This is a genomic window from Psychrobacter celer, from assembly GCF_016107555.1.
Taxonomy (GTDB): Bacteria; Pseudomonadota; Gammaproteobacteria; order Pseudomonadales; family Moraxellaceae; genus Psychrobacter; species Psychrobacter celer.
In genome coordinates this window covers 57672-115342 of sequence record NZ_JABASU010000004.1, presented here as the reverse complement: position 1 = coordinate 115342, position 57671 = coordinate 57672, and the positions used below count along the sequence as shown (strand labels likewise).

Below are 57671 nucleotides of genomic sequence, written 5' to 3'. Positions count from 1 at the left end.
TATTTACCATCGGATGAAGAGATTGTTAAACGCCAAAAAGCTGGGGTAGGCCTTACCAATCCTGAGCTGGCAGTCGTCTTAGCGTATGGAAAAATGTGGGTATATGACAACCTGCTATTATCTGATTTGCCAGATGAGCCATATTTTATCAATGAGCTACGCAAATACTTCCCTGATGAGCTGGCGACGCGTTTCTTTGATGAGATGACCCAGCACCGCTTGCACCGTGAGATCATCAGTACCTACCTGACCAACAGTGTGGTCAACCGGTTGGGTATCGAGGCGCTGTTCCGCCTGTATGAAGAGACGGGGCAATCACTGGCAACCATCGTGCGCGGTTACGCCATCAGCCGTGATGTCTTTAATATCTCCAAAGCATGGAAAACGCTTGAAGTGTTAGACAATCAAGTGGACGCCACGTTGCTATTAAATCTAGAGCTGCGTCTGCGTGATGCACTAGAGCATGGCGTGGTCTGGTTTATCAATGCCTTTGGTCAGGACTTACAAGTGGCTGATATGATTGGCCGCTTTAGCGACAGTGTGGAAAAACTGACCAAATCTGGCGGGTTCATCGAGCAGCAATTTGCCGAGTATTTGCAAGAAGATGCCACAAGCTTGATGCAAGAAGATTTGGCCGAAAATGATGCGACGATGTTTGCGATGTTGCCATATCACGTGGATGCGCTAGATGCAGCATTGCTCGCTGAGCAATATGATCGCCCTGTCGATGAAATCGCCACATTGTACTTTGAGGCGTATCATGTCTTGCAGCTCGATTGGATGATGGATAATATCGCCACCTTACCACAGCAAGACTATTGGGATCGCCGCGCGCGTCATGCGTTAGTCAATGAGCTGTCACGCAGCTTGCGTATGCTGATGGACGCGATACTCTCAAAACCAGATGCCAAGCAAGCCTTTAGTGAATGGCGCTCGCGTCATCTAGATCAACTGGCAGCGACTGAGGCTGAAATGGATAAGCTTGACGCCATCGATGGTGAGATTGGTTTATCGACATTGTCCGTGCTGATGAGCGAGTTGAGTAGTTTGGTGACAAAATAGGCAATTTGGTAAAGGATGGACACAGCAGTCGCTGCTATCTTTTAGCATTCTTTTAAAAGCCACCGCTGATTATCAGCGGTGGCTTTTTATTGGTTGAACTTAGTTGAGTTCACTCAAGATCAATGATCAGCGTTATTACTCTCAAACCCAATCTTACCTGCCTGCTTATACATATAGAGTAGCCTATGAGTCTTTTTCGGCGGTTGTTTTTACAACTCGGCGACAGCCTTGTCCGCTGATTTGGCTAAAGCCGCCTGAGAGTTTTTCGACCTTGATTTGCGTCAAGATACGATCTTTTAACGCCTGTACGTGGGAGATAACCCCAATCAGCTTGCCTTCTTGTTGTAAGCTGGTCAAAGTATCGAGTGCGATATCAAGTGAGTCTTCATCAAGCGTACCAAAACCTTCATCCAAAAATAACGAATCGACACGGATATTATGACTGGCCATTTGCGACAGCCCAAGTGCCAGTGCTAGGCTGATGATAAAGCCTTCACCGCCGGAGAGGTTTTTGGTGCTACGAACCTCACCGCCTTGATAGTTGTCAATGACATTCAGCTCAAGCGGGTTGCTGTCGTCGTGAATCAGCAAATAACGGTCACTCATTTTTTGCAATTGCGTATTGGCATGGCCAATCATGACTTCAAACGTTAGGCCTTGGGCAAAGGTACGATACTTTTTGCCATCAGCCGAGCCAATTAACATATGCAGCTGCTGCCATACTTGTAGCTTTTGTCTTTGCTCATCAATGGCGATCAGCTGCGCCGCTTGTGTATTTTTTTGCTGCTCGTTGTCTTTAAGCTTTTGATCAATGGCACCAATTTTTTGGTTTAACTCGTCGATGTCTGTTTGTATCTGCTGATATTGGTCAGCAAGGAGCTCTCGGCTTGCATTCGTCATAGGCGCAGCAAGACTTTGCGTCAGTGCTTGCTGCGTACTGTCCAGCTGCAGCTGAGCTTGATGCAGCGCAGTATCAATCGCTACTTTACGTCTATGTAGGGCGTCACGCTCCTCTTTGGGCAAGCGGGTTTTGACAAAAGCGGCTTCATCGACAAAATCGGACGCTGTGAGTAAGTCTGTAAAGATACTTTGCTGAGTGTTCAGTGTGGTCGTCGCCGACTGTAGCTCTGTTGCTAGCTGCTGCTCTCTACTCTTTAATTGTTCTAATGCCTGTTGTACGGTATCTAGCTGCCTTTGCGCTACTCTTTGCTTATCTTTAGCAGCATCGACAGCATTGCGTAATTTATTTTCTTCATCATCTGTATCTTTATCTGCAAAAATCTCTGTTCTATCTTGTTTTGATTGTTCGATAGTCTTGACCTTATGAGCAATTAAGCGCTCTAGCTCGTTGAGCGTTGTTTCATCACTGTGCAGCTGTGCTTGCTTGGTTTCAATCTGCGCAGTCAGGCTACTTAAGGTGTTGGTCAGCTGCTGTTGGCTGTTTTTTTGCTCATTGAATTTTTGTTTTAACTGACTTAAAGCGCTGCGCTGTTGCCGCAGTTTTTCAATATGATGGTCACATTCTGCGCTGTCTATTACGGTTTGCTTATCAAAACTATGACCCAATTGCGTAAGTGCGTCAGATAAGTCTGCCGTATTGAGCGCTGTGGTTAAGTATGCTTTATGTTGGTCCATGGGATACTTATTTGCCAGGGCTGAAATGGTGCTCAGCAGAGGCGTTAATTCTGAGAAATTAGCAGTGATCTTATCTTTTATCCCAACAATTTTTTGTGAGTTAAGCTTAATGTCAGTTGTCAGGTTGTTAATATCATGACTGACCACTTGTTGCTTTTTTTCATCAGCCTCAATAGTCGTACTGAGCTGTGCAGCAGTTTCAGTTAAATTGTCATATTCGATTACTATGGTTTTAAGAGACTGTTTATGTTCAGTTAGATCGTGTTTGGCGGTATCTAATAAGGATAAGCTAGGCTCTAGGTTCGCAGTAGCCGCATCAATGTTATCGTTTATCTGCGTAAGTGGGTCGATAATTGCTGCGATTGCTTCAGAGTGATTGTTTTTAGCCTCAAATAGCGAGGAAAGGTAAACCTGAACATCACTATGTAAGGTTTCGGCTTGCTGCTGTAGTGGCGCCAGTTGTTGCTGCTGGTTATTCAGCGTCTGTTCTTTGGTGGCATATTCGATATTGTGTTTTGATAAATCTTGTTCAAGGTTATCAATAATGGTTTCTAGTTCCGCTATTTGCTGCTGTGTTTGTTGCGTCTTAGAGGGTTGGTGTTGGCTGGTATCCTGGTGACTGCGGTCTAATAATGGATGATGCTCACCATAAGGATGCTCAGTGGCGCCGCAAAGCGGGCAGGGCGATCCATTTTCAAGCTCTGCTATGTAGTCTTCAAGCTTAGCGACCTTTTGTAGTAGATTCAGATGCTCTTGCTTCTCTTGCCGCTTGAGTTTGGCATCTTGAATGTCTGATCGATGATCAGCAATGAGTCCTTCTAAGGCCGTTAACTCTTCATTGAGCGTCGGTAGTGAACGTTTGGTATTTTCGATTTGGTGAGCAAGATCGGACAGCTGCTGTAACTTATAGCTGGCTTGTGCAATCTGAGTGTTGATTTGGTCGACTTGCTCTTGCTCATGACGCATACTTGCAAGCGATTGTTTTTCGATAAGTGCCGCTTGTTGCTGTTGTACGCTGGCAAGTTGCTCGCGTTGCTTGGTTATTAATAAACGATCTGAATCTTGTTGCTTAGACAGCTTATCGAAATCAGCTTGTAGCTGGCTGGCTCGATGGTCATACGCAAGTTTATCCGTAGTCAAGCCGACATTATCTTTTAGCAGCGTCTTTAATCGGCCACAGCTGCTATCAAAGGTCGCTATGTCTGTATCGAGGTCGTTTAGCTCTTTATAATCATCAAAATACTTTTCTAGACTGCCAAGCTGAGTCTTCGTCTCTTGCTCTGTTTGGCTGTGTCTGGCTATTTCTTGATGTAATCGTTTCGTATTATTGACTAAGTCGTCTTTACGTTGCTTGTCGTTTGCCAAAGAGTGAAGTTGCTGTTTTATCTCAGCATCCAATTCGCGTGTTTTTGAAATAACAGGCAGAGTAGTTTGCAGATTATCTGTTGCTTGTTTTTCAATGGTAGTGATATCGTTTAAATGGGTCGTAACTTGTGCAAGCACTGCTTGCTGAGATGGAATATTACTGAGTAATTGATGTTGTTCACTGCTAAGCCGATTGACCGTCTCTCGGCTATAGCCAAGCTTATGAAACTGGCTGTCAATCTCTAAAGCTTTACTGGCCAGCTCCAAGCGCTTGGCCTCTGGAGTAAATTCTATCTGTGCATGCTGCGCTGCGGAAAAATCTTTTTGATAACTCGCAAGGCTCTGCTGTAGCTGCTCAACCTGCTCCAGCCACTGCAGCTGCTCACTTACGGTTTTAAAGCGTTGGCGCTGCTTATTTTGTTGCTGGTTAAGCGTCTCAAGCTCTGCTGCCAGTCGTTTTTCATCCTCAGGACTCAGTAAAGATAGACTGTTCACGCCTGCCTGTAGTTTGCCAAGCGCTTCTTTTTCAGTACGGTGTCTTTCATGGACATTGAGCGATATTTTGGCATAGATGGCAGTGCCGGTGATTTTTTCCAGTATAGCTGCTCTATCACCAATATCCGACTTCAAAAATGCGGCAAAACTGCCTTGAGCCAGCATGATGGAGCGAGTGAACTGATTAAAATCCATACCGATAAGGTCTTGGATATAGGCGGATGTCTTGGACTTTTTTTCTTCTAGAATCTTGCCAGTTTTAACCTCACTGATCTCATGTCTAATCGGTAATAAGTTACCCTTGGCTTTTTTATGCGCGCGGTGCTGGTACCAGTAGCATTGATAACGTGTAGAGTCGATCTCGATGATGACTTCTGCTGAGCATTCACCCGTACCTTGGGTCATGATCTCGTTAGTTGAGCCGGTAATATCGCCCAATCGTGGTGTTTGGCTATAGAGTGCTAAACAAATCGCATCTAAGATGGTGGTCTTGCCAGCGCCTGTTTGCCCAGTAATAGCAAAGATACCTTCATTCAAAAAAGCAGGATCACTAAAGTCAATGTGCCATTCGCCTTTTAGGGAGTTGAGGTTTTTTAGTCGCAGTTCAATCAGTCGCATGAGCAGGTCTTATTTTTAGATAGGTCTATAGAGTGATTATCAAAGTAGTTGACATGAGCGGCTGTTATTCCGCCTGAGTGTCTTCATGACGCAAGTTATATATGATTTGCTGATAGGCTTCTCGCAGGGCCTTTTTTTGTTCATCTGCGACCTTGTTCAGAAGCAGACAGCGCTCAAACACCTCTTCCTCATCCAAGTCTTGTAGTGTCTCAGAGGTTTGCTGCTGGTTTAGCACTTTATTATAAGTGCGGGTATTTTTTATTTTTAGTACCTCACACCGCAAGCCATCTACCATCGCCTGGATATGCTCACGTAACTCGCTGACCAGCTCGTCACCTGTGTAAATCACTTCGAGCCAAACAGACTCCGTGTCATCTAAAGACTGAGCAGTGCTATCAATTGTCTGTTGGATAGACTGTAGATCACCTGAGACTTGTGCCAGTTTTTGAAACGTGGGAATAGGCAAGGAGGCGATCTGCATCTGAGATGATTTGTCAAAATGTAGTCGCTGCGGTGGAGAGGTCATTTTTGAGTCAACATCATTTGAATTGAGGTCATCAACCTTGCTTTCTTGCTTTACATGGTGTTCGTCTAGATTGCTTTTGTCGCGGCCCTCATTGTCTACTGAATCATCAAAGCCAAACAAATCATCCATAAAACCACTCGTCTGATTGGCTACTTTTTTAGCCGCTTTTTCTACCGATGTTTCAATTGTGGCAACTGTACGGGTGATCTGAGGCACATTGCTTGCAATGGTACGAGCAGCGGTATTGTTTGACATTGGTTTTTTATCACTAAACTCGTTTTTTACTGCGCCAAACTGTATGAGCAACACTTGTTTTTGCTGGCGCGCCTCACCAAAACCCATGGCAATCGGCGAGCCTGAATAGCGAATGGTCTCACGACCGCCGACCCGCTGCGGCACATGCAAATGCCCAAGGGCGACATAATCAAAACCATCGTCAAACATGTCAGCAGACACCTTACCAAGCGAACCGACATAAAGCTCACGTACGCCGTCATCTTCGGTCGTCGTACCGCCAGCTGCAAACAGATGACCTGTGGCGATTATCGGAATGTGACGCTGATGGGATTTTATTAATTGGGCTTGCTTGGCTTTGGCGATACTGGCGACGTTATCATAATGGGCGCGAATGCCTTTGATGACATTGGCGTCTTTTCTGTCCATCGATTCGCCAGCGCTACTGCTACGGACATCACGATCACGCAGATAGGGCACAGCGGCGATGATGCAATGCGGCGCGCCGTCTGTGTCATCTAATACCAAGACCTCATCGTTTAAGTCCTCGCAAGCGGTGCCAATGACATGGACGTTTAGAAACTTAAGCACATGACTTGGTGCGTCCAGAAACGTCGGAGAGTCATGATTGCCTGCGACGATGACGATATGCTGGCAACAGGAGCGTGAGACTCGCCCCAAAAACTCATAATACAGAGCCTGCGCTCGGTTGCTTGGTGTCATGGTGTCAAAGATGTCACCAGCAACGATAAGTACATCGACATTTTGCGCGCTGATGGTCGTCTCAAGCCAAGCTAGAAAAGCTTCAAACTCTTCATAACGCATACGGCCATAGAGCCTGCGCCCTAAGTGCCAATCGGAGGTATGTAAGACAGTTAAAGGTTTTAAATTTTTCATAGGCGCGGCGCAAACGTGGTATCGGCAAGTGGGGGTGTCATTGAGCGGAAGGGTGTTTATAAGCAAGCTGTCATTCTAGCAAGAATTGCTAGGCTTTGCTGTGTTGCAAGCGCATAAAAAGCCCTGCCAATAACATATTGACAGGGCTATATTATAGTCCTTTCGAAATCAAGCAAACATTATCCAATCACCAATTGCTCCAAACCTTCTTCTTGCTGCGCTGCCAAATTAGCGATCATAGAGAGCGCATGGGCTTGCTGGTCTATCGGCTTTTTTGCATCTTGGTCCGTGATAGCTGTTCCTGCACGTAACCAGTTAGTCTCTGTATCGCCGGTATCTTTATTGTGTTTGTTGTACCACGCCAAATCATCATGCAGCGCCACCACATCTCCCATGATAAGTAAGGCGGGCGTGGGCAGCTGGTTTTGTTCTTGCAGCGCCACGATACTCTCAAGTGTGCCAGTTAATACTTGCTGATTGGGCATGCTAGCATTGGAGACGATGGCAATCGGCGTCTCAGGCGAGCGGCCAGCGTTTATCAAACCTGTCGTCAAACGTGCCAGCGAATGCAGACCCATATAAAACACCACGGTTTCATTGGTATCAAGTAAGTTTTCAAACTTCTCATTGGGCGCACCCGCCTTTAAAAACCCAGTGACAAAACGCACCGACTGCGAATGATCACGGTGGGTAAGGGGGATACCAGCATAGCTGGCAGCGGCATTGGCAGCGGTGATACCTGGTACCACTTGATAAGGAACCTCATGCGCCCGCAAGCTTTCAATCTCTTCGCCGCCACGTCCAAAGATAAAGGGATCGCCACCTTTTAGACGTACCACACGGCGGCCTTGTTTGGCGCTATTGATGAGCAGCTCGTTGATGCCTAATTGCGCGACCGCATGGTTACTGCGTTTTTTACCGACAAACACTTTATCGGCATCACGGCGGCATAAGTCTAATACTTGCGGAGAAACTAGGGCATCATAGTAGACGATGTCTGCTTGCTGCATCAGACGTAGCGCCTTAAATGTCAAAAGCTCTGGATCACCAGGTCCTGCACCGACGATATAGACTTCACCGACAGCTGCTTGAGCCTGATTAATATTGTTATGTTGAGTAGTTGTTAACTTATCTGTTGCTACAGGCGCATTGGCCGATAGTGATTCTGTACTGTGGCTCTGTGAATGCTGGCTAGTCGTCGTAGCAGGGCTATTAGTAGGGTTATGAGCATCAGGGTCAGCACTATGATTAGCGCTATCTTCAAGAGCAGCTACTGTGCTGTCTAGATCTGCTTTTAGCTGGGCACTGGCCTCACGCTCATTACCGGCAAACATTAGCTGACTGACTTGACCTTCAAAGGCACGCTCCCAAAACTGCCGACGGCCTGCCAGGGTTGGGATTTTACGTTTTACCTCGCTACGAAACTCGCCTGCCAGTTTTGCCAATTTACCATAACCTTGCGGGATCAGCGTCTCAAGTCGTGCCCGAAGCAAACGCGCCAGCACGGGCGCTTTACCATTCGATGAGATGCCGATGACGATGGGATTACGATCGACGATAGCGGGGAAGATAAAGTCACATAAATGCGGGGTATCAACCACATTGACGGGGATGTTGAGCGCGGTGGCATCAGCGTGAATTTGATGATTAAGCGTCTCATCATCAGTCGCCGCAATGATGACTCGTGCACCTGTCATATAGGATTTATTATAATTTTTATAAATCAGCTCGTGCTTATCGTCTGAGAGCAAGGCTTGTATCTCAGTGCTGATATCTGGCGCTAGAATGGTAATGGCAGCCCCAGCACGGCTAAGCAAATCTGCCTTTCGCAGTGCCACATCGCCGCCACCCACGATCAATACTTTGCGGTTATCGAGTTTAAAGAATAAGGGAAAGGTATTCATAGGAGCACCAATTATGTATTCAATGTCGTAAAATATGCTTCCATTATGAGGTATCAGGCGCTACGTCTCATGCAGTGAATTGGCATTAGCATAGTCGTTTTCGTCATATTTATTATAGTTTTTGATGGAATGTAGAATAGAGAAGGGAATAGTGATAAGAGCGCTTGCGACAAAAAGGCTCTCTTATAAGAGTAAAAGAGCCTTTTAAACAGAGCTTTTTAAACGATGAATGACGGTAACGCTTGATTACAACTGCGTATGCAGACCACACTCACGGCTTTCTTCAACTTTGGTTGGATCAAAGTAATCAAACTCGTTAGGCAAATCATGCTCTTCAAGATAGACGTCTAAATCCGCGTCTGTTTTTTCAAATAATGGTGCAACTTTTAACACGCCGTCTTTTGATAAGCTAAGCACATCAAGACCTTGGCGAAATTCCGTTTGATCTTTACGAATCGCGTTGAACCATACGTCAGGCTTTAGCTCGTCTAGCGCACGGCGGAATGGCTCAAGTTTCACTTGTTCAGTGAACTCGCCATGTTGCGGGTTGTCAATGCCTGGGATGCCATTCATGGTTGAATCACGGTGTGCAGCGGTTTGTTTTGGGATATAAGTCACAACGTTGAGATCAAGATCACGAATCAATTTGTTGGCAAACTGATAGGTCGCATCGGTGTTATAGCCTGAATCTACCCACAATACCGTGATGTCAGGGCGCTGCTTGGCAACCAAATGCAAGATCGCTGACTCATAAGGACGGAAGTTGGTGGTGATGATTGGGTTTTTGGCTTGCGTCAATGCCCACTCAACGATTTGCTCAGGTGATTTACCTTTTAAGTCTTGATTGGCTTGGTCTATATCTAGGTTTGGGTGTAATTGGCTCATAATACATTCCTTAATAATTGTTACTATAAAAATGGTTCTTTAATATCGAGTTTAGGTTTTTGAGAACATCGGTAATGCTGAAGCATCTCGACCGTCATAACTACTGGCAAGCGCATTAAATGCTTGGCTGATATCAGAAATAGAGTGCAAATCATGCGCACTTATCACAAAACTGTCGGCGCCTGCGCGTAGCAGATAGGCGATTTGATCGCGGCCAAACTTGCCAGCCATACGAATCTCGCCTTGATAGCCCATTTGGCGTAAGGTTTGGGCGTAACTAAAACCACGTCCGTCCGTGAAAGCGGGAACGTGAATCACAATCAAATCTTGCTGTAATAAAAACTCTGGAATACGCGTCAGCACTTCGGTGTCGCTATCGGATGTCACCCAGACACCGGTACGGCTGATATGCTTGGCTAACAATTCACGTACTTGTAATAGTAGTCCGCCTGCAATATTGCCTTTAGCATCTAATAAATCAGCAAGCGGTAAAACGACTTCGAGTTTTTCTTGTTTTTGCAGCAGCTCTAGCAGTGATATATCGGTCAGGGTAATACCATCAGGCAGCTCATTGGTGCTAAGCGCAAGCCAAGTGTCAGTCTCACTGATATCGGTGCCATCGCTATTGAACACATGATGATTAGCCATAGACCTTCTCCTTAAAAGGGGCAATACCAATACGGTCAACTAAGTCACCAAAGCCTTCGACATCATTGTCATTACTGACGCGCTGCTCAAGGTAGACGTCGATTATCTTTTGTATCGTCGTTGCTACGGCATCGGTTGGTACAGCCTTGCCCAATATCTTACCGAGTTTGGCGTCGTTGCTAGAGTTACCGCCAAGGCTGATTTGATACCAGTATTCACCTTTTTTATCGACCCCAAGGATACCGATATCGCCGGTATGGTGATGGGCGCAGGCATTCATGCAGCCTGACATGTTCAGGCGAATATCACCAAGATCATACAAGTAATCCAAATCATCAAACTGCTTTTCGATTTGCTCAGCAATATTATGCGTAGTCGCATTGGCCAGCGAGCAATAATCCCAACCTGGGCAGACGATCATATCGGTTAGGGTGTTGATATTTGGACGGGCCAAATGTAGCGCCGCCAGCTGCTGCCATAGCTCGTACAAGCGATTGGTTTGTACATCGGCAAAGACCAGATTTTGCTGATAAGTACCGCGCAGCTCGCCAAAGCTATGTTCGTCAGCGAGGTCGGCGAGGGCGTCCATTTGCGACTCAGTAATATCACCTGACGGTACGTAGCGTCCGTCGACCAAGCCCGCTTTTAACGAAATGACCACTGCGCGGTAGCCTGCGATTTTATGCGCCACGGTATTTTGCTGATACCAATTGGCAAAGTCTTTATCAGCCTCTAGTTGCTGCTGCAAGTCCGACTGTACCTGTAGCGCATCAAAGCTGAGATAATCAGGCTCAGTGAAATAGCTGCTGGCCTTGTCAAAGTTGGCATCGGTCAAGGTCAACGGCCCATCTTTGATATTGGCTTCCCATTCGGCATCGACCAATTTGGCAAACGCCGGGCCGCCCATGCTATCGACCAATATCTTGATACGCGCTTTGAATTTATTGTCGCGGCGACCATGCAGATTATAGACACGCAAAATCGCATCTAAATAGCTAAGCAGATGCTGGCGCGGTAAAAATGTATTGATGGTTTTGCCAATCACGGGCGTACGCCCAAGACCGCCACCAACTATCACTTCAAAGCCAAGCTCGCCTGCTTCATTTTTCTTTAAATGCAGTCCGATATCATGCACCTGCGTTGCCGCGCGGTCTTTTGCCGTACCAATGACGGCAATTTTAAATTTACGCGGTAAAAAGGCAAACTCAGGATGAAAGGTTGACCACTGACGGATAATCTCACAATAAGGGCGTGGGTCAGCGATTTCTTCCTTATGGATACCAGCGTAAGGATCGGTTGTGGTATTACGGATACAGTTGCCTGAGGTTTGAATGGCATGCATCTGTACCGTTGCCAATTCTGCCAAAATGTCTGGCACTTCTTCTAGTTTTGGCCAGTTCAGCTGAATATTGGTACGGGTGGTCATGTGCCCATAACCTTTATCATACTTACGGGTAATCTCAGCCAATTTGCGTAGCTGATAGCTGGCAAGCAAGCCGTAAGGAATGGCAATACGGAGCATCGGTGCATAACGCTGGATATACAAGCCGTTTTGCAACCGCAGTGGCAAATACTGCTCTTCTGGCAGCTCACCTGCCAAAAATCGCTCAGTTTGGTCGCGAAACTGGGCGACTCGTTCTTCTACCAAGGTTTGGTCAGCGTAATTATATTGATACATGACGTAATCTCAATTTTGTTTTAAACATAAATGCGGCGACGAAAATGATTTGCGTGTGTACTGTTTTTTTGTTTACTAAACTAAAAAGTGTCTCAAGGTCAATCATTGAATCATTGAGTGTCACATCATATAAGCTTGCCTCTATAAACATAAATTCCTTTAAGACATATCCATATCCAAAGTCAGCATAAATTTTCATAATCAAAGTTCGGTAGCCTATGCCTATTCGATTTATTCGCGGCTATAAGGTTAAAAACATGACATCTACTACTACGCCTAACCAGACATCAAAACTTGTACCGCCACATGGTAGCAAGGAGCTTAAGCCGCTATTGCTAAAAGGTGAGGCGCGCCATCAAGCACTAAAACTTGCCAGCACTTTGCCGACGATTACCCTCAGCTCACGTGAGCGTGGCGATTTAATCATGCTCGGTATTGGCGGTTTTACGCCGCTAAATGGTTTTATGAATCAGGCCGACTGGCAAGGGGTGGTCGATGACATGCGTCTGCAAAGCGGTGACAACGTTGGCTTGTTTTGGCCGATTCCGATCACCTTGTCTGCGCCAAAAGCGACGGCGGATAGTTTGAGTCAAGGCGACAAAGTCGCATTGGTCGCACAAGATGGCGAAGTTATGGGCATCTTAACAGTAGAAGAGACCTATACCATTGATAAAGAACACGAGTGTCAGCAAGTATTTACCACTACAGATCCAGAGCATCCAGGCGTCCAGCAAGTATTGGATCAAGATGATGTCAATATTGCAGGTAGCGTAGAAGTACTGAGCGAGGGCGAGTTCCCAACGCGTTATCCTGGTATCTATAAAACGCCCGCGCAAACACGTCAAATCTTTGAAGAGAAAAACTGGAAGACTGTGGCGGCTTTCCAAACGCGTAACCCGATGCACCGCTCACATGAATATCTGGCCAAAATCGCAATTGAGATCTGCGATGGCGTTATGATTCATTCATTGCTCGGCGCACTAAAACCAGGTGACATTCCAGCAGAAGTGCGTCAAGAAGCCATCAAAACCTTGATTGATAATTACTTTAAGAAAGATACCGTCATTCAGGCAGGCTATCCGCTCGATATGCGCTATGCTGGGCCACGTGAAGCCTTATTACATGCGTTATTCCGCCAAAACTATGGCTGTAGTCATCTGATCGTTGGTCGCGACCATGCTGGTGTGGGCGATTACTATGGCGCGTTTGATGCTCAAACCATTTTTGAACAGGTTGGCAAAGACGATCTCATCACCCAGCCGCTAAAAATTGGCTGGACGTTTTGGTGTAATGCTTGTAGCGCCATGGCGTCTGATAAGACCTGCCCGCATGATGCCTCTGAGCACGTCAAAGTCTCAGGCACTAAACTGCGTAAGGCGCTATCAGAAGATCTGGAGGTACCCGACAACTTTAGCCGTCCAGAAGTGCTAGAGATTTTGCGCAACTACTACGCCGGTATCGCAAAAGACCAACGTGCTGAGGTCAAGTTAACTGGTGCATCTGCGGTATAGAGAAAAATTGATTTTTTGATAAACATCACTCATAAAAAAAGGTGGCAGAATATAAATCTGGCACCTTTTTTATTTGTTGTTAAAGATTGGCAGTTCAAAAGTAATACGTTTAGGTTAGTTCCAAATCGCTTGAAAGCTTCTGATAGTCGCCAACGAGTGAAGCTCCACCCGAACAAAAATAATTCAGCGCGTACTTATCTTGGCTATCAATGGTCAGGATATCATCTTTAAACTGAAAAAACGCCGTGCTGTCATTGACCTTGGTTTGAAAAATCACACCGTGTGCTTTGTCTTGCCCCATTAAGCTGGCGGTGCCGTCAAACTGACACGTTGGTTTTTTGATGTCGCTACGTGCACGTACCTTGATATTGATCTGCTCATTGCCCGCCGATCGTACCATCACGCCCACCCAGTCATAGCCTTGGCTGCGGTTTTCATAACCTGCATCGGCATAATCGCCAACTACTGCTTGCACCATAGGCGCAGCGGCTTGCTCAGGCTGAGTGATGGGCATGTTTGGCATGACGGGTGTCACGTTGTTGCAAGCGCTTAAGCTCAACATGGTGATGGCGGCTGTCGTCCCTGCTGCCAATACACGAGAAAAACGAGTCAAAGATGCGATCATTTAAGTACCTTTTAAGTGAGTAATAAGAGTGGGTAAAGATTTATCAAAGATAGTAGCCCTTAGCGACCAGCTCGTCTATAGCTCAAGCAATACCATAACTTGCTTAACAGTATCTGTTAATGCTTTTATTGTTTCTGTGCTCAGCTGTATTTTATAAACGCTTGATAAGGCTGGCTTTATCCTTTGGTTATTCCCTTTTGGTAATAACATACGCATATTCATCATTAAACATAATAAGATGGCGCTGTTAGCATACTTGCATTACCTAACAGCATCTTTGAGGAAAGTATGACATACGCCGCCCCATATCAACAAAAAAGTAAAACTCGCAGCGCTCTCAGCATTGCAGGCATAGCCTTGAGCTTAGGTCTGGCTGGCTGCAGCAATAATGATGCAGTCGACACCACAAACGCTGATGATACGGCGGCTGCAGAAGGTCAAAACATCGAGCTGCTCAACGTCTCTTATGACGTTGCCCGTAATTTCTATAAAGATTACAACCCGCTATTTGTAGAGCACTACCAAAGCGAGCACCCAAATAGCACCATCACCGTCAAACAGTCGCATGGCGGCTCAAGTAAGCAAGCCTTGTCAGTGGCCAATGGTCTACAAGCCGACGTCGCCACTATGAACCAAGGCTCTGATATCGAGCTACTAGAAAAAGAGGGTTTGGTTGAGTCAGACTGGGAGAGCAAATTCCCTGATAATGCCGTGCCTTTTACCAGCACCATCGTGTTTTTGGTACGTAAAGACAATCCAAAAGGCATCAATGACTGGGAAGATTTGACTCAAGACGGTCTTGAGATCGTTATGGCCAATCCAAAAGTCACGGGCAATGGTCGTTATGCCTTCTTAGGCGCTTATGGTTATGGTCTGCATGCGTTTAATAACGAAGAGGCACCAGCCAAAAACTACGTAAAAGAGATGCTCAAAAACGTCAAAGTCTACGAAAACGGTGGCCGTGCAGCAACCACAACCTTTGTACAGCGCGGTATTGGCGATGTATTAGTGACCTTTGAAAACGAAGCCAACTTGGCGGCGACTGATTTTGGTGCTGGTCAAGTGGACATCGTCTATCCAAAATACTCGATCAAGTCAGAAAGCCCTGTGGCCATTGTAAAAGCCGTCACGGACAAAAAAGGCACCACTGATGCAGCAAAAGCCTACTTGGACTATTTGTGGAGCGAGCCGGCCCAGCAATTGGCTGCTGATCTATACTTGCGTCCGAGCGTACAAAGCGTACTCGATAAAAACAGTGACAAACTGCCACCGGTTGAGACTTTCCGTCCAAATGATGTTTTTGGTTCATGGGATGAGATCATGGGCACTTACTTTAGTGACAATGGCGTCTTTGATCAATTAGCGATCAATGCACCGCAGTAAACAGTAAGCACTGCAGTAAACAATAGGCAGCGCAGCACCTAGAGCGATACTCTAGTGCAAGAGAAGCCGTGGTAAACAAAAAAAAGGACATGGTCATCTACACCATGTCCTTTATACCGTAAGCTCAGCTGACCCAGCATAATTATTATTAAGTAGATTGCTCAATATTTTGTTACGTACCATTCGTTAGGCAATAGGACATCACTATGAGTGCAACCGCTTCATCCGCCCACAAAGCCCCTGCCAAAAAAGGCTGGCTGACCCGTATGCGTCAGCGCAACGTGCTGCCAGGGTTTGGGCTGAGCATGGGTATCACGGTTTTTAGCTTATCGCTACTGGTGGTACTGCCGTTTGCCATGATGGCCTATACCACGACGCAAATGGGCTGGACGGGATTTTGGCAGGCCATCAGCCAACCACAGGTGACGGCTGCGATCAAGCTGAGCTTGTGGATGGCGTTTGCAGCGATGCTGACCAATATGGTGTTTGGTACCTTGGTCGCTTGGGTGCTAGTGCGTTATGAGTTTTGGGGCAAATCCTTAATCAATGCCTTGGTGGATCTGCCGTTTGCGCTGCCGACGGCGGTGACGGGTATCTCGCTTGCTACCCTGTACGCGCCCAACGGCCTAATAGGTCAATGGTTTGCCAAGTTTGATATTCAAGTGGCCTTTACACCTTTAGGTATTTGGCTGGCTTTGGTGGTGGTCAGCTTTCCATTTATCGTGCGGGCGGTGCAGCCGGTACTCGCTGAGCTGTCGGTTGAGTTTGAAGAGGCAGCGGCGGTACTGGGTGCCAATCGCTTGACCACGTTTTGCAAAGTGATCTTGCCTGAGATGATGCCAGCCTTACTGATGGGCGCTGGGATGATGTTTGCCCGTGCGACAGGTGAGTATGGCTCGGTGATCTTTATCGCCGGCAACATCCCAATGGAAACTGAGATTTTGCCGCTGATTATCATCAGTAAGCTGGAGCAGTTCGATGTTGGGGGCGCATCAGCCGTGGCACTATTTATGTTGCTGATTTCATTTACCATCTTATTGACCATCAATATCGCACAGTGGAAACTGTCTCGCCGCGTAGGAGCTCGCTGATATGCAGATATCCAATAGCTATGATTACCAAAGCAACCCTGCGACCAAAGACACACCGTGGATACGTCGCACTTTTATTACCATTGCTGTGCTGTTTATGGTGGTGATGCTGGTCGTGCCGCTACTTGCGGTGTTTTATGAAGCCTTTAAAAACGGCTGGCAGCTGTATATTGCTTCCTTGGTCGATCCTGAGGCCTTGCAAGCGATTAAGCTGACCTTGATCACTGCCGGCATCGTGTTACCGATCAATATGGTGCTGGGTATTGCGATTGCTTGGCTGGTGACACGTTATCAGTTTAAAGGTAAGCAGCTGGTCACCACCTTGCTTGATTTGCCATTTTCGGTATCACCTGTGGTCGCAGGCCTCATGTTTGTGTTGTTATTTGGTCTCAACTCTACTGTGGGCGGCTGGCTTGAGAGTATGGGTTTTCAGGTGATATATGCGGTACCAGGCATTGTATTGGCGACATTGTTTGTCACCTTCCCATTTGTGGCACGTGAGCTGATACCGCTGATGCAGACGCAAGGCGATAGTGAGGAGCAAGCGGCGCTGACATTGGGTGCGAGTGGTTGGCAGACTTTTTGGCATGTCACCTTGCCCAATATCAAATGGGCGCTGCTTTATGGTTTGATTTTGACCAATGCCCGAGCGATGGGCGAGTTTGGTGCAGTCAGCGTAGTGTCCGGTCATATTCGCGGTGAGACCAATACCATGCCACTACTGGTCGAGATTGCTTATAACGATTATAACTTTACCGCCGCTTTTGCCTTATCAAGCCTGCTTGCGGCACTGGCGCTGGTGACACTACTGATTCAGCAGGTCATGACCAAGATGCAAGCGCGCAAATTTGCCAAATCGGCACGTCTCGCGGCTGCGCCTGAGCTACCAGTGAGCGCCAATGCTACCAATGCGGCCGATACCTATAAGACGGCGGCGCAGGCAGCTAAGAGCTCGAGAAATGTGTAAACAACTGACGGCCTATACGAAAGATTGATTACCACAACGCTGTCGCCAGCATAGACGCTGCCACGATAAGCAAAAGTGAATAAGAGACACGATTATGAGTATTGAGATTCGCAACGTTAATAAAAAATTTGGCAGTTTTACCGCCTTAGACAATATCAATATCACCGTACCAACTGGCAAACTAACCACTTTGCTTGGGCCCTCAGGCTGCGGTAAGACCACCTTGCTGCGTATCATCGCAGGTCTTGAATACGCAGATTCTGGGCAGATATTATTTGATGACTTGGATGTGACCAACACCCCGGTACAAAAGCGCCATATCGGCTTTATGTTTCAGCACTATGCATTGTTTCGCCATAAAAACATCGCCGAAAACGTTGCTTTTGGCTTGACATTATTACCAAAAAACAAGCGTCCTAGCAAAGCCGATATCAATAAGCGTGTAAATGAGCTATTAGAGTTGGTGCAGTTGCCCCAAGTCGCCAACGCCTATCCGCATCAGCTCTCTGGTGGACAACGTCAGCGGATTGCGTTGGCACGAGCTTTGGCAGTCAAACCCAAGTTATTATTGCTTGATGAACCATTTGGCGCACTCGATGCCAAGGTACGTAAAGAGCTGCGCACGTGGCTAAAAAACATCCACCATGAGCTGGGTATCACCAGCATCATGGTCACTCACGATCAAGAAGAGGCAAGGGCGGTGTCAGATGAGATCGTGGTGATGAACCAAGGACGAGTAGAGCAGGTAGGCACCTCAGAGGCACTGATACACCAGCCGGCCAATGCTTTTGTCAGTGACTTTTTAGATTTGGCTTAATCGGATACGGCAAACACGCCAGTATCTGCACACCAGTTGGTACATAAGCTATAAAACGCCATAAAAAAAGACCTATACAATTATAGGTCTTTTTTTATGGCGTCCTGCCCATCTTATCTACTAGGCAAGCTTCATATCTGCATCCAACGATGTCTGCTCATGCGTGATCTCTAAGATCTCTTGACACCACTCTGGCAAGTCATCGGCGACCTCGTACCACATCCAAGTCCCGTCACGCACACAGCTTAGAATGCCCAGTTTTTTCAGGTGATTTAGATGGCGTGAAATGGTTGGCTGCGGCTGATCCAATATCTCAACCAACTCGCCCACACAGCGTGCTTCTTTTTTAAAAAGAATTTGAAATATTTTTAGACGAGTCGGATCAGATAAGACTTTAAACAAATCAATAGGTCGTATCATAAAGTTATTATCAGACATAGCATAATTCCAATAGGGCGTTGTTAATAGGGGGTCAATATAACAGCAGTCGTCAATAAAATCGATTAAAAATTGAGCTAAATTACAGTTCGTCGTTAATTTACTACCTTTGATACCATTCGGTTACATCGATACTTATATTCCGTTACATGAATTTATTTTTCAAAATATCTGTCTGCATTTATTTACTGTGTAGTCAAAGATAGGGTGATAAATACAGCAAACACTATTGAAAATGATAATAGTTATCGTTATGATATACCCATCACGTAAAGGAGCCAATCTATGTACGTATGTATCTGTAATGACGTAAAAGACAAGCAAATCAAAGCAGCGATCGCTTCGGGTATTGATACGCTCGAAGGCCTAAAAGACACGCTGGATGTGGCGACTTGTTGCGGCTGCTGTGAGCCTATGGTCAATGACTTTCTAGACGAGCATCATGCCAAGCTTGATGCGCTGGCTTATGCAGTGTAGGGTAGCACCAGAAACTACCCCGTTTTTTGTCCTGCGTATACCTCTTGCACCACCATCCTTTCACACAATTTCTATCTCACGTACTGCCTCTATCTCACATACTGGTTGATGACGCGCTCATCAGCCATGCTAGTTAATTATGATTCTCAATTAGCATCTTATTCTTAGTTCATAACATTACAAGCGCTAGCACCTCTATATGCTACTATATCTGTCTGATATTGTAAGAAGTCTGACGGACTTTAATCTTTACTAAGCAGTTTACCAATAACGCTTTTATTATATGCGATATTGTGAATTTAACCTGCGAGACAACAATAGGAGTATGGGTGATGATAGGTAGCCAGAAAGTCATTGATTATTTAAATTTTTTATTGGGCGGCGAGCTTGCTGCGCGTGATCAGTATTTTATTCATTCAGAAATGTATGCTGAATGGCACTACGGCAAGCTATATGACCGCATCCATCATGAAATGGAAGATGAGACCTTGCACGCGCAGGCCATTATCCGCCGTGTTTTGATGCTTGGCGGCACGCCAAAGATGAGCGTTGATGGGATCAACATCGGTAGCACCGTCCCTGAGATGCTACAGTTTGACCTTGATTTAGAGTATCAAGTACAGCAGCACCTAAAAGACGGTATTGCGCTGTGTGAAGAAGAGCACGACTATGTCACCCGCGAGATGTTGGTCGAGCAGCTCAAAGATACTGAAGAAGATCATGCACATTGGTTAGAGCAGCAGCTGCGCCTTATCGATATGATCGGTCTGCCAAACTATCTACAAAGCCAAATGGCAGAAGTGTCTCCTGATATTGTCTAGTATCGTCACAGCTATATTAAGCTGCAATATTTAGAGCACGTATCATAGATTAAATAGAGTAGGGAGAGAAAATATGAAAGGGGATAAAGAGGTCATTCGCGCCTTAAATAAAGTACTCGGACAGTCATTGATTGCCATCAATCAGTATTTTTTGCATGCGCGTATCGCTCGTCATTGGGGGCTTGAAGCATTAAACGAGCATCTTTATAAACAGTCTATCGCTGAGATGAAGTGGTCGGATGATTTGATTGCGCGTATCTTATTATTAGGCGGTCTGCCAAACTTACAAGATTATGGCAAGATGTTCCTTGCAGAGGACGTGCCTGAGATGATTGAGTGCAACCTGCGTTTAGAAAAGCAAAAATTTGCTATTATCACTGAGGCAATTACCCTATGTGAAGAAAAGCGCGATTATGTATCACGCCAGCTATTGGTCACGCTAAAAGATGGTAATGAGGAATATGACGACTGGCTGGAGACTCAAGAAGACTTGATACAAAGTATCGGGGTTGAGCGTTATATTCAGTCACAAATGCATGACGACGACGCACCGTAATTAGCCACTCTTGACTGACACTTGCCAGCTTGTTTTTTGAGGATCTTTTAAGATATATCAAAGGACATGCTGGTATTTTTATGTCTATAAGACAGGTGTTTATAATGATAAAGCGCTAAGACAACTATCGATTGCTTGTTGCCTGTGAGACGTACCTAAGATAATCTCTAATATAAACCGCGACCATCTTCAGGCTTGAGTCGTAAAAAATACAGCCCTGATAAAATGGTCAAAATCCCCAGTATCCAATAAGTCGTTTGAAACGCCGCCAGCGTGTCTAGTCCAAAGCGCTCACGTAATAGGTTGAGCACCGCCGCGCCAAAGGCAATACCAAAGCCAATTGCTAGCTGCTGATTGACTGCCATAAGGCTATTACCGCTACTGGTCTGCACGCCTTCCAAATCACCAATGGTAATGGTGTTCATCGCGCTAAACTGCATAGAGTTACACGCGCCCATCAAGATAAGCAGCGGGATAAACCATAACCAATTATCAGGGTCGTTGAACTGCGCCAATAAGATGATGAGTATACCGATGAGCAGGGTATTTAACACCAAAACTTTGCGATAGCTAAAGCGCTGGATGATTTTGCTGACCCAAGGCTTGATACCGATGGCACCAATGGCGATAGGCGCAAGCAGCCAGCCTGCCTGCGAGGGCGAATACTCAAACACCACTTGTAATAATAATGGCAGTAAGAATGGCACAGCGCTGATACCCAAACGGGTAAATAAATTGCCCGTGATACCGATGCGAAAGGTACGAATATCAAATAGACTCAGTGGAAATAAAGGCGCGGGGCGGCGTTTGGCATGTGCCACATAAGCGCCTAGCAATACGCTGGCGGCCACCGCTAGCAGCAGACCATACATGCCGCGGCCTACCTGCGAGCCAAACTCTACGGCGAGAGTAAACCCACATGCCGCAGCGGCAAACAGCCCAAAGCCTAGCCAATCAAGGCGCTGGGTGTCTTCAAACAACGCAGGCACCAGTTTTTTGCCCATAACAAACCCTAAAACACCCATCGGAATATTGATCAAAAATATCCAATGCCAACTGGCATACTGGACGATATAACCGCCCAGCACCGGCCCCACGAGCGGCGCGACCAAGGCCGGTATCACGGCAAAGTTCATGACAGTTAGTAGCTTGTTGCGCGGATAAGACTTGACCAAGATTAGGCGCGCAACAGGCGTCATCATCGCCCCGCCAATCCCTTGTATCACCCGTGAGCCTATCAAAAAATCCAACGTGGGCGAGGCTGCGCACAGTAGCGAGCCAATAGAAAAAATAACAATGGCAGTCAAAAATATACGCCGCGTACCGTATTTGTCCGCCAAAAAGCCACTGATAGGAATAAAAATCGCCAACGTCAGCGCATAACTGATCACCGCCCATTGCATTTTTAGCGGCGACTCGCCGAGAGCTTGTGCCATCTGTGGCAGCGAGGTATTTAAAATAGTCGCGTCTAATATCTGCATAAACAGCGCCACCGCTAACACGTAGGGTAGGTATTTATCTTGCATTGGGGTTAGCGTTACCATGTGACTCTCATTAGATATTGGGTGTTAATCAGCAAATGATCTGTTTATTCGCGAGCGAAGCAGCCACAGCCGATAAGTGGCACAAGCTGGGTAGTATAAGAAACAGCGGCATATAATAACAGTGAATCAAAGTAACGATAAATAGCAACGATAAACAGTAGCAATAAAAGAAGGCGATAAAAACAAACATCACCGCAGAAAAAACCACCATCAAAAACTGCATCAACTGCATCCAGATCTGACCACAAACTTAGAACCTAGGCGCTGGCATGGTCACCTGGTATGGTCAAAAAGCGCTTATTTACAAGAGAGGGCTTTAATATCAAGGCAGAGTGTCGTTATAGTAATGACTGATACATCTTAAATAAAAACAGCCGACATCCAACGGATAGATAATAGGCACTGAACAAACCATTAACCACCTAGGGACTAATACCTCAGTACAAATTACCTCAGTACCAATAAATAATAGGCATCAATAATGATCGATAGTAAGGAGATATGATGAAACAAAACAATCACCATAGCACGCATGCTGATAACAACAGCACAAGTACAGCAAACGCCGCCTACGTCCCGCCCAAAGTATGGGTGCAAGACAAAGACAATGGCGGAAAGTTTGCCAGTATCAATCGGCCGACCGCTGGCGCGCGCCACGAGCAAGTGCTGCCGGTGGGCGCCGCGCCGTTGCAGCTGTATTCGCTCAACACCCCTAACGGCGTCAAGGTCAACATCCTCTTAGAAGAGCTGGCTGAGCTGGGCGTCAAAGGTGCTGAGTATGATGCGTATAAAATTGATATCTCTGAGGGCGATCAGTTTGGCTCAGGGTTTGTAGACATAAACCCAAACTCAAAGATTCCCGCCTTGGTCGATCGCTCGCATGATGAGACGGATGAGCCTATCGCTATCTTTGAGTCGGGCGCTATCATGATGTATCTGGCCGAAAAGTTTGGCAAGTTTATTCCGCTACCTTTAGGCAAGGCGCGCGCCGATTGTCTGTCTTGGGTCATGTGGCAGATGGGCAGTGCGCCTTTTTTAGGCGGCGGGTTTGGGCATTTTTACGCATATGCACCTGAGCCTTTAGAGTATCCGATCAACCGATATACGATGGAGACCAAACGGCAGCTTGATGTGCTAGATAAGCATTTAAAAGACCACAGCTATATGTGCGGTAATGATGACAGCGATTACAACATCGCTGATATGATTATTTGGGCATGGTATGGACAATTGGTGCTTGGCAAGCTCTATGATGCGGCTGAATTCTTACAAGTCGATGAGTATCAGCATGTCAAACGCTGGGCTCAAAATATCGCTGAGCGTCCAGCGGTCAAGCGCGCTGTAGACTTGAGCTTAAAACCTATCAATCAATAACCGTATTTATACCAGTCAAACAGGGTATGTCGGCATATCGATTTTATGCCAAATTGATTATAGTTAGAACAATAGGGCTGATAAGTGATGACTTATCGGCCCTATTTTCGATTTTTTGATACTTAATATGCTGTTTTAGATATCGCTTGTCATTCTACATTCATATATGTTTATATTGTAATAGTAGTATATTTATCTAATTACACAATGGTACATCTGTACAACAGATAGAAACATTAATACGTTAAGATAGCATGTCGCCACATTTATAACAGATGCGTAGACATCGTCTATTAATTAATGGATAGTGACTATGAAGGATGATACCAAGCTAGGAGGCTTTAGCAACTCCTGCCAATCTCAGCAGCGGCGTATATTACATATGTGTATGTTACATAGCAGCGAGCAAGACAGCAGACCAAACCCTGTGGCTGGCGTGACTGGTCTTATGATAGGTAGTGAGTTGCCTATATCCAAACATTATCTCATTCCTAAAACAATAAAATCTTTAAAAAAAATAACAAAGATACTTTTATTTATGATAAAAAATACCCTCTCATTTTCTCAGTTTATTCATATTCCTATACCCTTGGTCGCTGCTATCGGTGCTGCTGCCGTTAGTACAGCCAGCATGGCGGCAGGCGGCGGTATCGAGTTTACCAGTCAAGACTGGCAGGTGGCTTGTGATAACACCCGCACTTGCCGGCTGGCAGGCTATCAAGCAGAAAACAACAGTGAGTTTCCAGTCTCGGTGCTACTAGTACGCCGCGCTGGGGCAAATGCAGATGTCGATGGCAAGGTCAAGCTGGGCGGCGCTAAAGAAAGCTCCTCAAAGGCATTGATGCAGCTTGGCAGCCGTCACCGTATATCACTGCTGATCAATGGCAGAGACTATGGCGAGACTCGGCCTTTTTCTGCTGCCGCTGGCAACGCTGAGCTGACTGCCACGCAAGTCAATGCGCTATTAGAGGCATTGACCAAAACGAGTAAGATTGAGCTGGTTTTGCGCAACTCCCGCTGGCAGTTGTCGGATAAAGGGGCCAGCGCTGTCATGCTCAAGGCCGATGAGTTTCAGGGGCGAGTAGGGACACCGAGCGCTTTTATTAAGGCTGAAGGCGCCGCCAAACCCAATAGCAGTGTCTTGGCGCCCAAGCCTGCGCCAAAGCTAAGGTTTGTCGCTCCCAACCCGAAAGCTGTGCCCAGCGATCGACGAAAATTCGTCATGAGGTCGTCCCAGCTTGCCGCGCTGATGAAAGAGACCTTAAGAGATGCTGATCGTGACTGCCCAAACTTAGATGATAAGTCGCCATGGCGGGTCAGCCGCTTAAACAACTCTCAATTACTCGCGCAGCATGATTGCTGGGTGAGTGCCTATAATGCAGGCAGTGGCGTTTGGGTCATTAATGACAAAAAACCTTATAAGCCGACCTTGGTGACCACCAGTGCCACCAGCTATGACAAAGGCAAGCTAAGCTCGGTACAAAAAGGCCGTGGCATCGGCGACTGTATCAGTCAGGTTGATTGGCTATGGACGGGCAGGGCATTTGAAAAAAGCCATGAAAGCACTACAGGACTGTGCCGTATGATCGAGGCGGGCGGCGCGTGGCAGCTGCCAACCTATGTCACGGAGGTAAAAATAGGCAAATAATAGGATATTGCAAAAATAGCTACAGTTAGTTTTTTATTGTGCTATACTACGTCGCCACGAAAGCTTAGGCTTTTGTGAATTATGAGATTGATAACATCGCCTGCGATTTTGGGTCTAGGATTGACCATGAGTAATTGTTGCCGATGATTTTGTGTACTTAAATAACGTTTTTATCGTTGTTTTTGACTCATATCTTATCTACTGAATCATCACTATGGTTTGGATTGGTTGTTGTTTTCGATTATCTGCTTTGGACAAAGCATTGATAATACGCTGATAGCAAGCAAGGATAAGACACTCGGCACTACCACCAAAATACGTCAGACAGCACACATGCATTTATGATAGAAGCTTGGCTTGAATCGCTTAGCTTCTAACTATCGATATCGTTATATGATTCGATGGTAGCTCATAAAGGCAGTGTGGTGAACGGTTATCAGTGGTATGCATCAAGCTTGCTGAATGTACAGCATCTTATACTTACCCAAGGATTCTCATGACTGATATCTTATCTGCCATCGCCGCTGAAAACGGCATCATCGAAAGCACCGATACGCCAAACACTGACACCTCTAACACAGACGCTACTGCTCAAGCAGCAACAGACGCGGCCTCAGAAGACAAAACAACCTTTAGCGATCTTAATATTGCCAAGCCGATTTTGACCGCGCTTGATCGCATCGGTTATACCAATCCAACACCTATCCAAGAACAAGCCATTCCTTTTGCCTTACAAGGCCGCGACCTATTATTGTCTGCGCAAACCGGTAGTGGTAAGACCGCCGCTTTTGTTATCCCTGTACTCGATCGTCTAAGCCGTGCCACTAGCTTTGATAAGCTCACCAAAGCCCTTATCCTAACGCCAACGCGCGAGCTTGCTCAGCAGGTGCATGACAGCGTGCGCACGTACTCAAAAGACATGCGCGGTTTGTTCTGCGTGCCATTGGTCGGCGGCGCGCCTTACAACGGTCAAATCACCGCCCTACGTAAAGGTGTACAGGTCATCGTCGCCACGCCTGGTCGTTTGCTTGACCATATAAAAGCAGGCCGTGTGGATTTATCAAACCTTGAAGTGTTGGTACTAGATGAAGCGGACCGTATGCTTGACATGGGTTTTGCTGATGACATCAGTGATATCTTAAGCGCCGCGCCAACCGATCGTCAGACGATCATGTGTTCAGCCACTTGGGATGGCCCTGTCGGCAAAATCGCTGCCAGCTTTACCAAAAACCCTGAGCGCGTGTCTATCAAGGTAGAGTCAGCACACATCGAAGAAAAAGTGTACTACTGTGATGATTTTGATCACAAAAACAGATTGCTTGATAAAGTGGTTTGCCAACCAGAGATGGATCAAATCATCATCTTTGCGGCGACCAAACGCAGTACAGAAAAACTGGCCAAATCGCTACAAGAGCAAGGCCACAAAGCCAGCTTTTTACATGGAGACTTGCCGCAAAGCAAGCGTAACCGTATCGTTCAAGACTTACGTAATGGCAAATGCAAAATCCTAGTAGCGACTGACGTTGCTGCCCGTGGTCTTGACGTGCCAGCCATCTCACACGTCATCAACTACGACTTACCACGTCAAACAGAAGACTACGTGCACCGTATCGGCCGCTGTGGCCGTGCAGGTCGTACCGGTGTCGCCATCAGCCTATGCAGTATGGATGATCGCCCACAGTTAAACGCCATCAACCGCTACTTAGATCGTCAGATGGAAGTGTGCGTCATCGAGGGCATGGAGCCTAAGAAAACCTACGTACCAAGCGAAAACAAAGGACGCGGCCGTGGCCGTGGTCGCGGACGCTCTAACGGTGGTGGTCAAGGCCGTAGCCGCTCAAGCGGTGGTTATGCTGGCAAGTCTACTGGCGGTGGACGTGGTCGCTCAAACGATCGCGCAGCAACAGGCCAGCGCGCCAGCAATGATAGTGGGTACCAAGGCCAAGGTGCTGGCAAGTCACGTGATTCATCAGGTAAGCCAAAAGACCGTTTTGGTGGTAAACCATATCAGGGCAAGCGCGGTGACCGTGCAGCTACAGGCCGTGGTCGTCCAAGTGGTAGTCAAGGCCGCCCAGCGGGTCGCTCTGATAGCCGTGGCCAAGGTCGTCCAAATGGCGGCAACCGTGGTAAAAACTCGTAATACAGCGCCATAATATTGCTGGCGTTGATGACACTGTGATATATAGCGGTATAAAACTCGCCCAATAACAAAAAAGCCAGATACGTGTTATCTGGCTTTTTTGTGGCTATAGGTAAGGACTAAATGGTGTTGGCCATTTAATAACCACCCATCGTCAAACAAATAGGATAAACGCAGGATCCTTGCTTGCACCTATTTTTTGCCTTGTCTATACTGACGGGCTTTGATTAATCGTACACTCGGAGGCCTCTGATGCCCGCCACCTCAAGTTTAGCAATCGATAGCCTGCCATTAGCCTTTGGTATTATCATGGCAATCATTGGCCTAGTATTCTATACCCAAGGGCTGCCTGGTAAATTTTGGCGACGTTTTTACGCCATACTGCCCGGTATCGTTCTGTGCTGCTTTATACCCGCAACGCTCAACAGCTTAGGGGTTTTTGCAGACGGTGTTGGCTCGCAGATTTATGGCTTTACTGCTACCTACCTGTTGCCAGCCAGCTTGCTACTGATGACTCTGTCGATGGATGTGCCCAAGATATTGGGTCTAGGCTGGAAAGCCATTGCCATGTTCTTTGCCGCCAGTATCGCCATTATCATCAGTGGTCCGATCAGCTTAGGCATCGCCAAATGGGTGTCGCCTAGTATGTTTAGTGATGGCACCTTGTGGCGCGGGTTTTCGGCGGTCGCAGGAAGCTGGATCGGCGGCGCGGCCAACCAAGCGGCGATGAAGGAGCTATTTGGGGTCAGTGATGACTTGTTTGGCATGATGATTCTGGTCGATACCACCAACGCTTCGCTGTGGTTACTCGCGATACTTATCATGGCCAAACACAGCGATAAAATTGATAAATTGTTAAAAGCTGATAGCAGTAGTATCGACAAAGTCATCACCGCAGTTGAGAGCTATGAGCGCCACCATGCGCGGCCTGCGACTTTAAATGACCTCATGGTGATGTTTGGCCTGTGCTTTGCCATGGTGGGTGTGGCGCATTTTTTGGGCGGGCAAATCGCAGGGTTTTTTGCGCCTTATAGCTGGGCGGTGCAGTACAGCTTTGCCAGTAGCTTCTTTTGGATGGTGGTCATCATTACCATCATAGGGGTGATCTTCTCTTTTACCAGAATTCGCCGGCTTGATCATGTGGGCGCCTCCAAAATCGGTACAGTATTTATCTTTGTACTTATCGCGGCTATCGGCATGCAAATCAATCTAGCTGGTATTGTCTCGCAGTGGCGCCTGCTACTTATCGGTCTGCTATGGATGAGTATTCACGTTGTCATTATCTTTGCTGTCGCAAGGCTCATTCGTGCGCCGTTCTTCTTTCTGGCTGTGGGCTCCAATGCCAATACAGGCGGCGCGTCCTCAGCCCCGATTGTCGCTACCGCCTTTCATCCATCACTCGCACCAGTTGGGGTGTTTTTGGGTATTCTTGGTTATGCGGTCGGTACTTTTGGCGGCTATATCAGCACGCAGATGATGCGGTTGGTGGTGGGCTAAGGTTAAAAATTCCTCTGAGCTGTCAATCTCAATTAAAAAGAGCGTGCTAAGATATTTTCTTAATACGCTCTTTTTATGTCATTTAGGTATAAAGTTATCGTTTTGTCTCTCTATGCTATGAATACGTAAGCTTAGCTCTAGCCTACAGCCAAGGTGTGTTAACCTCTCGGTAATCAAATCTTATAATAATAATGAGTTAAGAGGAAAGACTGCGGTATGGCCAAGTACAATAATACAAACTCCCACGACCCTTATAGCACTCCCAATCACCAGCGAAACAAGCAACCAAACAGCCACGTTCAAGTCCGAGGCGCACGTGTGCATAATCTAAAAAACGTCGATGTTGATTTGCCACGTGATGCGCTGGTGGTGTTTACGGGTATATCAGGCTCAGGGAAGTCATCGCTGGCGTTTGGGACTTTGTTCGCCGAATCACAGCGGCGTTATCTGGATTCGGTGTCGCCGTATGCAAGGCGTCTGATCGATCAAGTGGACGAGCCAGATGTCGATGCCATAGAAGGCCTGCCTCCCGCAGTCGCCTTACAGCAGCAGCGGGGCACGCCTTCTGTACGCTCCTCCGTTGGTAGTGTCACGACCATATCAAACGGCTTGCGAATGTTGTACTCACGAGCTGGCGAGTACCCAGCAGATCAAGACATGCTCTACGCCGATGCATTCTCGCCCAATACGCCAGATGGTGCTTGCCCAAGATGTTCGGGTATTGGCCGAGTGTTTGATGTGACCGAAGAGTTGATGGTGCCTGATGGTAGCAAGTCCATTCGTGAGCGGGCGATTGCATCGTGGCCTGGCGCTTGGCAAGGACAAAACCTAAGCCGAATATTAACCACGCTTGGCTATGATATCGATACGCCGTGGCACAAATTGTCCAAAAAGTCTCGCGACTGGATTTTGTTTACCGATGAGACGCCAACGGTCCCGGTCTATCCTGAATACGATATGGCGCAAACGCGTGCTGCGATTGAAAAAGGTGAAAAGCCCAATTATATGGGCACGTATATCAGCGCCAAAAACTTTATCTTAAATGCCTTTACCACCACGCAAAGCCCACGGGTCAAAAAACGGGTCTCGCAGTTTATGCAAATCTCTGTATGCCCAGAGTGCCACGGTAAAAAACTCAAAAAAGAATCGCTATCGGTGACTTTTGCAGGGCTGGATATCGGCGAGCTGTCACAACTTACATTAACCGATTTGGCGTTAACGCTGGAAAAAACAGCGCATACAAAAATCGAAGATGACACCCCCAACCGTGAAAAAGCCATCGTCGCACAGCGCATTGCTAGCGATATATTAGCGCGTGTTGAAGCACTAACGAGACTGGGCTTGGGTTACTTGTCGCTTGAGCGCACCACGCCGACATTATCGCCAGGTGAGCTACAGCGATTGCGATTAGCGACCCAAATTCGCTCGCAGCTGTTTGGGGTGGTGTATGTGCTTGATGAGCCATCCGCAGGCTTGCATCCTGCCGACACGCAAGCACTGTTGGGGGCATTGGATGAGCTCATCGCCGCTGGCAATTCAGTGTTTGTCGTCGAGCATGATGTGAGCGTTATTCGCCATGCCGATTGGGTGGTCGATGTCGGGCCGCAGGCGGGCACGCATGGCGGCGAGATTGTCTATAGCGGCCCTGTAGAGGGTTTGCGTCAGGTTGCTGCATCAACAACCGCACAATATCTCTTTACCGATAAAGAGACGGCGCACAAAAAACCGCTTAGAAAACCTAACGCTTGGCTAAAGCTTGCTGATATAGAGCGTAACAACATCCAAGGGTTAAGTATTGCGTTTCCGCTAGGGGTGATGACCTGTGTCACTGGCGTATCGGGATCAGGTAAATCAAGCTTGGTCAGTCAGGCGCTAGTTGAGTTAGTCAATGAAGCCTTAGGGAAAGAGGTGGTTACCCAAGCTGCAACTGATGAAGCGGATTTGTTAGATCAGGAAATCGAGACGGTCACTAAAGGCCAAATTATTGCTGGTATGGACAAAGTCAGCCGCCTTATTGATATCAATCAAAAAGCCATTGGTCGTACGCCGCGCTCAAACCTTGCCACCTATACAGGGCTGTTTGACGATGTCCGTAAATTATTTGCGGCAACGGCAGAGGCCAAAGCGCGCGGCTATGATGCGGGCCGTTTTTCCTTTAACACGCCAAAGGGTCGTTGCCCCAACTGTGAAGGCCTAGGGTTTGTCAGTGTTGAGCTGTTATTTTTGCCGAGTGTTTATGCGCCTTGCCAAGTTTGTCACGGTCAGCGCTATGATAATGACACGTTGGCGATTACTTACCGAGATAAAAACATCGCTGAAGTGCTGGATCTCACGGTAGAATCTGCTTATACGTTTTTTGATGGAGAAGCCTCGATATTACGTGCTTTAGATGCTCTCTTGCAAGTTGGTCTTGGCTACTTGCGTCTGGGGCAGCCAGCGACTGAACTGTCGGGCGGCGAGGCGCAGCGTATCAAGCTTGCCACCGAGCTACAACGTACCCAGCGTGGCGATACGCTTTATATCCTTGATGAGCCGACCACTGGCCTACATCCTGCTGATGTGTCGATGCTGATGGCGCAATTAGATGCGCTCGTCGAGGCAGGCAATACCGTCATTATGGTTGAACACGATATGCAAGTGGCCAGCAATAGCGATTGGATTATCGATATTGGCCCAGGAGCAGGGGATGCAGGCGGGCAAGTCGTTGCTCAAGGCATACCTGAGGATGTGGCAACATCAAAGACCAGCCAAACTGCACCGTTTTTATTGATATAGCGTTAATTGGCGCAGTATTATCATTATTGCATATCGTTTAACGTTAAGGAACAACCATGTTTGGCATGATAAAAGACTGGCGTGAGCAGCGCATACTAGACAATAGTAAGTTTACCACGGCTGATTGGCGGCAAGCTGCCAAGCGCATTGTTATACTTGATAGACTAAATGAGGACGAAAGGAGCCGTCTGTTTGAGCTGGCGACGTTATTCTTAGATGAAAAGTCGATTACCGGCGCGCAGGGCTTTGAGATTACCGATAAAGTCAGACTGTCTATTGCCTTGCAAGCTTGCCTACCGATTCTAAATTTAGGGCTGGAATGGTATAAAGACTGGTCGTCTATTATCATCTATCCTGGCTCATACAAAAGCCAGGCGAAAACCGTCGATGAGTTTGGCATTGTCCATGAGGGTACTCAACATCGTAGCGGAGAGGCATGGCTGCGTGGGCCTGTCATTCTGTCATGGAAGGACGCCAAGCACTCAGGTGAGCGTGACGGTCATAATGTCGTCATTCATGAGTTCGTACACAAGCTCGATATGCTTAACGGTCGTGCCAATGGTTTTCCGCCCCTGCAGCCCGATATGAATCCTGAGCATTGGACAATAATTATGAGCCGTGATTTTGAAGATTTTCAAAATCATCGTAAGTCAGGACTGGATCGCTATGGTGCGACCAATCCAGCGGAGTTTTTTGCGGTGCTTAGCGAAGTGTTTTTTGAGACCCCGCAAAAGCTATTCGATGCGTATCCTGATATTTATGACATTATGGTGAAGTTTTTTCAGCAAACACCGCTGTAGTCTTTATAGCAAAACCGTAAGTCATAGATGTACTCATCATATCAATATAAACAGCAAAACACGCATAAATTCGGCAGCCCAATAAGTTTTTGGGATTTTTGCAGCATGCCAAGCTGCTAAATCTGATTGTCTTGACATTGAGTGCACCCAAAGAGGTGATGATGAGTAAGATGTCAGCGATACAGTCTGTGCATCTCAAACGTATCGAGCATTATGTGAATTTAAATTTAGCAAACCCTCATTTGAGCCCAAACACCGTCGCTGCAGCTTGTCATATTTCTGTTAGATACCTGCACAAACTCTTTGCCAGCCTGCCTTATAGCTTTTCGGAATGGGTCAAGATGCTGCGCTTAAAGCAGGCCAATCATATTTTAAAATCAAATAGCTATGTACCATTGAAGAAGTCACTCATAGGGTCGGCTATGGTGACCAAAGTTACTTTTCTCGCATTTATAAACAGTATTTTGGTTATCCACCTCAAGATACGCGCAGCAAGGGATAACAAGGTATTATTAACGCTAAACTGAAATACTTGAAAAATAAGCAATAGCACAGTCTTTTATATTTATAAAAAAGAATATATAGTATAAAGACAGCAAAAAAGGGCAGGGCATCATGGTTGAGCGTCAGCATCCTGCTGTTTTAGCTGCTATTTGCTTATAAATGCACTAAACCGTCCACTGGTCAGTGATAACGGCTACCAGATAACGCTTACCTTGATAGTCATCAAACACCAAGCGCAACACCCGCCAGTCTAAACCGCTGTATTCATCACTACCTTTATAGTAAAACTCAACGACATCAGAGTTTTGATATATTTTATTTAGGTTATTGATGCTATTGCTACTTTTTTGAAACTCATTGATGCTAAGGGTAGCGTCATTAAAGGTTTTGGCCTTTACCCAAGTGTCTAGGTACTCTGGTAGCGGTATGATTAATGGCGCACCAGAGCCGTCACGTTCACCCCAAGTAAAGCGGATTTTGGACTGCTGCAAATACTGAGCATACTGTTCACGGCTAAAGACCTTATCGGACTCAGGGCGCACATAGGCATACATGGAGAAACGCACACCACGGGTAGGATGAATATCCTTGGTGATTCTGGCATAGTCGTTATTGGCAAGTGCACGCTGGATGCGTAACGCTTGCTGTTTGAGCGTTTGTTGGCTCATGTCCGTGGTTACGGGGGTGTTGGTGGATTGCGCCGATGTATTTATAGTGGACTCAGCTGAGGATTGACAGCCTGTTGCTGCCAATACAAAGGCGAACATACCACTTGTCATTATCGAAAAATAAGGGGGTTTTAACGCTGCAAATAGGGTCATATTATGTCCTTATGATGGCCGTTACTGGGATTATGCAAAGCGACAATCGTTAATCATCTCAACCTGAATGATACGATAAGACAGCACAGCCCTCATATGAGTGTGATGTAATGGTTAATAGCTATTTGTGTAAAAAAATAGGGTAAATTGACCCATGCAGATTATTAAACCATTGATACCCATACTGATATCGCTCGCGGCAGGATTTGCGACGTTTGCTCATGCAGCAATTAATGTTACAAAGAGTAATACGACAACAGGCATGCAGACATATAACGCGCAAAAACTACAAACCATTCGCCAGATGTATGAGCAAGACATCCGTAATGAAGGCATGGATAATCCAGTCGTCCTGCAACAATACGCCAATACAGCGCTGCAAAACGCCATGCAGTTAGAACAAACATATTTTGAGACAGCGCAAATGTCTTGTCATGTGGGTTACGATGTATTATGGAACTCACAGGATCCTGATTATCAGCAAGACAAGCAGTTTGCCATCACTGATAAAGGGCTGGTTAAAGTCAGCTTGGCACAAGGCGGCGATGTCTATTATGATTTGATTTGTGATGATAAAAATTGCCAAGTGGCAGACGTGATATTAACTGATCAAGGAAAATCGCTGCGTGAGCATTTGCTAAAAGCTTGCCGTTAGTTTGAGAAAAGTATGGTGATGGATTGGTTTGGTGATGGACTGATGATTTGCTGGGAGCATCAATAGAAAGTAACGTAAGTAAAATCGTCGAATCAGTATGTATAAAAAGCTTATCGGCAACTTATTAAAAGCATTGGTTTGTTTTCGCATAATGTATATTATGTTAAATAAGGTCTATAAAATACTATATCAGTGATTATATTAGCGCTTACTAGACATTGCCTTGCTAAGCACTGTATGGTCAGTCCACCCTACAAGGAACATCATTAATCATTAATCATTAACCATTGGTCTCGCGGTACAAGGTGGTTTGTGATTCATCTTTAAATTCTTCGTAAGTAATCACAGGCTCAGCATCCAACTCAGTATCCAAATCCTCATCCTCGCTGGTTGAGGCAGCATTGTTTTGACTTTCGTCAGCTGGCTGCTCGGTTGTGGCGATTTCGTCTGATTTATCCGAGCTAAGTGCTGCAGCAGAGTCGCTTGACGCTGTATGATCAACAGTTGCACTGGTGTCTGTCATTGCATCTTGCTCTTGCTGAGTCGCTACAGCTACATCAGGGGTTGTGGCTTCTGTACTTTGTATAGGGTTGTCTTTTGTATCGCTAGAGAAATAAGTGATGGCGGCATAACCCAGCACGGCCGCTGCCAAAAGTACTGAGCCGATACCGATAATGAGTGTTGATGGTTTGCGTTTACTTGCCAGCGCTTGCTCGTCTTGAGGATCGATACTTTGACTTTGAGAGTCGGTAATTTGATAGCTGCTAGCCTCAACCTCTGTGCTGGCAGCCGCTTGACGATCCTGTGATTCATGATCGTCGATGTGATGCTTTGGCGCTACGCCGCTATCTATTTCTACAATATCTGCGCTAAATACACTGCCCGTCCCTTTGTCGGTATCTAGCCCACCCTCAGGCGTTGATACACTGTGAGAGGTCGTGCTATCTGGCTCAGAAAAGTCCAGCGTAAAATCAAGTTTGTCGTTGTCGCGCTCAGTATCTGGTGTCGCAGCTGTTGGGTCTTTTGGCGGCTGTTTTGGCTGGCTGTCATGCTTATCTTGACTGGTAAACCATTGTAGCTCTTCGTCGGTCAGCGGCTCATAAGCAGGTAGATGATGTGCGCTTTTTAGAGGCTCTAGTTTTTTATGAGGCTCAGGGTGGTGCACGCGTTTCAAAAAACGCTTGTAGATACCACCATTGCGCTTGTCTCTGCGATTTTTAGCATTGGCAATCTTTTTTGCCAACTTTGTGTCAAGCTTTGCTTCAAGATCAATACTACTGTCATTATTTATATCGTTCATAGAATGATACCGAGCCAGTTATACTATTACCATTAGATAAAGGATGATACAGTTTATTTGCCAAATGTAACAGCACCGTTACGGCCAATATAATTGCCTACTGCTCTATCTTCAAGCACAATTTGTAGGTTTTACCTATTTACCCTTACAGGGCGCGCTTGATTTTTTCAAACGTATGATGGTTCTTTCATCATGTCAGGCGCGTTGCCAACGTTTTAAATCAAACGATTAAAATACAGTATAAAGATAACAATAGATATAACAGGCACTCAGATATGGATTTAAAACAACTGAAGGCGTTCATTGCGATTGCAGATCTACGCAGCTTTAGCGCAGCGGCAACCCAGACAGGTTTGTCGCAGCCAAGTCTGAGTCGCCTGATCAAACAGCTTGAGACAGAGATGGGGGTGGTGCTCATTGATCGTTACCATCGGCCGTTGCATTTGACAGATGCGGGGGCGTTTTTTTATGAAAAAATCAGTGCCGTACTGACAGAGATTGAGGCAGTCACTAGCATGACTCAGCGCTTATCTATGCCCAGTAGTACACTCAATATCGGCTTTGTGCCATCGGTGCTGTATGGGCTACTACCCGACATTATCGCCACCCTAAAGCAGTCAAATCCTGATATCGATGTCAATCTTAAAGACATCAGCTCTTATCAGCAGATCGATGCCCTAAAATCTGGCGAGATTGACATTGGTTTTGGGCGCTTTGCTCACCAAGATCCTTGGATTCAGCAGATACTCCTACGTCATGAGCGCTACGTGGTGGCCTTGCCCAAGGCGCATCCGCTCGCGCAGGTGCGTGCGCAGCGTTTGATCGATTTGGCAAATAACCGCCTGATTTTATACCATCAAACGCATCTACCGATAGCCACCACAGTATCGACAGCTTTTTCGTCATCAAAGCCTAAGTCGCCGGCCTCTTCGCCAATCGATACCGATTCTGCAGCTCAGCAGCATACGTCATTGGACTCTCAAGCGCCGCTAGGACAAAACGAGCCGATCACCGAGCCGCTGCTGCATTTATTTGCCCAATACGGTGTATCACCATTTATGACCACGACAGTGAGTGACTTACAAGTAGCGCTGGGCCTAGTGGCGGCAGGCGAAGGGATCACGCTGGTGCCTGCCAGCCTAAGCACTGTCCGTACCGAGCAGATCAGCTATCAGCGCCTCATTCACGAAAACGCCACCTCTCCTATTTATTTACATACGCTCAAAGACTGCGTTCATCCAAGCATCCCCGACCTACTCACCGCGACGTATCAAGTGTATGAGCAGCGCGGTATCACCTATCGACCACAAAAATTTGCCTCGATGCCTTAAATTATCAGATATCGAACGATTATTATGTTATAAAGAACGGCCAAAAAAATTCGTCCAAACTCTTGATATTTATATGCAATTATGCTAACTATCGAGAATGGGCATGCAAACAATTAGTAATAGTTATTAGAATAATCATTCTCCTGAACAGCTTCGGTGTGCTAAAGTCGATAAAAGATGAATCGTTTTATTAAAGGTAATAGAAAATTCATGACCGTTCATTGGCAGACTGACACAGGTAAGTGATGATTTGCCGTTCAAACATCTCGAGGTATTCATGTCCACACAACCACTCAACAACTCTCGCATTGCAAGCACCGACGCGACCGACAGCGCAACCGATGAGGCGCAGCAGCCCAAGGGCTTTAGCTGGCGTATCTTTGGCCCAGGGATTTTGATGGCGACGGCCGCTATCGGCGGCTCGCATCTGATCTCATCAACGCAGGCTGGCGCGATATATGGCTGGCAGCTTGCGATCATGATTATTTTGGCCAACGTCGTTAAGTATCCGTTTTTTCGCTTTGGTACTGATTATGTCTATGACACAGGTGAGAGTCTGATTGCTGGCTATGCCAAGCGCTCAAAGGTCTATCTTTGGGTTTACTTTATCCTATCTGTCTTGTCTGCCGTCATCAGTACCGGCGCTGTGTCACTGATTGCTGCGGTGATATTAGGCTTTATGCTGCCCGCCTCTCTTGGCCTATCGACGATGACGTTATCGTTCATCATTGTGGCTGTATCATGGTTCTTTTTGATTGCAGGTCACTATAAGGTACTCGATGGCGTGACCAAATGGATCATGATTGCTCTCACGACGGCTACCGTTGCGGCGGTCATCATCGCTGCTGGCAAGCCGACCGTGATGGCGGCTGATTTTGTTGCCGCCTCGCCATGGAATTTGGCGACACTAGGCTTTATTGTGGCGTTGATGGGCTGGATGCCCGCGCCATTAGAGTTTGCTGCCATTACCTCTATGTGGACCTCTGCCAAGGTCAAAACCGATCATACGACCCACCGTCAGGGCTTGCTAGACTTTAATGTTGGTTACTCAGTATCTGCGATTTTGGCGCTGTTTTTCTTATCACTTGGCGTGTTTGTGCAGTACGGCTCAGGACAAGAGATTGAGCTGGTTGGCGGCGCTTATATTAATCAGTTGATCAACATGTACACAGCGACCATCGGTGAGTGGTCGCGGCTGCTAGTCGCCTTCGTCGCCTTTATGTGTATGTTTGGCACCACCATCACCTGTGCCGACGGTTATGGCCGTGCCAATGCAGAGTGCTGGCGTTTGCTCAAAGGTGAAAAGGAAATCAACACAAAACAAGTCGCGTTTTGGACAACTTATGCCATCGGTGGTGGTTTGGTAATCATTACCTTCTTTACAGGTCAGCTTGGCGCGATGCTCAAGTTTGCTATGATTTCCGCCTTTGTCTCAGCGCCCATCTTTGGCTGGCTCAACTACTCATTGGTGAAAAAGCATAAAAAGCTCTCAGCTGGCATGAATGCTTGGTCGATCGCTGGGCTTATTTTCTTAGCCAGCTTTGCGTTATTGTTCTTAGCCAACCTAACCGGTATGTTTGGCTAGAGAGCATAAAAGCACCTCTTTCTTAAACGAATAAGGCTCAAGCGATAAAAGCCCTTTTAGCATTTTTAGTATTGCTATTAGGGCTTTTTTTTGGCGAATAGATAACGCCCCTGCTCCTTTGCTTTGTCAAAGCCTGCCAGCGTAGATGTAATTGTAAATAAATGTAAATAAAACCTCGCCGGTACTTTAATGATTTAAAGGATATAAATAATAAATCAAAGAAATAATGACTTTTTGGATAATGCTATTTGAAATACGAATAGATTTACTTTTATTTCACTGATAAATTAGCAATTGTTTATAAACCTAGCTTGGCAGGGTCTTTGCATCGGTAGATATTTGGGTATAATCAAAAACTAATACGATCAACCTCACTTTTTACTTTTTATACTCAGTGTTTTGCATAAAACGATAACAAGGACAAGGACCACCACATGACTTCTTTATCCGCTGGCGCACGTTTTCGCCAAGCTTTGGCTCAAAAAAACGACCAAAACCAACCCTTACAGATCGTCGGTACTATCAACGCCTATACCGCGATGATGGCGACCCAAGTCGGTCATCAGGCCATCTATCTATCAGGCGGCGGCGTGGCCAATGCGTCTTTTGGCTTACCTGATCTGGGCATGACCAGCCTTGATAATGTGCTAGAGGATGCGCGCCGTATCACCGACGCGGTAGATACGCCGTTATTGGTCGATATCGATACTGGTTTTGGTGGCGCTTTTAATATCGCCCAAACCATCAAAAAAATGGAAAAAGCGGGCGTGGCTGCTGTACATATCGAAGACCAAGTGGCACAAAAACGCTGCGGCCATCGCCCAAACAAAGAAATCGTCAGTATCTCAGAGATGGTCGATCGCCTAAAAGCGGCCTTAGATGCCAAAACCGACCCTGATTTTGTGGTCATGGCGCGCACCGATGCGTTATCGGTCGAAGGGTTAGACGCGGCGGTTGAGCGTGCCGTTGCTTTTGCTGAGGCCGGCGCTGATATGATTTTTGCAGAAGCGTTAACCGACATCGAGATGTATCGCAAGTTTACCGATGTGCTCGATATCCCTGTACTGGCCAACATGACAGAGTTTGGCCAGACCGATCTATACACCACCGATCAGCTATATGGAGTGGGTGTCGATATGGTGCTGTACCCTTTATCTGCTTTTCGCGCGATGAACAAAGCCGCCCTCAATGTCTATCAGCATCTATTAGATGACGGCACACAAGAAAACGTCGTCGATACCATGCAGACCCGCATGGAGCTATATGATTTCTTAAACTATCACGAGTTTGAGCAAACGCTAGACAAACTGTTTGCAGATAACAAGTAAGCACCGATTAATAAGTGTCAATCAATAAGTATCTATAGTAAGTGCTTATCACTATGACATCACCCTTTTCGTCAATTACCCAAACAAGCCACCTAAAAAAAGGAATTCAACCATGGCAGCACAAAAAGAATTATCAGGCGCAGGCCTACGTGGTCAAGTCGCAGGCAAGACCTCGCTATCGACAGTTGGCAAATCAGGCTCAGGTCTGACCTATCGCGGCTACGATGTCTCTGAGCTGGCGGACAAGTGTATCTTTGAAGAAGTGGCGTATTTGCTACTGTATGGCAACTTGCCGACTCAAAGCGAGCTTGATGCTTATCAAGCCAAACTCAAAAAAATGCGTGGCCTACCGCAAGCGCTAAAAGACGTACTCGAGCGCATTCCAGTGGACTCGCATCCTATGGACGTACTGCGTACAGGCTGCTCGATGCTAGGTAACCTTGAGATGGAAACCGACTTTGATCAGCAAAATGATAAAACCGATCGTATGCTGGCGGTGTTTCCTTCTATCATCAACTACTGGTATCGCTTTAGCCATGACAACGTGCGTATCGAGACCGAAACGGACGATGCTACTATCGGTGGGCATTTCTTGCATCTACTCAAAGGCGAGAAGCCAAACGAGCTACACGAGCGCGTGATGAATGTCTCATTGATCTTGTACGCTGAGCATGAGTTCAACGCCTCGACCTTTACCGCCCGCGTCTGTGCATCTACGTTATCGGACATTCATTCTTGTGTTACAGGTGCGATCGGCTCACTACGTGGGCATTTGCATGGCGGTGCCAATGAGGCTGCGATGGACATGATCGAGGGCTTTAGCTCACCTGATGAAGCCGAGAAAGAAATGATGGCCATGCTCGAGCGTAAAGATAAGATTATGGGCTTTGGTCATGCAATCTATAGCGAGTCGGATCCGCGTAACGTCGTCATCAAAGGTTGGTCTGAAAAGCTGGCGGCTGACGTCGGTGATGAAGTGCTATACCCAGTATCGGTACGCTGTGAGGAAGTCATGTGGCGCGAGAAAAAACTGTTTTGTAATGCTGACTTTTTTCATGCCTCAGCCTACCACTTTATGGGCATCCCAACCAAGCTGTTTACGCCCATCTTTGTCTGTTCACGCTTAACTGGCTGGGCGGCACACGTGTTTGAGCAGCGCGCCAACAACCGTATCATTCGTCCAAGCGCGGAATATACGGGCGAAGAGCTGCGCTCAGTACCGGACATCGGCGCGCGCGGTTAATTTTCTTAAATAACAGCGATTTTTAATAACCCTTCTTAGTAAGGATGATCCGTCATGACAGACAACAAACAGCCGTTAACGCAAGTTAATCCGCAAACCATGAACGATAAGTACAAAAAACCCTTGCCCGGTACCCAGTTACATTACTTTGATGTCGAGCAAGCGGTCAATGAGATCGAGCCTGGTGCTTATGCCAAGCTACCTTTTAGCTCAAAGGTATTATGCGAAAACCTCGTACGTCGCTGCCCACCTGAGGATTTGACCGAGGCGCTAGCGCAGCATATCTACCGTAAGCAAGAGGTCGACTTTCCTTGGTATCCTGCCCGCGTGGTATGCCACGATATCTTAGGTCAGACCGCGTTTGTCGATTTGGCAGGACTGCGTGATGCCATCGCAGCGGAAGGCGGTGATCCTGCCAAAGTAAACCCCATCGTACCGACGCAGCTGATCGTTGACCACTCATTAGCCGTAGAGCATGCTGGTTTTGAAGAAGATGCGTTTGAAAAAAACCGTGCCATCGAGGAGCGCCGTAACGAAGACCGTTTTCACTTTATCAACTGGTGTCAGTACGCCTTTGACAACGTCAACGTGGTACCGCCTGGTAATGGCATCATGCACCAAATCAACCTAGAAAAAATGTCGCCAGTAGTACAAGTTGTCGCGGATCAAGACGGCGATGCCATCACCTTCCCTGATACCTTGGTCGGTACCGATAGTCACACCCCGATGGTCGATGCGCTTGGCGTTATCTCTATCGGTGTCGGCGGGCTAGAAGCCGAAAGCGTGATGTTGGGCAACCCTTCATACATGCGTTTGCCAAACATCGTTGGCGTTGAGCTGACAGGTAAGCTGCAAGAAGGCATTACTGGTACCGATTTAGTACTAGCAATGACGGAGTTTTTACGCGAGGAAGGCGTGGTCTCAGCCTACCTAGAGTTTTACGGCGAAGGTGCGCGCAATCTGACTGTTGGCGACCGTGCTTCTATCTCCAATATGACGCCAGAGTACGGCGCAACTGCTGCGATGTTCTCTATCGATGAGCAAACCATTGATTATCTGCGTCTCACCGGACGCTCAGAGCAGCAAATCAAAATCGTAGAAGCTTATGCCAAACAAGTTGGTCTGTGGGCGGACGGCCTAAAAGATGCTGAATATGAGCGCGTGCTGCATTTTGATTTATCGAAAGTGGTACGTAATATCGCTGGTCCTTCACGTCCACACGCTCGTGTGTCAACGACAGACCTTGTTAAGGAAGGTATCGCCCACGGTGAAAATGAAAAACTACCAGAACCAAAAGATGGGCTAATGCCAGATGGCGCAGTCATTATCGCTGCTATTACTAGCTGTACTAACACCTCAAACCCACGCAACATGGTGGCCGCTGGTATCGTCGCCCGTAACGCAGTAGAAAAAGGTCTTATTCGTAAGCCTTGGGTCAAGTCGTCACTCGCGCCAGGCTCAAAAGCCGTTAAGCTGTATTTAGAAGAAGCCAACCTATTGCCCGAGCTACAAAAACTGGGTTTTGATGTCGTCGCCTTTGCTTGTACCACTTGTAACGGTATGAGCGGTGCGCTCGACCCAGAGATCGAGCAAGAGATCATCGAGCGCGATTTGTTTAGTACCGCCGTATTATCAGGTAACCGTAACTTTGATGGTCGTATCCATCCGTATGCCAAGCAAGCGTTCCTCGCCTCGCCACCTTTGGTTGTGGCGTATGCTATCGCTGGTAATATCCGTTTTGATATCGAAAAAGACTCACTCGGCAAAGACCAAGATGGCAACGATGTTTATCTAAAAGACATCTGGTTTGAGGATAGCGAAGTCGATGCTATCGTGGCTAAAGCTGTCAAACCTGAGCAGTATAATGCCGTCTATATCCCAATGTTTGATGAAGCCAAAGCACAGGCAGGTCGTAATGAAGCTTCTGTCATCGACCCACAATATGACTGGCGTGAGATGAGTACCTATATCCGTCGTCCGCCGTATTGGGAAGGCAAGATGGCGGCGATGAACCGGCTTAAAGGCTTACGTCCACTAGCGGTACTTGGTGACAACATCACCACCGACCATATGTCACCATCTAATGCGATTATGGGTGATAGCGCCGCTGGCGAGTATCTTGATACCATGGGCTTGCCTGAGGAAGACTACAACTCGTACGCCACGCACCGCGGCGATCACTTAACCGCGCAGCGCGCCACCTTTGCCAATCCAAAACTGCTCAATGAGATGGTACGTGACGAAGACGGCAACGTCATTCAAGGGTCACTTGCGCGCGTGGAGCCAGAAGGTCAAGTCATGCGTATGTGGGAAGCGATCGAGACGTATATGAATCGTGAGCAGCCACTCATCATCATCGCAGGTGATGGCTATGGCCAAGGCTCAAGCCGTGACTGGGCTGCCAAAGGCGTGCGTCTTGCTGGTGTGGAAGTCGTCGTGGCTGAAGATTTTGAGCGTATCCATCGTCAAAACCTCGTCGGTATGGGCGCTCTCCCCGTACAGTTCAAACAAGGCATCAACCGTGAGACGCTAAATATCGATGGCAGCGAAGTGTTTGATCTCGAAGGTGAGGTATCCGCTGGCGGCGAGATGACGCTAGTTATCCATCGTAAAGATGGCACAGTCGATAAAGCGCCTGTTATTTGCCGTTTAGATACGGCTGATGAAGTGAAAATGTATAACTCTGGCGGTATGCTGCAGCGCTTTGCCAAAGAGTTCTTAGCGGGTGAAGTGGCCTAAGCGTTTTGAGCGTTTAAGGTTTAGCTTGTAAGTTATAAATAACCGATGTTGTATAGAGTGTCTATATGGCATCGGTTTTTTTAAGCTTATACTCTCTAACTATTTGAATTTGGCGTAGGCTGGGTTTTTAACCCAGCATCACAATTTTGCAGAGTTACTATAGATTGTATTTTATTAAAATTTTATATTAAGAGAAATTTTATGAAAATTATCAGCTTTACAGACGCTAATAAAGACTTTAAAGCCGTTTTAGATACGGTGAATAATGGTACCGATGCAGTAGTCATAAATCGTCAAAACGATAATGATGCGGTTGTTATGTCGAGTGCTCATTACAATGGTTTGATGGAGACGCTGTATTTACTAAAGTCATCTGCTAATGCTGCCCATTTGGCTAAGTCTGTTGAGCAGTATAAAGCTGGCAAAATGAGTTTAGGATTGCAGTAATCCTATCTAAAATAAAATGGTTCAACTCTACCAGCCTCGACTTCATCGTGAGCGATGAGTAATTGACGCACAAACTCATAAGACAAGTCAGGGTTGTCTTGCATCATACGTTTAATTTTAGCTGAGCTTTCTTTGTGCTTTTTATTTGTTGTCATAATCTTCTCTATTTTCACCTTTATTTATATTACCAATAATACATAATCAAATCATAATTATATTAAGGACTCCTAGTAATGACACAAGCCACCCAACCCAAACCAAAATTCGCCCCGCAAATCTCCGTCCCTGCCACCTATATGCGCGGCGGCACGTCAAAGGGCACGTTTTTTAAATTATCCGACCTACCTGAGCGTTGCCAAGTTGCAGGCTCGCCGCGAGATAACTTCTTACTACGTGTTATCGGCAGCCCAGATCCTTATGGTAAGCAAATCGACGGCTTAGGTAATGGCAGCTCTAGCACGTCAAAAACGGTTATTTTGTCTGAAGCAAGACAAGCTGATCATGACGTCAATTATTTATTTGGACAAGTTAATATCGCAAAGCCCATGATTGATTGGGCGGGTAACTGCGGTAACTTAACCGCCGCCGTGGGTGCTTGTGCGATAAATATGGGTATTGTTGACGCGGATAAGGTTTCTAGTAGCATGGATGTCGATGCCGATAGTGGTATTTGCGAAGTGCGTATTTGGCAAGAAAATATCGGCAAGACCATCATTGCTCATGTGCCTATATACAAAGACGCAGATGGCAAGGTGCAAGTACAAGAAACGGGCGACTTTGAATTAGACGGCGTCACCTTCCCCGCCGCTGAGGTCAAAATTGAATTTATCGATCCGGTTGACTCATCCAGTGACATGTTCCCGACCAACAACCTTGTCGATGACTTTGATGTCTCTGGTTGTGGCCTCGATAAAGACAGCGTCAAAGCGACCTTTATCAGCGCAGGCATCCCAACTATCTTTATGAAGGCAGAAGACCTAGGCTTTAGCGGTACAGAATTACAAGGCGATATTAATAGTAATGATGCACTATTAGCCAAGTTGGAAAAAATTCGTGCGCGTGGCGGCTTGGCGATGGGATTGTTTAAAGATGAGAGTGAGGCACAAGCGAGCCAACATATCCCCAAGATCGCTTGGATAGCACCAGCACAAAGCTATACCTCGTCTAGTGGTAAAGAAGTTAATGCAAATGATATCAATTTAGTGGTACGCGCGATGAGCATGGGGCAGCTGCATCATGCGATGATGGGTACCGCAGCGGTCGCCATTGCGGCAGCGGCCACCACGCAAGGGACATTGGTCAATGAGGCGGCTGGCGGTGGCGAGCTGTCCGAGGTGCGTTTTGGTCATCCATCAGGGACGCTACTGGTCGGCGGTAAGACCGAACAAGTCGACGGCCGCTGGCAAGCTAAAAAAGTGTCGATGAGTCGCTCAGCCCGCCGTATTATGACAGGCGAGGTATTTGTACCAGCGGATGCGTTTTGATTTGATAGGCTGCAGACTACTGTTAAATAAAGCATAGCGCGACACCTATATGCCAACTTCTCCCCAACCTCGCCGCGTGATGTTAGACAAAAAGCCGCCAGTCAAAAAGACTGAGCGGCGCGCTTTATTGTGGAATATCCTCAAAAAGCTGGCGGTGTTTGCCGCGCCTTATAAGCTTTTAATCATTGCCACCTTGATTTTAACGGTGCTTGGATCCTTTACCGCGCAGGTCAATGCTTTTGTGTTGCGTTATGCTGTCGATACTTTGACTGAGATTGCCACACTTGCCGAGCCTTGGGAAGCGGGCGTACGTATGCTTGGCATTATCAGTGCGGTACTACTGACCAAAGAGATACTGTCGATATTTATCTCATTTGGGCAGCGCTTTTATGGTGAAAAGATTCGCATCAATCTCTCGCGGGATTTATCACAAAAGATTATCGAGCGTATTTTGACTTATCGCATGGCGTTTTATACCAGTAGTGAAAACGATAGCGGTAAACTACAAACGCGTATTGATTATGGGGTTAGTAGCCTAACAAGTTTGGTGCAAAACTTCTTTATCGATATGCTACCGCTGTTTGCCAGTGCCATTGTCTCGCTTATTATTATGTTCTCAACCAACTTTTGGATTGGTCTGGTTGGGCTGTTTATTATTCCGATTTACTTTTTTATTAGTCAAAAACAAGCCAGACGTCTGCAAGGGTTTCGTCGGCAAATGCGCGGCTTTCGCGAAGCCAAAAGCGGACTGGTTATCTCGATTATCAACTCAATTAGTGTGGTCAAATCCTTTGTCCGCGAGCCTATTGAAGCGCAAAAGCATCTAAAGATTCAAAAAGAGATGACCGATAATCAGCTGCGTATTCGCAGTATTGGCTTTATCTATGACGCGATTAAGACCTTTATTGAGCAAATCGGTGTCGTGGTCATCATCTTGCTGACCTCTTACTTTGTATTGCAGGGTCAAATGACCATTGGCATGATTTTATTTCACGTTATGCTATTTCAAAACGTCGCCGCCCCTATCCGTCAATTACACCGCATCTACGACCAGATAAATAATGCATTGACCTATGCTGAAGGCTTTTTTGATATTTTAGAAGATGATAAGCAAATTGAGAATATCGATGGCATCAGTAGTAAAGATCTAAAGGGTCATATCGAGCTTAAACATGTCGACTTTACTTATCCGAATGGGACGCAAGCGCTCAAAGACGTCAGCTTTGAGATTCGCCCTAACCGTATCACTGCGCTTGTGGGGCTTAGCGGCGCGGGCAAGAGCACCATCATCAATCTATTAGTCAAATTTTATGAGCCAGATGCTGGCATGATTTGCTTAGATGGTCATAATTTAAAAGACTGTGATACTCATGACTTACGTCAGAATATCGGTCTGGTATTACAAAGTAATCATATCTTCTCAGGCACTATTAGTGAAAACATCCGTTACGGCGATATAAATGCGACTATGGATGACATTATAGTCGCAGCAAAAAAGGCTTCGATTCATGAGCAAGTGATGCAATTAGCAGACGGTTACGAGAGTACGGCCAAATCGCTATCGGGCGGTCAGCAGCAGCGTATTGCGCTGGCACGTATGTTCTTAAAAGATCCACCGATTGTATTTTTGGATGAGCCAACGGCGAGCCTCGATGCCATCGCCAGTCAACAGGTCAAAAAAAGCTTAGATCTTATCAAGCAAGATCGTACGGTAATTATGGTGTCGCACAATATTGCACAGATTATTGATGCAGATGATTTGGTAGTAATAGAAAACGGTCAAGTGGTTGAGACTGGGACGCATGAAGCGCTGTATGATAAAGGCGGTAAGTATTACGAGATCTTTAGTGCCATGTCCGATAGTTTAAATCTAGATAAGATCAGTCAGACGATTCAGGGTTAGTGTCTTATAGATTATTGCAAAAAGTGCGTTTTAATAATAATCTAAGCGACGTCGTATGCTGGTGCTTTTAGCCTAGAACTATAAAATTAAAAGCATTAAAAATGCGCCTTCATTCAAACGCATTATTATCATCTCATTTGCAAAAGCCAAAATATTATGACCACCCAATTTTCTATAAAAACCTTTGATGAGTTAACCTCCGTCGATATCTACCATATTCTAAGAGCGCGCTCGCAGGTTTTTGTGGTGGAGCAAAACTGCGCTTATCAAGATATGGATGAGCTTGACTTTGATTGCTTGCATCTCGTCGCGCATCAAAACGAAGCGCTCGTTGGTTACTGTCGCATTATTCCGCCTGAATACAACAGGCTCAGATCTAACTTGAGCGCCGCCGATACCGATTCGCTTAAAACCGCTATGTCAGCTATTGGTCGCGTACTGGTATTATCAGAGCATCGCGGTCAAGGCATAGCAAGGCAGATGATGATTCAAGCTATCGCTCATTGCCGCAAAAAATATGGCAAAAAGCGTCCTATTATTATCTCCGCACAGACTTATTTGCTCAGCTTTTATCAGTCCTTAGGGTTTGTTCCTGAAGGAGATTACTACCTTGAGGATAATATCGAGCATGTCAAGATGGTGCTGCGAGTGGCCAAAAAGAGCAAAGTTAAAAAACCGCCGTCAGGAGGCTCGGGTGTGGCAAGTAAGGTTTTGGGTGTGCTGCTTTTACTCTTTAGCCTGATGTTTGTCGCAGGTCTGATTTATTTGATGACATAAGATAGCCATTTGTTGAATCTAAGCTGTCGAGTATCCTATCGGCCATAAACGTCGGCGCAAAGAAGGCATTCCAGTGCTAAAAGCCAAGTTTCGCGCCAGTTTGGCCACACGTTTTATTGACAGTCGCTGTGCCGATTTAGAACAAACACAGGTCAATGAATTTATGGATTTATTTGTCGCCGATTAATGATTTAACGTTTTTATCAATCACCCGTTTTACCTATCTTTTACCAAGGTATCGACTCCCCAGCCCAATCGACAAAACCACCAGATTGAGCAGCGCTCATCGAATCAAGCACGGCGAGTAAACGCGCCGCACTATAGGCAGGCGTGAACAGCTTTTCGTCCGCCACATTGCTCTGAAAAGGTGAAGACAGTTGGGTATCAACTGTACCTGGCTGCATGACCACCACGCAGACATCCTTTAGTGACCGCCTCCATTCAATGCTCAAATTCTTCATACCCATATTTAGCGCCGCTTTACTTATACGGTAGCTGTACCAACCGCCAAGCCTATTATCACTAATACTGCCCACACGCGCCGATATGGTCGCAAAAATGGCAGGGTTGTCCGCACTACGTTCAGATTTTGCGAGTAATGGCTTGATATGCTTGGCAATCAGTAGACTGGCTAAGGCATTAATCTGCATACTCTGCAAAAAAAAGCCCGTTTCCAGTTGTCGTAGCGCTTTTTCTGGTTGATTGTGTGGTGTATGTAATAAGCCGACACAGTTAATCACCCAATCAATATGAGTGGTTTGTTGCTTGATATCAGCAATGGCTTGTTCGATACTATCCTCATCGCTCACATCCATCGATATCCAATACAAATGATCTGCCGCAAAGTCAGGCTGACTTTTGTGATAAGTGGCATATATCTTGGTATGTGCTGTATCAGTATCGCTTTGCTCATTAGCCAGATGTTGCCGCTGCAGGAGTGCTTGCACCATCGCCTGACCGATACCACCGGTGCCACCAATGATCAAATAATTTTTTTGTTTCATAATACCGCCCTTATGGTTATCTGTATTATAGGCTACTGCTTATGTTCATTTATTTTGGCGCATTTATTTTACATTTACTATGAAAATACGCTAAAAATAACCGAAGTCACCGCCATACGATCGATATACGCTACAATAATCATTCACACAATCAAACTGATGATTGTTGACCAACGCTTTTATACGGATATCTTATGCTATCACCCCAAGACCAACTGACTGAGCTGGTGCGCACGCTTGAGACGCAGCAGCATGTCTTTGCAACCGACCCACTACTTATCACCGAAAAGCTGCAAGGTGAGGATGGAAAACCTATCCAAAAGCTGCACCGCCGCGCCTCACGTATTGATAGTAACGGTGCGCTGGCAGGGGTGCTTGGCAAGATTGATGGCCGCATCAAGGGTATCATGATAGTCATGAGTGTGGTGTGGTGCATCTCAGGGTTTCTAGGACTGTTTACCCTACTTCAGACCAATGTGGTTAATTTCTTTTATGTGCTGGTCTGCTTGCTTGGCTTTCATACCGTTATGCTCTTAGGCTGGCTTGCGATGACGCTCATCAATCAAGGCAAACAGTCGTCCAATTGGTTTGCCAGTTTTGTCAGCCCCAGCTATCTTATTCGTGGTAAAGACGATGTGACCAAAGCAGCCGTTGACTTGTACGAGCGTCAACTACAGCACAGCGGTATGCGCTGGTATTTGGGGCGTTTTAGCCATCAATTATGGCTCGCTACCTTGACGGGTATGCTGCTGGCCATTGTGTTTTTATTGATTGTGCGTCAGTACAGCTTTAGCTGGGAGTCGACCTTACTGTCTGATCAGGCGCTTATCACGTTGACTCAGATACTCGGCTGGCTGCCAAGCTTGGTAGGGTTTGACGTGCCAGACAGTACCGCTATCGCCCAAAGCCGCATGGTGACTGAGGCGATGCCGCTGTCTGCCGCGCGGCAATGGGCGGGGCTGCTGGTAGGAAGCTTGCTGATGTATGGTATCGTACCTAGAGCCATCGCTTGGGCGTTTTGTGCGTTGATGTTTCGCCGCAAAAAAATGCGCCTAGATATCAAGCAGCCTTATTATCAAAAAATTTTGAATTTTTGGCAGCGTCATGTGGTGGATGCTGATGATTTTAAAGAAGCACCCGCTCCTGTCGCGCCAAAAGCGACGGTCAGCACTGGCAAAAAACTGGTGGCCCTACTCGAGTATCCAGCCAAGCAAGACAACTGGTGGCTTGGGGGTCTGGATGCCGATATTAATGATAATAGTGAGATAGAGGATTTCGGTATCGTTGATGACCGCGATGATATGGAGCGCTTGACAAGCTATCTTGATAAGCACCCAGTGCAAGTATTATTAGGCGTTCATAGTAATGCGCTGCCTGATCGCGGCACCCTGCGCAAACTCGATCGTATCGCAGAGCATGCGGCAGACGGGCTTATTATCCAGCTGCTTGGTGATGGCACTTTGGCAAAAGACTCGGTGCAGACGATAGCAAACCAAGACACTCGCTATCAACAGTGGCAAACCGCGCTTGCGGCGCGAAACATTGGCCTAGTGGACAGTTAGTCACGTTTTTTGGTATTTGCACAAAAGCGCTAGCGTTTATATATATGAATAATACGGAAACATAAAATGGATAATAATAAAACCAATGGTCAGCCCGTCGGCCTATTTGCCGATAAAGCCCTAAAAGACGAGCCTCATGTAGGGTATGTAAAGGCCGCGCCAACAGCATCTATGCAGACCCCCGCCACTGAAGAATCAAACGACTTGACAGCGCACGCTGGCAAAAAAACAACCATCGCCAGTGGCGAAGCGCTGAAACTGGCAGTCGTTGGCCATACCAATACAGGTAAAACCTCTATCCTGCGCACACTATTACGTGATGTTTATTTTGGTGAAGTCAAAAATGAGGCGGCCACCACGCGTCATGTTGAGCAAGCCAAACTCACAGATAGCCAAACCGGTGAAGACTTGGTCATACTATATGATACCCCTGGCCTAGAGGACGCTTCAGGGCTGATGGATTGGCTAGAAGACAATACGGCCAGTCGCCGTGATGGTATTGAGCGTTTGCAGCAGTTTTTGGCCGCAGATATTGCCCAAGGTGGTGATGCCCTAACGAGCAGTGGCGGCAGTGACGACTATAGCCAAGAAGCCAAAGTGATTCGGCAGTTGCTGGCAAGCGATATGGCCATTTATGTCGTCGATGCGCGTGAGCCGGTACTCGGTAAATACAAAGACGAGTTAGCTATTTTATCGTGGGCGGCGATACCAGTGATGCCAGTATTTAATTTTACTGACAGTCAGGATGCCAATATCGATGAGTGGCAAACGATGCTGGCAAGACGCAATCTGCATATATCGACGCGCTTTGATTCCGTCGCCTTTGAATTTGAAGACGAGATGCGCCTATGGCAAAACTTGGCTACCATGCTGACGCACTCAGAGATGCTTGAGCAACTGATGACACGTCGAACAGAGAACTGGGCGCAGCTGTATGATGAAGCCAATATCATCATTGCCGACTTTTTATTAAATGTCGCCGCTTTCGTTTATGAAATCAATGAAGATGATGACCCAATGCCCATACTTGCACAAATGCAAGAAGCGGTGAGGCAAAGCGAACGGGCGATGCAGCACAATTTGCTCAATTTATATAAGTTTTATGATAATGCGGTAGCAGCCACCCCACTTGAATTACAAGCGTACCAGCAAGATCCTTTTGACCCTGAGCTGCTCAAAAGCTATGGTATTCGCACCACATCGGGCGCGGCAGCAGGTGCGCTATTAGGCTTGGGTATTGATGCGGCAGCCCTTGGCACGACGTTGGGATTGGGCGCTGCCATCGGTGGTATCGCAGGTGGGTTGTTGTCTAATACCAGTAGCATTGCTGATAAAATCACTGGCGTAAAGCGCTTATATATCGACCCTGCCACCCTAACCTTACTCGCCACGCGCGCGATAGACTTGCTCACCGCCCTGCGCCATCGTGGTCATGCAGCAACTGATGCCACGCAATTGCTATATAAAGGTGAAAAACCCAATATAGAGCAAGCGTTAGATGACGACGGCCATACCGTCACACCATGGCCGACACACAAACTACCAAGCGAGCTCAAAAAAGCGCGCGGCAAACCGCAGTGGTCATCGCTTAGTAGCGGTAAATCCGAGCAGGCTCAGCTATTACGTGCCGATATGGCGTGGTCGCTGGCGAGCAAATTACAATCACGTGAGTCTGAGTGATCAGCTAGCATGAAGCCTCTAGCAAGGTACTTAATGCATCTGTACCGCGTACGTCTGTTTTTTGCAAATAGATTGGGTATAGCGAATAATTGGGAAAACTGCTTTCAATATCTTGCAGTAGCTGTTGCTGGCGCTCGGCGCGATGCTGCCAAAACGCATCCGCCTGCGTTGGTTTGATTAGTTGATTGACTACTATCGCCGCTGGCGGCAGTTTACTGTCCTCTAATTGTGAGACAGCGCGTTTGGTCTCAGCCAGTGGTAACACGTCGGCGGTCATTACCAAGACAATCGCCGTTTGGCCACGGTCATGCAGCAGTAGGCCTGCTTGACGAAACAGTGCTTTGCGTTTTTCTAGTACTGCTACCGCTTGCTCCCAGCGATCAGATTTTTTTGCAGCAAATGGATTTTGCACATCATGATCGCTGTTTTTTTGACCACCACTACCACGCGTTTGATTGTGACTGTCTAAATGGTTCGCCACCGAGCGCAATTTGGCTTGCCGCCTTTGCTGTGCCAATAATCCATCTGTCCACGCGCCCATCATCTCAGGCAATACCAACAAACGCAATGTATGACCAGTTGGCGCGGTATCAAATATGATATGTTCATATTTCTTATCAGAGTTGGCATCTGCGGCGCAGACGAGATGCTGACACATGGCCTCGAGCATGGCGGCTTCTTGTGCACCGGGTGCCGACTTAGATAGACGCAGGTGCTCACGAATTTTGGGCATCATATCGGGATTGGCATAAGCACTGATGGTATGCTCAACTTGGGCAAAATGCGCATCGACGATGACGTCAGGATTTAGCTCGATAGCATCTAAATAAGGTGATATTGCTGTTTTTGTGTTATTAAGCTGTGTATCCAACACGTCGCCCAAGCTGTGTGCTGGATCGGTTGAGACAATCAGCGTCTTTTGCTGTTGGCTTGCGTAATAACTGGCAAGTGCGGCGGCAGTAGTGGTTTTTCCCACACCGCCCTTACCGCCGATAAATATAATCGGTTGTGCTTTTAGTTGTTCTACTAATGTATGTAGAGGATGTAATGCCATATTTTTATCTCATTTCTTATATTATTTTTATTTTTCAATCATAAATAAACGATTAGCAGCAGCCAACATGGTCAAATGGGCATCTATCCATACCCATGCGCGTGTGCCATTCGTGAAAGTTTTCTAAAAATAACGGCTGTAACTCTAAGGTATAAAAGCTGGCAGGATTATCAATGCCTAAGCTTTCAGCAAACATCAGCAGCATAAAGAAATCTTCTTCATCACGGGCGGCACGTGCCATCGTTTGGCGATAAGGTGCATGATAAAACTCATTGAGTCCTGCCACAAATCGTTGCCACCATGGTTGAGTACTCTCTGGTGGTTGGGCGTTTTCTATATCATTTGATGTGTTTTTATTTTCCATAATTCGCTTATACCCTACTTATTTCTTATTGCCTATCATGCCTATGTGATACAAAAAACGCCAGCAATTGCTGCTAGCGTTTTTGAGTTGATAAATATTTAATATGGTTTAGCGTTTAAATGTCACCGCTTTTGCCTTTGTGTATCGACCATTCTTTGCGTAATACAGACAGACTCTCAAACGTTACTAAGATGGTTGCTATCAAGATAATGATATCCATAATGATCAGCAGCCAATTGCCATCAGTGAAGAAGGTTTTTAGCTGAATTAATAGAGCAAAGACAGTCATAACTAATAAGAAAGTCAGTGGCCCCAAGGTGTACCAAACTGGCTTGCCCTTACGCAATAAAATAACCGTAACAATCATCAAGGTTAGGGCTGCCATCAGCTGATTGGTCGTACCAAATAATGGCCAAATAATCATACCACCAGCACCATCGATACCGCCAGCGCCAAAGGCCAATAGCAAACAGCTACCGACGGCAAGCAGGGTTGCAACGAAGCCTTTGTTCAATGCAGGCAAGTTATAAAACTCACCAAACTCTTGGAAAATATAACGTTGCAAACGAACACCCGTGTCCATCGTGGTACCAGCAAACAATGCTGCCATTACCGTAAGCATCGTCTGTGATAGCACGATATCGATACCGACACCAGCGTTTAGAATGGTTGCACCGCCATCAATAAACGCGCCAATAGAGCCGTCGCCAAATTTTTGATAAACCGCTTGCCAGTCTCCAAGGGTCGCAAAACCTGCCGTGGCTGCCAAAATCGCGCCAAGTGCTAGCATACCTTCGCCCAGCGCCCCAAAGTAACCAACAAAACGTGCGTCTTCTTCTTTGTCAATCTGCTTAGAGGTCGTCCCTGTCGCCACCAATCCGTGAAATCCTGAGATTGCACCGCAAGCAATGGTCACAAACAACAATGGCATGAGTGATGGTGTGCCAGCTGGCAGCGCTGTGTTTACTGCTGGCGCGACAATATTTGGCGTACCAATGAAAATCGCGGCGTACAATAGAATCAAGCCAACAAACAACTGCAAGCCATTGATATAATCGCGCGGTTGCAGCAGCATCCAAACAGGCAACAATGATGCAATTGCCGCATAAGTAAACAAAATGAGAATCCAAACCGCATTATCAGGCAAGCCAAAGACCGTTTCAGGCAACACAATTGGGAACATAGGGCCAAGATAGATCAGACCGTATAAAGCAGTGACGCCAATGATAGAGACCCAAATCAGATTCATCTTGTAGCGATAGATACACTGACCGATGATAAAGGCCACCACCAATGCGCCCCAAACAGGCAATACAGCAGATGGCGTTTTGATCATCATGTTAGCGATAGCCACACCAAACACCGCATTGACCATCAATAGTAATAAGAAAATAACCACCATCATCAAGCTACGGACACGGGTCCCCATGACTGTACCAGCAATAGAGCCAATCGACTGACCGCGATTGCGCATACTTGCCCAAATGGCCGACATATCATGCACACCCGCCATAAAAATAGTACCGAGCACCACCCAAATGATGGCAGGCACCCAACCCCAAATCACGGCAATGGCAGGACCAATGATCGGCGCCGCTCCAGCGACTGAGGTGAAATGATGTCCCCATAGCACATATTTATTTGTGGGGACATAATCCACCCCATCTTTCATTGTGTGTGCTGGCGTGGGACGGCTGTTATCCAATGCCAAAATTTTAGTGGCAATAAATTTTGAGTAAAATAGGTAGCCGCAAAGCATGGCAGCTACACCGAATAAAAGTACAATAGCACTATTCATCTCATCTCTCCCTAGACAGGTAGTAGGTAGTCTTATAAGTTCAAGCTTTTTAAATCAAAATATGAAAAATATGCTAAATTAGTGTGCAGTGAGTGACTCCTCTCACCTGTCATCGGATAAATCGTCGGAATCTTGCGAGACTAGTATTCATCAGTAAAATCTGGAACTTTACTATTCAGGCATATCGCTAATTAGCATATATTGTGGTGAGCCTTTGCCAAAAATTCTGGTTAAATGGTAACCGATTTTACGATAAATGTAACGTTCGTAAGGCATGAAAAATAACAAATAAAGGAAGCATAATGGCACATTATTTTGGATTCGTTCCTTCAGACAAATTAAAAGCGCTTATTACTGAAGCAGAGCAAGTGGTTGAATCAAATGAGTTAGTAGATTACTACCCTTATCGCGACGCGTTGACTCACCAAACCGCGCGTGACCTGATTGACAACCTACTCGTCGGCTTAGTGGATATCATTCCAAACCCTGAGCGTCAAGCAGCCATGCGCAAAGTGGTCGGCACCGTTGAAAAAGCGACGGACACGCTATTAAACATTCTACTGGGTAAAGAAAACAACGAAGAAGTGCTACCCAGCTTTCATTTTTTAAGAGATCGAGCGACATTTATCGATAATGATGGTATCAAGCGCATTGGTTTTCAGCTGTCTGATAAAGACGCCATGACCGTCGACAAAGGCTTTGCAGCGATTACGCCTGAGCATACAGATATGAAAACCTTTAAAACCGCGCTTGAAACCATGAACGAGGAAACGTTGACACACTTTGTCAGCCGCTATGCTGAAACCTTAAAGCTTGGCATGATCAAACGCAAATCTGTGCCCGTTGCCAAAGCGGCCATCGACAAAGGCATGTCTATGGCATTAAACAAGCTATTGCCCGATTTGCCAGATACTTCCTTAAACCGTTTGGCCAATTATTACCGCCCCTTTATCGTAAAAAAGCCAGAATAGCGAATATTATATTTTGAGGCTGTAGTGTTGGGCAAATTTAGTAAAATTTGCTAAAATAGGCGGCACTTTTATCAAAGGCGCAACCCATGACCCAAATTAGTAACCAAGAAATCGAAAAAACCCTACGCAACTCAGAGTGCCTTATTAGCAGTATCGAAGTTGCCGCAGCTTATGAGCGTCTGGCCGCTCAGCTCAACCTGCACTACGCTGGCCTAAATCCTATCGTCATGGTCGTGATGAACGGCGGATTGATTCCAGCTGGTCAACTACTGACCCATTTGACTTTTTATCATCGTATGCATTATATCCATGCCTCACGCTACCGTGATAACGAAGGTACCAATGAGCTAGACTGGAAATTTAAGCCTGATGTCAGTATCGAAGGTGAGCACGTACTGCTGATCGATGATATTTTTGACGAAGGCATCACCCTAAAAGCCGTCGTAGAACAACTTGGTAAAGAAAAACCGCTGTCTATCGAATGCTGCGTGCTGCTAAATAAAGAACATGATCGCAAAGTTGCTGACTTTGATGTAGATTTTGTCGGTATCAACGTTGCAGACCGTTATGTCTATGGCTGTGGCATGGATTTCCATGGTTATCTACGTCATCTGCCAGGTATTTATGCCATTAAAGAAGAAGCGTAAGTGCTTTATTTAAGCGGGCATTTTTAAAAGCATCCGATTAGGATGCTTTTTTTTGCTTATAGG

General features: G+C 46.5%; 45 protein-coding genes and 1 pseudogene (1 of these 46 only partly in view). 30 read left to right on the top strand and 16 right to left on the bottom strand.

Features of this window, described 5'->3' with window-relative positions; genetic code table 11:
- Positions 1-1062 carry the end of an NAD-glutamate dehydrogenase gene (locus tag JFC05_RS03630; RefSeq protein WP_198335808.1) on the top strand. Its footprint begins 3804 nt before the window's first position, so only the last 1062 of its 4866 coding nucleotides appear in the window; its start codon lies off the left edge, out of view; its stop codon occupies positions 1060-1062.
- Between the two features lie 183 nt (positions 1063-1245).
- On the opposite strand, the gene JFC05_RS03625 is transcribed toward JFC05_RS03630, so the two are convergent.
- The 6 genes from JFC05_RS03625 to JFC05_RS03600 all read right to left on the bottom strand — a co-directional run bounded on the left by JFC05_RS03625 (position 1246) and on the right by JFC05_RS03600 (position 11947).
- Positions 1246-5175, bottom strand: a complete 3930-nt coding sequence (locus JFC05_RS03625) for an AAA family ATPase (RefSeq protein ID WP_198335807.1) — start codon at positions 5173-5175, stop codon at positions 1246-1248.
- A gap of 64 nt (positions 5176-5239) precedes the next feature.
- On the bottom strand, positions 5240-6832 hold the full coding sequence (locus JFC05_RS03620; protein WP_198335806.1) for an exonuclease SbcCD subunit D C-terminal domain-containing protein: 1593 nt from the start codon (positions 6830-6832) through the stop codon (positions 5240-5242).
- A 179-nt stretch (positions 6833-7011) separates the two neighbouring features.
- Entirely contained in the window at positions 7012-8736 is a 1725-nt protein-coding gene (gene cobA, locus JFC05_RS03615; RefSeq protein WP_198335805.1) for a uroporphyrinogen-III C-methyltransferase, read from the bottom strand.
- A gap of 246 nt (positions 8737-8982) precedes the next feature.
- Positions 8983-9621: a phosphoadenosine phosphosulfate reductase domain-containing protein gene (locus tag JFC05_RS03610; RefSeq protein ID WP_198335804.1), complete on the bottom strand. Its 639-nt coding sequence runs from the start codon at positions 9619-9621 to the stop codon at positions 8983-8985.
- Between the two features lie 51 nt (positions 9622-9672).
- Positions 9673-10269: a DUF934 domain-containing protein gene (locus tag JFC05_RS03605; RefSeq protein WP_198335803.1), complete on the bottom strand. Its 597-nt coding sequence runs from the start codon at positions 10267-10269 to the stop codon at positions 9673-9675.
- Positions 10262-11947, bottom strand: coding sequence for a nitrite/sulfite reductase (locus tag JFC05_RS03600; protein WP_198335802.1), 1686 nt, complete (start codon positions 11945-11947; stop codon positions 10262-10264). The genes JFC05_RS03605 and JFC05_RS03600 overlap by 8 nt, the downstream gene beginning before the upstream one ends.
- A gap of 257 nt (positions 11948-12204) precedes the next feature.
- On the opposite strand from JFC05_RS03600, the gene sat reads away from it, so the two are divergent.
- Positions 12205-13458, top strand: coding sequence for a sulfate adenylyltransferase (sat, locus tag JFC05_RS03595; protein ID WP_198335801.1), 1254 nt, complete (start codon positions 12205-12207; stop codon positions 13456-13458).
- 109 nt (positions 13459-13567) lie between these two features.
- On the opposite strand, the gene JFC05_RS03590 is transcribed toward sat, so the two are convergent.
- Positions 13568-14083 (bottom strand): hypothetical protein, encoded by a 516-nt coding sequence (locus JFC05_RS03590; RefSeq protein ID WP_198335800.1) that lies wholly within the window; start codon positions 14081-14083, stop codon positions 13568-13570.
- 288 nt (positions 14084-14371) lie between these two features.
- Between JFC05_RS03590 and JFC05_RS03585 the strand changes: the two genes are divergently transcribed.
- From JFC05_RS03585 to JFC05_RS03570, 4 genes and pseudogenes are all read left to right on the top strand, one after another.
- Complete coding sequence (locus JFC05_RS03585; protein WP_198335799.1) at positions 14372-15466, top strand: sulfate ABC transporter substrate-binding protein; 1095 nt, start codon at positions 14372-14374, stop codon at positions 15464-15466.
- Positions 15467-15672: 206 nt separating this feature from the next.
- Positions 15673-16557 carry a sulfate ABC transporter permease subunit CysT gene (gene cysT / locus JFC05_RS03580; RefSeq protein ID WP_198335798.1) on the top strand — a complete coding sequence of 295 codons (885 nt, stop codon included), beginning with the start codon at positions 15673-15675 and terminating at the stop codon, positions 16555-16557.
- 1 nt (position 16558) lies between these two features.
- Positions 16559-17524 carry a sulfate ABC transporter permease subunit CysW gene (cysW, locus tag JFC05_RS03575; protein ID WP_198335797.1) on the top strand — a complete coding sequence of 322 codons (966 nt, stop codon included), beginning with the start codon at positions 16559-16561 and terminating at the stop codon, positions 17522-17524.
- Positions 17525-17618: 94 nt separating this feature from the next.
- Positions 17619-18338, top strand: a pseudogene (locus JFC05_RS03570) (sulfate/molybdate ABC transporter ATP-binding protein); the annotation flags it as partial.
- A gap of 123 nt (positions 18339-18461) precedes the next feature.
- On the opposite strand, the gene JFC05_RS03565 reads toward JFC05_RS03570, so the two are convergent.
- Positions 18462-18779: an ArsR/SmtB family transcription factor gene (locus JFC05_RS03565; protein ID WP_100749628.1), complete on the bottom strand. Its 318-nt coding sequence runs from the start codon at positions 18777-18779 to the stop codon at positions 18462-18464.
- A gap of 285 nt (positions 18780-19064) precedes the next feature.
- On the opposite strand from JFC05_RS03565, the gene JFC05_RS03560 reads away from it, so the two are divergent.
- The 3 genes from JFC05_RS03560 to bfr (JFC05_RS03550) all read left to right on the top strand — a co-directional run bounded on the left by JFC05_RS03560 (position 19065) and on the right by bfr (JFC05_RS03550) (position 20633).
- Positions 19065-19256: a (2Fe-2S)-binding protein gene (locus JFC05_RS03560; RefSeq protein WP_068405488.1), complete on the top strand. Its 192-nt coding sequence runs from the start codon at positions 19065-19067 to the stop codon at positions 19254-19256.
- Positions 19257-19588: 332 nt separating this feature from the next.
- Positions 19589-20077, top strand: coding sequence for a bacterioferritin (bfr, locus tag JFC05_RS03555; RefSeq protein ID WP_192993110.1), 489 nt, complete (start codon positions 19589-19591; stop codon positions 20075-20077).
- 73 nt (positions 20078-20150) lie between these two features.
- On the top strand, positions 20151-20633 hold the full coding sequence (gene bfr, locus JFC05_RS03550; RefSeq protein WP_198335796.1) for a bacterioferritin: 483 nt from the start codon (positions 20151-20153) through the stop codon (positions 20631-20633).
- A gap of 167 nt (positions 20634-20800) precedes the next feature.
- Here bfr (JFC05_RS03550) and JFC05_RS03545 read toward each other — a convergent pair whose 3' ends face one another.
- Entirely contained in the window at positions 20801-22177 is a 1377-nt protein-coding gene (locus tag JFC05_RS03545; RefSeq protein WP_198335795.1) for a DHA2 family efflux MFS transporter permease subunit, read from the bottom strand.
- Between the two features lie 501 nt (positions 22178-22678).
- Between JFC05_RS03545 and yghU the strand changes: the two genes are divergently transcribed.
- The 7 genes from yghU to JFC05_RS12985 all read left to right on the top strand — a co-directional run bounded on the left by yghU (position 22679) and on the right by JFC05_RS12985 (position 32938).
- On the top strand, positions 22679-23551 hold the full coding sequence (yghU, locus tag JFC05_RS03540) for a glutathione-dependent disulfide-bond oxidoreductase (RefSeq protein ID WP_227697390.1): 873 nt from the start codon (positions 22679-22681) through the stop codon (positions 23549-23551).
- Positions 23552-24089: 538 nt separating this feature from the next.
- Complete coding sequence (locus tag JFC05_RS03535; protein ID WP_227697389.1) at positions 24090-25199, top strand: DUF1176 domain-containing protein; 1110 nt, start codon at positions 24090-24092, stop codon at positions 25197-25199.
- 496 nt (positions 25200-25695) lie between these two features.
- A complete protein-coding gene (csdA, locus tag JFC05_RS03530; protein WP_198335794.1) occupies positions 25696-27339 on the top strand; it encodes a DEAD/DEAH box helicase CsdA in 1644 nt (547 codons plus the stop codon).
- Between the two features lie 252 nt (positions 27340-27591).
- Positions 27592-28836, top strand: a complete 1245-nt coding sequence (locus JFC05_RS03525) for a DUF819 family protein (protein ID WP_198335793.1) — start codon at positions 27592-27594, stop codon at positions 28834-28836.
- A 216-nt stretch (positions 28837-29052) separates the two neighbouring features.
- Positions 29053-31611, top strand: a complete 2559-nt coding sequence (uvrA, locus tag JFC05_RS03520; RefSeq protein ID WP_198335792.1) for an excinuclease ABC subunit UvrA — start codon at positions 29053-29055, stop codon at positions 31609-31611.
- Positions 31612-31667: 56 nt separating this feature from the next.
- Entirely contained in the window at positions 31668-32411 is a 744-nt protein-coding gene (locus JFC05_RS03515; protein WP_198335791.1) for a M90 family metallopeptidase, read from the top strand.
- Positions 32412-32572: 161 nt separating this feature from the next.
- Positions 32573-32938, top strand: a complete 366-nt coding sequence (locus JFC05_RS12985) for a helix-turn-helix transcriptional regulator (protein ID WP_244658176.1) — start codon at positions 32573-32575, stop codon at positions 32936-32938.
- 141 nt (positions 32939-33079) lie between these two features.
- Here the strand turns inward: JFC05_RS12985 and JFC05_RS03505 are convergent, their stop codons facing one another.
- Positions 33080-33736, bottom strand: coding sequence for a hypothetical protein (locus JFC05_RS03505; RefSeq protein WP_227697388.1), 657 nt, complete (start codon positions 33734-33736; stop codon positions 33080-33082).
- A 154-nt stretch (positions 33737-33890) separates the two neighbouring features.
- Here JFC05_RS03505 and JFC05_RS03500 point away from each other — a divergent pair, with 154 nt between their 5' ends.
- Entirely contained in the window at positions 33891-34391 is a 501-nt protein-coding gene (locus JFC05_RS03500) for a hypothetical protein (RefSeq protein ID WP_227697387.1), read from the top strand.
- Between the two features lie 280 nt (positions 34392-34671).
- Here the strand turns inward: JFC05_RS03500 and JFC05_RS03495 are convergent, their stop codons facing one another.
- Positions 34672-35691: a hypothetical protein gene (locus JFC05_RS03495; protein ID WP_198335790.1), complete on the bottom strand. Its 1020-nt coding sequence runs from the start codon at positions 35689-35691 to the stop codon at positions 34672-34674.
- A gap of 275 nt (positions 35692-35966) precedes the next feature.
- Between JFC05_RS03495 and JFC05_RS03490 the strand changes: the two genes are divergently transcribed.
- From JFC05_RS03490 to JFC05_RS03465, 6 genes are all read left to right on the top strand, one after another.
- The gene (locus tag JFC05_RS03490; RefSeq protein WP_198335789.1) at positions 35967-37022 is read left to right on the top strand and encodes a LysR family transcriptional regulator; all 1056 of its coding nucleotides are present in this window, start codon (positions 35967-35969) and stop codon (positions 37020-37022) included.
- 277 nt (positions 37023-37299) lie between these two features.
- Positions 37300-38607 carry an NRAMP family divalent metal transporter gene (locus JFC05_RS03485; RefSeq protein WP_198335788.1) on the top strand — a complete coding sequence of 436 codons (1308 nt, stop codon included), beginning with the start codon at positions 37300-37302 and terminating at the stop codon, positions 38605-38607.
- 434 nt (positions 38608-39041) lie between these two features.
- The gene (gene prpB / locus JFC05_RS03480) at positions 39042-39935 is read left to right on the top strand and encodes a methylisocitrate lyase (protein ID WP_105245810.1); all 894 of its coding nucleotides are present in this window, start codon (positions 39042-39044) and stop codon (positions 39933-39935) included.
- 112 nt (positions 39936-40047) lie between these two features.
- Positions 40048-41178: a bifunctional 2-methylcitrate synthase/citrate synthase gene (prpC, locus tag JFC05_RS03475; RefSeq protein ID WP_198335787.1), complete on the top strand. Its 1131-nt coding sequence runs from the start codon at positions 40048-40050 to the stop codon at positions 41176-41178.
- 99 nt (positions 41179-41277) lie between these two features.
- Positions 41278-43917, top strand: a complete 2640-nt coding sequence (gene acnD, locus JFC05_RS03470) for a Fe/S-dependent 2-methylisocitrate dehydratase AcnD (protein WP_198335838.1) — start codon at positions 41278-41280, stop codon at positions 43915-43917.
- Positions 43918-44118: 201 nt separating this feature from the next.
- Positions 44119-44364, top strand: a complete 246-nt coding sequence (locus JFC05_RS03465) for a type II toxin-antitoxin system Phd/YefM family antitoxin (protein WP_198335786.1) — start codon at positions 44119-44121, stop codon at positions 44362-44364.
- Positions 44365-44366: 2 nt separating this feature from the next.
- On the opposite strand, the gene JFC05_RS03460 is transcribed toward JFC05_RS03465, so the two are convergent.
- Positions 44367-44519 (bottom strand): hypothetical protein, encoded by a 153-nt coding sequence (locus JFC05_RS03460; RefSeq protein ID WP_198335785.1) that lies wholly within the window; start codon positions 44517-44519, stop codon positions 44367-44369.
- Between the two features lie 78 nt (positions 44520-44597).
- Between JFC05_RS03460 and prpF the strand changes: the two genes are divergently transcribed.
- The 3 genes from prpF to JFC05_RS03445 all read left to right on the top strand — a co-directional run bounded on the left by prpF (position 44598) and on the right by JFC05_RS03445 (position 48528).
- The gene (prpF, locus tag JFC05_RS03455; RefSeq protein WP_198335784.1) at positions 44598-45848 is read left to right on the top strand and encodes a 2-methylaconitate cis-trans isomerase PrpF; all 1251 of its coding nucleotides are present in this window, start codon (positions 44598-44600) and stop codon (positions 45846-45848) included.
- A gap of 79 nt (positions 45849-45927) precedes the next feature.
- A complete protein-coding gene (locus JFC05_RS03450) occupies positions 45928-47751 on the top strand; it encodes an ABC transporter ATP-binding protein (RefSeq protein WP_198335837.1) in 1824 nt (607 codons plus the stop codon).
- A gap of 156 nt (positions 47752-47907) precedes the next feature.
- The gene (locus tag JFC05_RS03445; RefSeq protein ID WP_198335783.1) at positions 47908-48528 is read left to right on the top strand and encodes a GNAT family N-acetyltransferase; all 621 of its coding nucleotides are present in this window, start codon (positions 47908-47910) and stop codon (positions 48526-48528) included.
- Positions 48529-48755: 227 nt separating this feature from the next.
- On the opposite strand, the gene JFC05_RS03435 is transcribed toward JFC05_RS03445, so the two are convergent.
- Positions 48756-49532 carry an SDR family oxidoreductase gene (locus JFC05_RS03435; RefSeq protein ID WP_198335782.1) on the bottom strand — a complete coding sequence of 259 codons (777 nt, stop codon included), beginning with the start codon at positions 49530-49532 and terminating at the stop codon, positions 48756-48758.
- A 194-nt stretch (positions 49533-49726) separates the two neighbouring features.
- Here JFC05_RS03435 and JFC05_RS03430 point away from each other — a divergent pair, with 194 nt between their 5' ends.
- A complete protein-coding gene (locus JFC05_RS03430; RefSeq protein WP_198335781.1) occupies positions 49727-51094 on the top strand; it encodes a DUF2868 domain-containing protein in 1368 nt (455 codons plus the stop codon).
- 171 nt (positions 51095-51265) lie between these two features.
- Entirely contained in the window at positions 51266-52774 is a 1509-nt protein-coding gene (locus JFC05_RS03425) for a DUF3482 domain-containing protein (protein ID WP_227697392.1), read from the top strand.
- Between the two features lie 4 nt (positions 52775-52778).
- On the opposite strand, the gene JFC05_RS03420 is transcribed toward JFC05_RS03425, so the two are convergent.
- The 3 genes from JFC05_RS03420 to JFC05_RS03410 form a co-directional block, all read right to left on the bottom strand.
- The gene (locus JFC05_RS03420; RefSeq protein WP_198335779.1) at positions 52779-53828 is read right to left on the bottom strand and encodes an ArsA family ATPase; all 1050 of its coding nucleotides are present in this window, start codon (positions 53826-53828) and stop codon (positions 52779-52781) included.
- A gap of 52 nt (positions 53829-53880) precedes the next feature.
- Positions 53881-54192: a cory-CC-star protein gene (locus JFC05_RS03415; protein WP_093070887.1), complete on the bottom strand. Its 312-nt coding sequence runs from the start codon at positions 54190-54192 to the stop codon at positions 53881-53883.
- Between the two features lie 115 nt (positions 54193-54307).
- Entirely contained in the window at positions 54308-55990 is a 1683-nt protein-coding gene (locus tag JFC05_RS03410) for a carbon starvation CstA family protein (protein ID WP_198335778.1), read from the bottom strand.
- Positions 55991-56292: 302 nt separating this feature from the next.
- On the opposite strand from JFC05_RS03410, the gene JFC05_RS03405 reads away from it, so the two are divergent.
- Both JFC05_RS03405 and JFC05_RS03400 read left to right on the top strand, forming a co-directional pair.
- The gene (locus JFC05_RS03405; protein ID WP_198335777.1) at positions 56293-56961 is read left to right on the top strand and encodes a hypothetical protein; all 669 of its coding nucleotides are present in this window, start codon (positions 56293-56295) and stop codon (positions 56959-56961) included.
- A gap of 86 nt (positions 56962-57047) precedes the next feature.
- The gene (locus JFC05_RS03400) at positions 57048-57608 is read left to right on the top strand and encodes a hypoxanthine-guanine phosphoribosyltransferase (protein WP_105245837.1); all 561 of its coding nucleotides are present in this window, start codon (positions 57048-57050) and stop codon (positions 57606-57608) included.
- The last annotated feature ends 63 nt before the right edge of the window (positions 57609-57671 follow it).

Bases quoted from the DNA above. Each gene is read 5' to 3' on its own strand.
- JFC05_RS03625 (WP_198335807.1), bottom strand. From the start codon at position 5,175: ATGCGACTGATTGAACTGCGACTAAAAAACCTCAACTCCCTAAAAGGC.
- JFC05_RS03620 (WP_198335806.1), bottom strand. From the start codon at position 6,832: ATGAAAAATTTAAAACCTTTAACTGTCTTACATACCTCCGATTGGCAC.
- cobA (WP_198335805.1), bottom strand. From the start codon at position 8,736: ATGAATACCTTTCCCTTATTCTTTAAACTCGATAACCGCAAAGTATTG.
- JFC05_RS03610 (WP_198335804.1), bottom strand. From the start codon at position 9,621: ATGAGCCAATTACACCCAAACCTAGATATAGACCAAGCCAATCAAGAC.
- JFC05_RS03605 (WP_198335803.1), bottom strand. From the start codon at position 10,269: ATGGCTAATCATCATGTGTTCAATAGCGATGGCACCGATATCAGTGAG.
- JFC05_RS03600 (WP_198335802.1), bottom strand. From the start codon at position 11,947: ATGTATCAATATAATTACGCTGACCAAACCTTGGTAGAAGAACGAGTC.
- sat (WP_198335801.1), top strand. From the start codon at position 12,205: ATGACATCTACTACTACGCCTAACCAGACATCAAAACTTGTACCGCCA.
- JFC05_RS03590 (WP_198335800.1), bottom strand. From the start codon at position 14,083: ATGATCGCATCTTTGACTCGTTTTTCTCGTGTATTGGCAGCAGGGACG.
- JFC05_RS03585 (WP_198335799.1), top strand. From the start codon at position 14,372: ATGACATACGCCGCCCCATATCAACAAAAAAGTAAAACTCGCAGCGCT.
- cysT (WP_198335798.1), top strand. From the start codon at position 15,673: ATGAGTGCAACCGCTTCATCCGCCCACAAAGCCCCTGCCAAAAAAGGC.
- cysW (WP_198335797.1), top strand. From the start codon at position 16,559: ATGCAGATATCCAATAGCTATGATTACCAAAGCAACCCTGCGACCAAA.
- JFC05_RS03565 (WP_100749628.1), bottom strand. From the start codon at position 18,779: ATGTCTGATAATAACTTTATGATACGACCTATTGATTTGTTTAAAGTC.
- JFC05_RS03560 (WP_068405488.1), top strand. From the start codon at position 19,065: ATGTACGTATGTATCTGTAATGACGTAAAAGACAAGCAAATCAAAGCA.
- bfr (WP_192993110.1), top strand. From the start codon at position 19,589: ATGATAGGTAGCCAGAAAGTCATTGATTATTTAAATTTTTTATTGGGC.
- bfr (WP_198335796.1), top strand. From the start codon at position 20,151: ATGAAAGGGGATAAAGAGGTCATTCGCGCCTTAAATAAAGTACTCGGA.
- JFC05_RS03545 (WP_198335795.1), bottom strand. From the start codon at position 22,177: ATGGTAACGCTAACCCCAATGCAAGATAAATACCTACCCTACGTGTTA.
- yghU (WP_227697390.1), top strand. From the start codon at position 22,679: ATGATGAAACAAAACAATCACCATAGCACGCATGCTGATAACAACAGC.
- JFC05_RS03535 (WP_227697389.1), top strand. From the start codon at position 24,090: ATGATAAAAAATACCCTCTCATTTTCTCAGTTTATTCATATTCCTATA.
- csdA (WP_198335794.1), top strand. From the start codon at position 25,696: ATGACTGATATCTTATCTGCCATCGCCGCTGAAAACGGCATCATCGAA.
- JFC05_RS03525 (WP_198335793.1), top strand. From the start codon at position 27,592: ATGCCCGCCACCTCAAGTTTAGCAATCGATAGCCTGCCATTAGCCTTT.
- uvrA (WP_198335792.1), top strand. From the start codon at position 29,053: ATGGCCAAGTACAATAATACAAACTCCCACGACCCTTATAGCACTCCC.
- JFC05_RS03515 (WP_198335791.1), top strand. From the start codon at position 31,668: ATGTTTGGCATGATAAAAGACTGGCGTGAGCAGCGCATACTAGACAAT.
- JFC05_RS12985 (WP_244658176.1), top strand. From the start codon at position 32,573: ATGAGTAAGATGTCAGCGATACAGTCTGTGCATCTCAAACGTATCGAG.
- JFC05_RS03505 (WP_227697388.1), bottom strand. From the start codon at position 33,736: ATGACCCTATTTGCAGCGTTAAAACCCCCTTATTTTTCGATAATGACA.
- JFC05_RS03500 (WP_227697387.1), top strand. From the start codon at position 33,891: ATGCAGATTATTAAACCATTGATACCCATACTGATATCGCTCGCGGCA.
- JFC05_RS03495 (WP_198335790.1), bottom strand. From the start codon at position 35,691: ATGAACGATATAAATAATGACAGTAGTATTGATCTTGAAGCAAAGCTT.
- JFC05_RS03490 (WP_198335789.1), top strand. From the start codon at position 35,967: ATGGATTTAAAACAACTGAAGGCGTTCATTGCGATTGCAGATCTACGC.
- JFC05_RS03485 (WP_198335788.1), top strand. From the start codon at position 37,300: ATGTCCACACAACCACTCAACAACTCTCGCATTGCAAGCACCGACGCG.
- prpB (WP_105245810.1), top strand. From the start codon at position 39,042: ATGACTTCTTTATCCGCTGGCGCACGTTTTCGCCAAGCTTTGGCTCAA.
- prpC (WP_198335787.1), top strand. From the start codon at position 40,048: ATGGCAGCACAAAAAGAATTATCAGGCGCAGGCCTACGTGGTCAAGTC.
- acnD (WP_198335838.1), top strand. From the start codon at position 41,278: ATGAACGATAAGTACAAAAAACCCTTGCCCGGTACCCAGTTACATTAC.
- JFC05_RS03465 (WP_198335786.1), top strand. From the start codon at position 44,119: ATGAAAATTATCAGCTTTACAGACGCTAATAAAGACTTTAAAGCCGTT.
- JFC05_RS03460 (WP_198335785.1), bottom strand. From the start codon at position 44,519: ATGACAACAAATAAAAAGCACAAAGAAAGCTCAGCTAAAATTAAACGT.
- prpF (WP_198335784.1), top strand. From the start codon at position 44,598: ATGACACAAGCCACCCAACCCAAACCAAAATTCGCCCCGCAAATCTCC.
- JFC05_RS03450 (WP_198335837.1), top strand. From the start codon at position 45,928: ATGTTAGACAAAAAGCCGCCAGTCAAAAAGACTGAGCGGCGCGCTTTA.
- JFC05_RS03445 (WP_198335783.1), top strand. From the start codon at position 47,908: ATGACCACCCAATTTTCTATAAAAACCTTTGATGAGTTAACCTCCGTC.
- JFC05_RS03435 (WP_198335782.1), bottom strand. From the start codon at position 49,532: ATGAAACAAAAAAATTATTTGATCATTGGTGGCACCGGTGGTATCGGT.
- JFC05_RS03430 (WP_198335781.1), top strand. From the start codon at position 49,727: ATGCTATCACCCCAAGACCAACTGACTGAGCTGGTGCGCACGCTTGAG.
- JFC05_RS03425 (WP_227697392.1), top strand. From the start codon at position 51,266: ATGCAGACCCCCGCCACTGAAGAATCAAACGACTTGACAGCGCACGCT.
- JFC05_RS03420 (WP_198335779.1), bottom strand. From the start codon at position 53,828: ATGGCATTACATCCTCTACATACATTAGTAGAACAACTAAAAGCACAA.
- JFC05_RS03415 (WP_093070887.1), bottom strand. From the start codon at position 54,192: ATGGAAAATAAAAACACATCAAATGATATAGAAAACGCCCAACCACCA.
- JFC05_RS03410 (WP_198335778.1), bottom strand. From the start codon at position 55,990: ATGAATAGTGCTATTGTACTTTTATTCGGTGTAGCTGCCATGCTTTGC.
- JFC05_RS03405 (WP_198335777.1), top strand. From the start codon at position 56,293: ATGGCACATTATTTTGGATTCGTTCCTTCAGACAAATTAAAAGCGCTT.
- JFC05_RS03400 (WP_105245837.1), top strand. From the start codon at position 57,048: ATGACCCAAATTAGTAACCAAGAAATCGAAAAAACCCTACGCAACTCA.